50 protein-coding genes are annotated in these 52,226 nt (G+C 72.6%); 20 read left to right on the top strand and 30 right to left on the bottom strand.

Going from position 1 to position 52,226, the window contains the following annotated elements; all coding sequences use genetic code 11:
- Positions 1-92: 92 nt before the first annotated feature.
- From ABFX54_RS36695 to ABFX54_RS36665, 7 genes are read right to left on the bottom strand one after another with little or no spacing between them, the layout of a single operon-like run.
- Positions 93-374 carry an HPr family phosphocarrier protein gene (locus ABFX54_RS36695; RefSeq protein ID WP_346111331.1) on the bottom strand — a complete coding sequence of 94 codons (282 nt, stop codon included), beginning with the start codon at positions 372-374 and terminating at the stop codon, positions 93-95.
- Positions 375-384: 10 nt separating this feature from the next.
- A complete protein-coding gene (locus tag ABFX54_RS36690; protein WP_346111330.1) occupies positions 385-1,389 on the bottom strand; it encodes a zinc-dependent dehydrogenase in 1,005 nt (334 codons plus the stop codon).
- Positions 1,386-1,811: a PTS mannitol transporter subunit IIA gene (locus ABFX54_RS36685; RefSeq protein WP_346111329.1), complete on the bottom strand. Its 426-nt coding sequence runs from the start codon at positions 1,809-1,811 to the stop codon at positions 1,386-1,388. Before ABFX54_RS36685 ends, ABFX54_RS36690 begins: the two co-directional genes overlap by 4 nt.
- Positions 1,804-2,112 carry a PTS sugar transporter subunit IIBC family protein gene (locus tag ABFX54_RS36680; RefSeq protein ID WP_346111328.1) on the bottom strand — a complete coding sequence of 103 codons (309 nt, stop codon included), beginning with the start codon at positions 2,110-2,112 and terminating at the stop codon, positions 1,804-1,806. The genes ABFX54_RS36685 and ABFX54_RS36680 overlap by 8 nt, the downstream gene beginning before the upstream one ends.
- 3 nt (positions 2,113-2,115) lie before the next feature.
- The gene (gene mtlA / locus ABFX54_RS36675; RefSeq protein WP_346111327.1) at positions 2,116-3,225 is read right to left on the bottom strand and encodes a mannitol-specific PTS transporter subunit IIC; all 1,110 of its coding nucleotides are present in this window, start codon (positions 3,223-3,225) and stop codon (positions 2,116-2,118) included.
- A gap of 35 nt (positions 3,226-3,260) precedes the next feature.
- The gene (pfkB, locus tag ABFX54_RS36670; protein ID WP_346111326.1) at positions 3,261-4,205 is read right to left on the bottom strand and encodes a 1-phosphofructokinase; all 945 of its coding nucleotides are present in this window, start codon (positions 4,203-4,205) and stop codon (positions 3,261-3,263) included.
- Complete coding sequence (locus ABFX54_RS36665) at positions 4,202-4,963, bottom strand: DeoR/GlpR family DNA-binding transcription regulator (protein WP_346111325.1); 762 nt, start codon at positions 4,961-4,963, stop codon at positions 4,202-4,204. Before ABFX54_RS36665 ends, pfkB begins: the two co-directional genes overlap by 4 nt.
- A gap of 102 nt (positions 4,964-5,065) precedes the next feature.
- Here ABFX54_RS36665 and ABFX54_RS36660 point away from each other — a divergent pair, with 102 nt between their 5' ends.
- The gene (locus ABFX54_RS36660) at positions 5,066-5,953 is read left to right on the top strand and encodes a hypothetical protein (protein WP_346111324.1); all 888 of its coding nucleotides are present in this window, start codon (positions 5,066-5,068) and stop codon (positions 5,951-5,953) included.
- A gap of 60 nt (positions 5,954-6,013) precedes the next feature.
- Here the strand turns inward: ABFX54_RS36660 and ABFX54_RS36655 are convergent, their stop codons facing one another.
- The 5 genes from ABFX54_RS36655 to def form a co-directional block, all read right to left on the bottom strand.
- Positions 6,014-6,370, bottom strand: coding sequence for an MmcQ/YjbR family DNA-binding protein (locus tag ABFX54_RS36655; protein ID WP_346111322.1), 357 nt, complete (start codon positions 6,368-6,370; stop codon positions 6,014-6,016).
- A gap of 44 nt (positions 6,371-6,414) precedes the next feature.
- Positions 6,415-6,831, bottom strand: coding sequence for a CBS domain-containing protein (locus ABFX54_RS36650; RefSeq protein WP_346111321.1), 417 nt, complete (start codon positions 6,829-6,831; stop codon positions 6,415-6,417).
- A 165-nt stretch (positions 6,832-6,996) separates the two neighbouring features.
- The gene (locus ABFX54_RS36645; RefSeq protein WP_346111320.1) at positions 6,997-8,466 is read right to left on the bottom strand and encodes a pyridoxal phosphate-dependent decarboxylase family protein; all 1,470 of its coding nucleotides are present in this window, start codon (positions 8,464-8,466) and stop codon (positions 6,997-6,999) included.
- Positions 8,459-9,097: a helix-turn-helix domain-containing protein gene (locus tag ABFX54_RS36640; RefSeq protein WP_346111319.1), complete on the bottom strand. Its 639-nt coding sequence runs from the start codon at positions 9,095-9,097 to the stop codon at positions 8,459-8,461. Before ABFX54_RS36640 ends, ABFX54_RS36645 begins: the two co-directional genes overlap by 8 nt.
- A gap of 7 nt (positions 9,098-9,104) precedes the next feature.
- A complete protein-coding gene (def, locus tag ABFX54_RS36635; RefSeq protein WP_428834611.1) occupies positions 9,105-9,638 on the bottom strand; it encodes a peptide deformylase in 534 nt (177 codons plus the stop codon).
- 143 nt (positions 9,639-9,781) lie between these two features.
- On the opposite strand from def, the gene ABFX54_RS36630 reads away from it, so the two are divergent.
- A complete protein-coding gene (locus ABFX54_RS36630) occupies positions 9,782-10,588 on the top strand; it encodes a class I SAM-dependent methyltransferase (RefSeq protein WP_346111318.1) in 807 nt (268 codons plus the stop codon).
- 115 nt (positions 10,589-10,703) lie between these two features.
- On the opposite strand, the gene ABFX54_RS36625 is transcribed toward ABFX54_RS36630, so the two are convergent.
- Entirely contained in the window at positions 10,704-11,219 is a 516-nt protein-coding gene (locus ABFX54_RS36625) for a hypothetical protein (RefSeq protein ID WP_346111317.1), read from the bottom strand.
- A gap of 61 nt (positions 11,220-11,280) precedes the next feature.
- Positions 11,281-12,210 (bottom strand): hypothetical protein, encoded by a 930-nt coding sequence (locus ABFX54_RS36620; RefSeq protein WP_346111316.1) that lies wholly within the window; start codon positions 12,208-12,210, stop codon positions 11,281-11,283.
- Between the two features lie 128 nt (positions 12,211-12,338).
- On the opposite strand from ABFX54_RS36620, the gene ABFX54_RS36615 reads away from it, so the two are divergent.
- Complete coding sequence (locus ABFX54_RS36615) at positions 12,339-13,277, top strand: GNAT family N-acetyltransferase (RefSeq protein ID WP_346111314.1); 939 nt, start codon at positions 12,339-12,341, stop codon at positions 13,275-13,277.
- A 24-nt stretch (positions 13,278-13,301) separates the two neighbouring features.
- Here the strand turns inward: ABFX54_RS36615 and ABFX54_RS36610 are convergent, their stop codons facing one another.
- Positions 13,302-13,964: a nucleotidyltransferase domain-containing protein gene (locus ABFX54_RS36610; protein ID WP_346111313.1), complete on the bottom strand. Its 663-nt coding sequence runs from the start codon at positions 13,962-13,964 to the stop codon at positions 13,302-13,304.
- A gap of 45 nt (positions 13,965-14,009) precedes the next feature.
- Here ABFX54_RS36610 and ABFX54_RS36605 point away from each other — a divergent pair, with 45 nt between their 5' ends.
- Positions 14,010-15,875 (top strand): propionyl-CoA synthetase, encoded by a 1,866-nt coding sequence (locus ABFX54_RS36605; RefSeq protein WP_346111312.1) that lies wholly within the window; start codon positions 14,010-14,012, stop codon positions 15,873-15,875.
- Positions 15,876-15,969: 94 nt separating this feature from the next.
- Positions 15,970-18,801 (top strand): NACHT domain-containing protein, encoded by a 2,832-nt coding sequence (locus ABFX54_RS36600; RefSeq protein ID WP_346111310.1) that lies wholly within the window; start codon positions 15,970-15,972, stop codon positions 18,799-18,801.
- A 90-nt stretch (positions 18,802-18,891) separates the two neighbouring features.
- Here ABFX54_RS36600 and ABFX54_RS36595 read toward each other — a convergent pair whose 3' ends face one another.
- The 4 genes from ABFX54_RS36595 to ABFX54_RS36580 are packed head-to-tail and all read right to left on the bottom strand — an operon-like array spanning position 18,892 to position 22,401.
- A complete protein-coding gene (locus ABFX54_RS36595; protein WP_346111309.1) occupies positions 18,892-19,485 on the bottom strand; it encodes a response regulator in 594 nt (197 codons plus the stop codon).
- Entirely contained in the window at positions 19,482-20,723 is a 1,242-nt protein-coding gene (locus ABFX54_RS36590) for a sensor histidine kinase (protein ID WP_346111308.1), read from the bottom strand. Before ABFX54_RS36590 ends, ABFX54_RS36595 begins: the two co-directional genes overlap by 4 nt.
- The gene (locus ABFX54_RS36585; protein ID WP_346111307.1) at positions 20,720-21,442 is read right to left on the bottom strand and encodes an ABC transporter permease; all 723 of its coding nucleotides are present in this window, start codon (positions 21,440-21,442) and stop codon (positions 20,720-20,722) included. The genes ABFX54_RS36590 and ABFX54_RS36585 overlap by 4 nt, the downstream gene beginning before the upstream one ends.
- Positions 21,443-21,501: 59 nt before the next feature.
- Positions 21,502-22,401 (bottom strand): ABC transporter ATP-binding protein, encoded by a 900-nt coding sequence (locus tag ABFX54_RS36580; RefSeq protein ID WP_346111305.1) that lies wholly within the window; start codon positions 22,399-22,401, stop codon positions 21,502-21,504.
- Positions 22,402-22,604: 203 nt separating this feature from the next.
- On the opposite strand from ABFX54_RS36580, the gene ABFX54_RS36575 reads away from it, so the two are divergent.
- The 3 genes from ABFX54_RS36575 to ABFX54_RS36565 are packed head-to-tail and all read left to right on the top strand — an operon-like array spanning position 22,605 to position 25,370.
- Positions 22,605-23,492, top strand: a complete 888-nt coding sequence (locus ABFX54_RS36575) for a hypothetical protein (protein WP_346111304.1) — start codon at positions 22,605-22,607, stop codon at positions 23,490-23,492.
- Between the two features lie 33 nt (positions 23,493-23,525).
- The gene (locus tag ABFX54_RS36570) at positions 23,526-24,458 is read left to right on the top strand and encodes a hypothetical protein (protein ID WP_346111303.1); all 933 of its coding nucleotides are present in this window, start codon (positions 23,526-23,528) and stop codon (positions 24,456-24,458) included.
- Between the two features lie 21 nt (positions 24,459-24,479).
- Entirely contained in the window at positions 24,480-25,370 is an 891-nt protein-coding gene (locus ABFX54_RS36565) for a hypothetical protein (RefSeq protein ID WP_346111302.1), read from the top strand.
- A 7-nt stretch (positions 25,371-25,377) separates the two neighbouring features.
- Here the strand turns inward: ABFX54_RS36565 and ABFX54_RS36560 are convergent, their stop codons facing one another.
- Both ABFX54_RS36560 and ABFX54_RS36555 read right to left on the bottom strand, forming a co-directional pair.
- Entirely contained in the window at positions 25,378-26,550 is a 1,173-nt protein-coding gene (locus ABFX54_RS36560) for a UDP-N-acetylglucosamine--N-acetylmuramyl-(pentapeptide) pyrophosphoryl-undecaprenol N-acetylglucosamine transferase (protein WP_346111301.1), read from the bottom strand.
- Between the two features lie 4 nt (positions 26,551-26,554).
- A complete protein-coding gene (locus tag ABFX54_RS36555; protein WP_428834612.1) occupies positions 26,555-27,370 on the bottom strand; it encodes a formylglycine-generating enzyme family protein in 816 nt (271 codons plus the stop codon).
- A gap of 184 nt (positions 27,371-27,554) precedes the next feature.
- Between ABFX54_RS36555 and ABFX54_RS36550 the strand changes: the two genes are divergently transcribed.
- The 3 genes from ABFX54_RS36550 to ABFX54_RS36540 are packed head-to-tail and all read left to right on the top strand — an operon-like array spanning position 27,555 to position 30,393.
- Positions 27,555-28,964: a cytochrome P450 family protein gene (locus ABFX54_RS36550; protein WP_346111299.1), complete on the top strand. Its 1,410-nt coding sequence runs from the start codon at positions 27,555-27,557 to the stop codon at positions 28,962-28,964.
- Between the two features lie 9 nt (positions 28,965-28,973).
- Complete coding sequence (locus tag ABFX54_RS36545) at positions 28,974-29,933, top strand: Ppx/GppA family phosphatase (RefSeq protein ID WP_346111298.1); 960 nt, start codon at positions 28,974-28,976, stop codon at positions 29,931-29,933.
- Positions 29,934-29,991: 58 nt separating this feature from the next.
- The gene (locus tag ABFX54_RS36540) at positions 29,992-30,393 is read left to right on the top strand and encodes a hypothetical protein (RefSeq protein WP_346111297.1); all 402 of its coding nucleotides are present in this window, start codon (positions 29,992-29,994) and stop codon (positions 30,391-30,393) included.
- A 171-nt stretch (positions 30,394-30,564) separates the two neighbouring features.
- Here ABFX54_RS36540 and ABFX54_RS36535 read toward each other — a convergent pair whose 3' ends face one another.
- Positions 30,565-30,984 carry an ATP-binding protein gene (locus ABFX54_RS36535; RefSeq protein WP_346111296.1) on the bottom strand — a complete coding sequence of 140 codons (420 nt, stop codon included), beginning with the start codon at positions 30,982-30,984 and terminating at the stop codon, positions 30,565-30,567.
- 76 nt (positions 30,985-31,060) lie between these two features.
- Positions 31,061-31,630, bottom strand: a complete 570-nt coding sequence (locus ABFX54_RS36530) for a TetR/AcrR family transcriptional regulator (RefSeq protein WP_346111295.1) — start codon at positions 31,628-31,630, stop codon at positions 31,061-31,063.
- A 92-nt stretch (positions 31,631-31,722) separates the two neighbouring features.
- On the opposite strand from ABFX54_RS36530, the gene ABFX54_RS36525 reads away from it, so the two are divergent.
- Positions 31,723-33,297: an MDR family MFS transporter gene (locus ABFX54_RS36525; protein WP_346111294.1), complete on the top strand. Its 1,575-nt coding sequence runs from the start codon at positions 31,723-31,725 to the stop codon at positions 33,295-33,297.
- A gap of 130 nt (positions 33,298-33,427) precedes the next feature.
- Positions 33,428-34,357 carry a GNAT family N-acetyltransferase gene (locus ABFX54_RS36520; protein ID WP_346111293.1) on the top strand — a complete coding sequence of 310 codons (930 nt, stop codon included), beginning with the start codon at positions 33,428-33,430 and terminating at the stop codon, positions 34,355-34,357.
- 136 nt (positions 34,358-34,493) lie between these two features.
- Here ABFX54_RS36520 and ABFX54_RS36515 read toward each other — a convergent pair whose 3' ends face one another.
- From ABFX54_RS36515 to ABFX54_RS36495, 5 genes are all read right to left on the bottom strand, one after another.
- Entirely contained in the window at positions 34,494-35,783 is a 1,290-nt protein-coding gene (locus tag ABFX54_RS36515; RefSeq protein WP_346111292.1) for an AAA family ATPase, read from the bottom strand.
- The gene (locus tag ABFX54_RS36510; RefSeq protein ID WP_346111291.1) at positions 35,780-37,216 is read right to left on the bottom strand and encodes a hypothetical protein; all 1,437 of its coding nucleotides are present in this window, start codon (positions 37,214-37,216) and stop codon (positions 35,780-35,782) included. The genes ABFX54_RS36515 and ABFX54_RS36510 overlap by 4 nt, the downstream gene beginning before the upstream one ends.
- Entirely contained in the window at positions 37,204-38,334 is a 1,131-nt protein-coding gene (locus tag ABFX54_RS36505) for a hypothetical protein (RefSeq protein WP_346111290.1), read from the bottom strand. Before ABFX54_RS36505 ends, ABFX54_RS36510 begins: the two co-directional genes overlap by 13 nt.
- Positions 38,331-39,113: a hypothetical protein gene (locus tag ABFX54_RS36500; RefSeq protein ID WP_346111289.1), complete on the bottom strand. Its 783-nt coding sequence runs from the start codon at positions 39,111-39,113 to the stop codon at positions 38,331-38,333. Before ABFX54_RS36500 ends, ABFX54_RS36505 begins: the two co-directional genes overlap by 4 nt.
- A gap of 67 nt (positions 39,114-39,180) precedes the next feature.
- A complete protein-coding gene (locus ABFX54_RS36495) occupies positions 39,181-39,639 on the bottom strand; it encodes an ATP-binding protein (RefSeq protein ID WP_346111288.1) in 459 nt (152 codons plus the stop codon).
- Positions 39,640-39,821: 182 nt separating this feature from the next.
- Between ABFX54_RS36495 and ABFX54_RS36490 the strand changes: the two genes are divergently transcribed.
- Together ABFX54_RS36490 and ABFX54_RS36485 are read left to right on the top strand one after the other, a co-directional pair.
- Positions 39,822-41,630 (top strand): glycoside hydrolase family 15 protein, encoded by a 1,809-nt coding sequence (locus tag ABFX54_RS36490; protein WP_346111287.1) that lies wholly within the window; start codon positions 39,822-39,824, stop codon positions 41,628-41,630.
- Positions 41,631-41,702: 72 nt separating this feature from the next.
- Positions 41,703-43,751: a SpoIIE family protein phosphatase gene (locus ABFX54_RS36485; RefSeq protein WP_346111286.1), complete on the top strand. Its 2,049-nt coding sequence runs from the start codon at positions 41,703-41,705 to the stop codon at positions 43,749-43,751.
- 36 nt (positions 43,752-43,787) lie between these two features.
- Here ABFX54_RS36485 and ABFX54_RS36480 read toward each other — a convergent pair whose 3' ends face one another.
- Both ABFX54_RS36480 and ABFX54_RS36475 read right to left on the bottom strand, forming a co-directional pair.
- A complete protein-coding gene (locus ABFX54_RS36480) occupies positions 43,788-45,731 on the bottom strand; it encodes a cellulase family glycosylhydrolase (protein ID WP_346111284.1) in 1,944 nt (647 codons plus the stop codon).
- 57 nt (positions 45,732-45,788) lie between these two features.
- On the bottom strand, positions 45,789-47,021 hold the full coding sequence (locus ABFX54_RS36475; RefSeq protein ID WP_346111283.1) for an ROK family protein: 1,233 nt from the start codon (positions 47,019-47,021) through the stop codon (positions 45,789-45,791).
- Between the two features lie 199 nt (positions 47,022-47,220).
- On the opposite strand from ABFX54_RS36475, the gene ABFX54_RS36470 reads away from it, so the two are divergent.
- The 5 genes from ABFX54_RS36470 to ABFX54_RS36450 all read left to right on the top strand — a co-directional run.
- A complete protein-coding gene (locus tag ABFX54_RS36470; protein ID WP_346111282.1) occupies positions 47,221-48,540 on the top strand; it encodes an ABC transporter substrate-binding protein in 1,320 nt (439 codons plus the stop codon).
- Complete coding sequence (locus ABFX54_RS36465; RefSeq protein ID WP_346111281.1) at positions 48,537-49,451, top strand: carbohydrate ABC transporter permease; 915 nt, start codon at positions 48,537-48,539, stop codon at positions 49,449-49,451. Before ABFX54_RS36470 ends, ABFX54_RS36465 begins: the two co-directional genes overlap by 4 nt.
- Positions 49,448-50,299 carry a carbohydrate ABC transporter permease gene (locus ABFX54_RS36460; RefSeq protein ID WP_346111279.1) on the top strand — a complete coding sequence of 284 codons (852 nt, stop codon included), beginning with the start codon at positions 49,448-49,450 and terminating at the stop codon, positions 50,297-50,299. Before ABFX54_RS36465 ends, ABFX54_RS36460 begins: the two co-directional genes overlap by 4 nt.
- A gap of 174 nt (positions 50,300-50,473) precedes the next feature.
- Positions 50,474-51,622 carry an inositol-3-phosphate synthase gene (locus tag ABFX54_RS36455; protein WP_346111277.1) on the top strand — a complete coding sequence of 383 codons (1,149 nt, stop codon included), beginning with the start codon at positions 50,474-50,476 and terminating at the stop codon, positions 51,620-51,622.
- A 240-nt stretch (positions 51,623-51,862) separates the two neighbouring features.
- Positions 51,863-52,226 (top strand): UbiA family prenyltransferase (locus tag ABFX54_RS36450; RefSeq protein ID WP_346111275.1); only part of this gene is annotated, 364 nt, incomplete at its 3' end.

Below are 52,226 nucleotides of genomic sequence, written 5' to 3'. Positions count from 1 at the left end.
GGCCCCGGTCCAGGGGCCGCCGGCAGTCCCGGAGCCGCCGGGCGGGGGCCCCGCGGCCGCACCGGTCGCGGGGTCGGTGCGCGGCGGTGTCATCAGGCATCGAGGGCCTCTTCCGAGTCCAGGTCGCGGGACAGCAGCTCCGCCAGCGTGTCCAGGGCCTCGTCCGCGCCGGGGCCTTCGGCCTCCAGCGTCACTTCGGTGCCGCGCACGGCCCCCAGGGACAGCACGCCCAGCATGCTCTTGGCCGGTACGGACTTCTCCCCGGCCCGGATCGTGACCGGCACGCCCACCTTGGCCGCCGCCTGCACGAACAGCTTGGCCGGCCGCGCGTGCAGGCCGCTGGCCGAGGCCACGACCACCGTTCGCTGTGCCATCGCCTACCTCCTAGGGTTCGATCGTGACCTTGATGGCCGTACCCCGGCTGACGAGGTCGATCCCGTCCAGCACCTGCGGCAGCGGCAGCCGGTGGGTGATCAGGTCCGAGACCGGCACGGCGCCCTCGGCCACCAGTCGCAGCGCCTGGGCGTTGTGGGCCGGGCTGGAGCCGTTCGCGCCGACGATGGTCAGTTCACGGTAGTGCACCAGATTCGAGTCCAGCGCGATCACCGGATCGTCCTTGGGCAGCCCGCCGAAGAAGCTGATCCGGCCCTGCCTGGCCGCCATCCGCACGGCCTGCTCCTGCGCCGCGCCGGAGGCCGCCGCGGTGATCACCACGTCGGCGCCCCGGCCGCCGGTCAGCTTCAGCACCTGCTCCACGGGGTCGGAGTCGATGACCGCGTCGGGATGCACGAGCTCGGCCGCCATCGCCAGCCGGCCCGCGTTGACGTCCACCAGGAACACCCGCGCCGCCCCGCGCGCCCGCGCCAGGCGTACGTGCAGGCAGCCGATCGGGCCCGCGCCCATCACCACCACGTCGTCGCCGGGACCGACGCGCGCCAGCGACTGGCCGTTGAGCACGCAGGCCAGCGGCTCGGCCACCGACGCCTCGGCGAACCCGACGCCGTCGGGGATGGCGTTGACGCCGTCCACGGCCAGCACCTTCGCCGGGACGATCATGTACTCGGCGAAGCCGCCGTCGTAGTGGTAGCCCATCGACTCCTGGTTCGGGCAGACCGTCTGGCGGCCACGCCGGCACTCGGCGCACGTGCCGCACGGGATCGCCGCGATCACCTGCACCCGCGCGCCGGTGTCGACGACCTCGCCGGCGATCTCGTGGCCCATGACGCGCGGCGGCACGATGTGGTGGTGGCCGAACCTGAAGATCTTGGCGTCGGTGCCGCACGTCGAGCAGTTGCGCACCCGGATCTTCAGCTCGCCCGGCCCGGCGACCGGCTCGGGCGCGTCCTCGATCCTGATGTCGCCCGGCGCGTGGAAACGCGCGACCTTCATGACAGCTCCTTGATGACTTGGGAAACCTCGGTGGCCTCGCGCAGCGTCCTGGCCCGATCGGGGTCGAGCAGGATGTCGGCCAGCGCCGCCAGCAGCGGCACGTGCCCGTCGCCGGCGGCCGCGATGCCCACGCACAGCGTGACGGGCTCGCCGTCCCAGTCGACGCCGCCGGGGAAGCGCACCACGCAGATGGCGTCGCGCTTGACGTCCTCCTTGGACGCGGCCGTCCCGTGGGGGATGGCCACGCCCTCGCCGACGTACGTGGAGATCGTCCGCTCGCGTTCGAGCATCGCCTCCACGTACGACGGCGCGACCGCCCCCACGTCGACCAGCGCCTGCCCGCAGCGGCGGATGGCCGCGTCGCGGTCGGGGGCGCTCTCGTGCAGCAGCACGGCGCGGGGGTCGAGCAGGCCGTCACGCATCGACGGTGCCGCCGTTCTTGATCGTGTTCACCAGCTTGGTCACCGCGGGGTCGCCCAGGAAGATCTGGAACGACACCAGCGGCTTGCCAGGGGCGGCGGCCTTGGCGCGGGCGGCCAGGCCCGTGTGGCAGACCACCACGTCGGCGTCCTCGGGGATGGAGTTGACCGGGGTGTGCTCCACGGTCACGCCCGTCCCCTTGAGCTGCTTCTTGAGCGTGGAGGCGAGCATGACGCTGCTGCCCATGCCCGCGTCGCAGGCCACGATGATCTTGTGGATGTCCTTGCTGTCTATGGCGGCCATGGCTCAGCTCTCCTTGGTTGCGGGTTCTTCTGTCGCGGCGGGCTCGGGCTCCTCGGGCTCCGCCTTCTCGCCCCTGCCGAAGCCGAGCAGGAGGGCGGCGACCGCGAACGACACGGCCGTCGCGACGAGGATGCCCAGGCTGGATCCGAGCCAGCCGCCCTTGGGGGTCACCGCGAGGTAGGCGAAGATGCTGCCGGGCGACGGGGTGGCGACCAGGCCGGCACCTGTGATCATGAACGTGAAGACCCCGGCCGCGCCGCCCGCGATGACGGCCACGATGAGGCGGGGCTTCATGAGGACGTACGGGAAGTAGATCTCGTGGATGCCGCCGAAGAAGTGGATGATCATCGCGGCCGGCGTGCTCGGGCGCATCGCGCGCGGCCCGAACAGCAGATAGGCCAGCAGCAGCCCCAGCCCGGGGCCGGGGTTGGACTCCAGCATGAACAGGATCGACTTGCCCTGCTCGGCGGCCTCGGCCACGCCCAGCGGGCTCAACACCCCGTGGTTGATGGCGTTGTTGAGGAAGAGTACCTTGGCCGGCTCGATCAGCACGGAGGCGATCGGCAGCAGATTGTTGACGATCAGCCATTCGACCGCGTTGCCCGCGGCGGTGGTGATCGTCTGGACGACGGGGCCGATGGCGTACATGCCGACCACGGCCATCGCGCCGCCCACGATACCGGCGGAGAAGTTGTCCACCAGCATCTCGAAGCCGGCCTTGGTCCGCTCCTCAGTGAACTTGTCCACATATTTGAGGATCAGGGCGGTGAGCGGGCCGATGATCATGGCGCCCAGGAACATCGGAGAGTCCGTGCCCACCACGACGCCCATGACCGCGACCGCGCCGACGACCGCGCCGCGCTGCCCGTGCACCATCCGGCCGCCGGTATAGGCGATGAGGATCGGCAGCAGCATCTTGATGATCGGATCGACCATCTTGGCCAGCGTCTCGTTGGGCAGCCAGCCCGTCGGGATGAACAGCGCGGTGATCAGGCCCCAGGCGATGAACGCGCCGATGTTCGGCATGATCATGCCGGCCAGATGGCCGCCGATGCGCTGGATGGTGGCCTTGACCCCGGTTCCGGTGACCGGGGGTGTGTAGGTGTCGGCCATGGACGTGCTCCTTCAGGGGGGTGAGCAGCCGCTTCTTACGGGTGGGGGGATGAGAGCGGACGGTCGGGATCGGGCGCGCGGACGGTGACGGCGCCGGGGTCGATGTGGTCGGGGCCCGGCATGCGGCTGCCGGGCAGGCATACGGCGGCGGCGCCCCACGCCAGAGCCAGCGCCAGCGCGTCGGGGCCGGAGCCGCCGCCGGCCAGGAATCCGGCCAGCATGGCGTCACCCGCCCCGACGGAGCTGCGCGGCTCCGTCACCGGCGCCTCGCCGTACCAGATGCCGTCCTCCTCGACGAGGACCGCGCCGTCCGCGCCCAGGCTGGCCAGCACCGTGCGCGCGCCGGCGGCCCGCAGCTTGGCCGCGGCCTCGGCCACGTCGCCCAGCCGGCGGATGGGCATGCCGGTGGCTCCGGACAGCTCCTCCAGGTTGGGCTTGACCAGGGCGGGCGCGGCGGTGAGCGCGCTGGCCAGCGCCGGGCCGCTGGAGTCGACGGCCATGAGGATGCCGGCCCCGGCGAACCTGCGGCACAGCCGGGCGTAGACGTCGGAGGGAACCTCGGGCGGCAGGCTGCCGGAGGCCACCACCCAGTCCGCCTCGTGGGCGGCGCTCAGGACGGTGTCGGCGATCGTGTCGAGCTCCTCCTGCGACAGGGCGGTGCCCGGCTCGTTGATCTTGGTGGTGGTGCCGTCGGGCTCGGCCAGCGTGACGTTCGACCGGGTCGGGCCGGCCACCGGGACGGTGACCATGTCGAGCCCTTCGGCGGCCAGCAGGCGGATGAGCTGCCGGCCCTCGTCGCCGCCGTAGGGGACCACCGCCCGGCTCGCCACCGCGTTGGCCAGCAGGGCGCGCGAGACGTTGACACCCTTGCCCCCGGGGTCGAGGCGGGCGGTGGCGGCGCGGATGACCGCGCCCCGGTCGAGGGAGGCGATCTCGATGGTCCGGTCGAGGCTCGGGTTGAGGGTCAGGGTGAGGATCACGCCCTGATCACCTCCGGGCCGGCGGCCGCCACGTCGGCGGCCAGCGCCACGTCGAGGCCGGTGTCGGTGATCAGCACGTCGATCTCGCTCAGCTCCGCGAAGGTGGCCAGGTAGGTGTTGCCGAACTTGGTGTGGTCGGCCAGCAGCACGCTGCGCTGCGCGGCGTTGACCATGGCCCGCTTGATCGCCGCCTCCGCCGGGTCGGGCGTGGTCAGGCCACGGGCGAGCGAGCAGCCGTTGGTCGCCATGAACGCCACGTCCACGTTGAGCCGGTCGAGCGGGCGCAGCGCCCAGTCGTCCACCGTGGCCAGTGTCTTGCCGCGCAACCGGCCGCCCAGCACGATCACGTTGAGGTTGGCGCGCGCGGCCAGGGCGGTGGCCAGCGGCGGTGAGTTGACCACCACGGTCAGCTCCCGGTCGAGGGGCAGCACCTGCACCAGGCGGCCCGTGGTGGTGCCGGCGTCGATGATCACCGAGCCGTCCTCGGGCAGCTCGGCCAGCGCCGCCTTGGCGATGCGTTCCTTCTCGGCCGTCATGACCTCGTCACGGGCGGCCAGCGCGGGCTCGAACCCCAGCCGCTCCACGGGGATGGCGCCCCCGTGGACGCGCCGCAGCACGCCCGCCCGCTCCAGCGACGTCAGGTCGCGGCGGATCGTCTCTGTGGTCACGTCGAGCTCGGCGGCCAGCGTCACCACGTCGACACGGCCCGCTAGCCGCGCTCTCCGCAGGATCTCCTGCTGCCGCTCCTCGGCGTACATGATGTTGATTCACCGCCGTTTCGGGTTGGTTTCCTCTGTGTTTATACCCGCTTTCGTTTGCTGGTCAAGAGTGTCGTGTCACGATCTGGTATTCATGGGCGGGTGCGAACCAAGCCTCTTGCCGCCGTGCCCCTCGCGGCCGTCACCGCCGCCACGCTCGCGGCCCCCGCTCCAGCGGCCCACGCCGCCGCCCAGGCCCGGCCGCCTCAGGCGCCCGCGGGGACGACAGCGGCGTGGGTGGTGTTCGACCGGCAGGCCGGCAAGATCGTCGCCACGCGGAGCGCGCACCGGAAATACCGCTCGGCCTCGGTCGTGAAGATCCTCATCGCGATCGACTACCTGGAGCGGCGCAAGAGCGTGCCCGCCGCCGACGCCAGGCTGCTGCGGATCATGCTGCGCTCCAGCGACGACGACGCCGCGTCCACGTTCTGGGACCGGCTGGGCAAGGGGCAGATCATCGTCAGGCAGGCGCGCCGGCTCGGGCTGTCCGACACCACGCCGCCGCCGGCGTCCAAGCCGGGCTTCTGGGGTTACACCTCGCTGAGCGCGTACGACATCGTGCGCACCTACCGCTACCTGCTCGACCGGGCCGACGCCCGGGTCAGGGACACGATCCTCGGCCACCTGCGGCACTCGACCCCGTGCGGCACCGACGGCTTCGACCAGACCTTCGGCATCCCCGACGCGCTGCCCCGGCCATGGGCGGTCAAGCAGGGCTGGTCGGGGTTCGGCACGACGCCGCCGGTCAGGTGCGGCGGCGGCGGTGCCAGGGCCGTGGGGGCGCCCATCTCGTGGATCGCCCAGCGCGCCACCGGCTCGGGCGTGCCCGACTACGGGCGGCCGGTGCTGCACTCGACCGGGCTGGCCGGGAAGGGCGAGCGCTACGTCATGGCGGTGCTGACCGCCCATCCGGCGGGCGGCACGTGGAGCTCCTCGGTCAAGCGCATCACCACGCTCACCCGCGACCTCTATCGCGACGTCACCCGCTGACCCACGGCCTCCGCCTGCGCCGTCGCGCGCCGGCCCGGTGGCCTCGTGGGCCGGCCGGTGCTACGGCCGCAGGCGGGCGGCGAGTTCCTGTTCGCGGCGGACCTTCTGCGGGACGCACATGCGCCACGCCTCCAGCACCAGCTCGCGCATCTCCGCGACGTCGAGGGCCGCGGTGCGCGCCTCCACCCAGTGGAAGCGCAGGTCGGACTCCCTGGGCATGAGGAACTTGTCCGGCTCGGCCGCCACCAGCGCGGCGCGCTCCTCCTTGGGGAAGCCGAACCCCATCTGGGTCTCGTCACGCGAGAACGCCACGTAGACGATCTGGCCCACGCGGAACTTCACGCGGTCCCTGATCAGGTGCTCCGACGAGCGGGGGAGCGTGCGCGCGAACCGGCGCACGTCGTCGACTGTGATCATGCCGCCACGTTATAGCCCAGGACCGACACTTTCCGGGGCCGCCCTCAGCGGGTGGCCTCGGCGGCGGAGATGTCGGCCAGGGCGGAGCTGGGGTCGCGCTCGACCGCCAGGTCGCCCAGGCTCACCACGCCGACCGCGCGCCCGTCCTCGACCACCGGCAGCCGGCGCACGGCGTGCGTGCGCATGATCCGGACGGCCTGCTCGATGCTGGTCTCTGGCCCGATGGCCTCCACGGAGGCGGTGCACGCCTCGCGTACCGGCGTGTCCGGGCCCCGTTCGTCGGCGACCACGCGCACGGTGATGTCACGGTCGGTGACGATGCCCTTCATGCGGCCCTTGTCGTTGACGATGAGCGCCCCGGTGTCGTGGTCGCGCATGAGCGAGGCCGCGACGGACACCGGCTGGTCCGCCTCGACCGTCGCCGGGTGCGAGGTCATCACATCTGCCACGGTCTTCGCCATGGAATCCTCCGCGTAGACGGGTAGAGGACGGCCCTCTACCCGGGCGACCGGGCGAGTCACGACACTTTGTCGCTTCTCTGCGAATTCCAGGTGATGTGCTGGGAGCTTCCCGAACGGGGCGGCTTCCGCCCGGCGACGGTCTCGCGACGAGCGGCCCGGCCCCGGTTACAGGGACTTGGCCGCCACGCGGATCTCGTCGAGCAGCACCTCCAGGTCCGCCCGCGTCGTCCCCGGATGCAGGAAGCAGGCGCGCAGCGCGTCCCGCCCGCCGAGCCGGGTGCCGGTGAGGAAGGCGTTGCCGCGTGCCTGGACCGCGCCGGGGACGGCCCGGTTGAGCGCGTCCAGCCCGCTCTCGCGAGGGGTGTGGCGGAAGGCCGTGATCGAGGTGGTGACGGGTGCGAGCAGCTCGAAGTCGGGCGCCCGCTCGACCATGGCGCCCAGCTCGCGGGCCAGCATGGCAGTGTGCTCCACCAGGTCCTTGACCCCGGCCCGGCCCAGGTGGGACAGGGTGGCCCAGGTCTTCAGCGCGCGGAAGGGGCGGGTCTGCTCGGGGCCGTACTCGGCGAACCAGCCGAGCTCGCCGGCGTTCTCGTCCACCAGGTACGACGGCACCAGGCTGAACGCGGCCCGCGCCGCGCCCGGATCGCGCAGCAGCGCGCAGCCGCAGCCCACCGGCACCCCGAGCCACTTGTGCGGGTCGAGGGCCAGGGAGTCGGCCCGCTCCATCCCCGCGTAGTGCGGCGCGGCACCGCCGGCCAGGACGCCGAGCGCGCCGTAGGCGCCGTCCACGTGGAACCACAGGCCGTGCGCGGCGGCCACGTCCGCGATCTCGTCGAGGGGGTCCACCGCGCCGGAGTTGACGGTCCCGGCGCTGCCCGCCACGCAGAACGGCCGCAGCCCCGCCGCCAGGTCCTCGCCGATCATGGTGCGCAGCGCGCCCACGTCCATCCGGTACGCCGCGTCCACCGGCACCGTGCGCACGTGCCTGGCCCCGAGGCCGAGCAGCTGGGCGGCCTTGTGCAGGCAACTGTGCCCCTCCTCGGTGACGTACATGACCAGGGGCGCCCGCCCGGACAGCCCCTCCTCGCGCACGTCCCAGCCGTCGGCCCGCGCCGCCCGCTGCCGGGCGCTGGCCAGGCAGATCACCGTGGCCATGGAGATCCCGCTGGTCAGCAGCCCGCCGCCGGGCAGGTGCGGGAAGCCGACGAGCCCGGCCAGCCAGCGCACCACCGTGCGCTCCAGGTGCGGCCCGGCGTGGTCGCCTCCGGCGCAGCTCGGGTTCAGCGCCGAGGCCAGCGGCTCGACGAGGACGCCGGCCGGGTTCGGCGGCGAGTTCACCCAGCCGAAGAAGCGTGGATGCCCGTTGCCCATCGGGTACGGCAGCACGTGGGCCCGCGTGTCCTCCAGCAGGTCGTCCAGCGCCCGCCCGGTCTCCGGCAGCTCCTGGCCGGTGAGCCAGGCCAGCTCGCCGTCCGGCACCGGCCGCCAGACCGGCCGCTCGGCGACGCCGCCGAGGTGCTCGGCCCAGATCCCGGCCGCCTTGGCTCCCGCCAGGCGCAGCTCGTCCACGGCCCGCGCATCCGCCGGGCGCGGCTTGTCGATGGCCTTGGCCCCCGCCAGGCGCAGCTCATCCATGAGGTGTGTCCTTCCGTGCCGTGTGGTGCCCGGCCGCTCCCGCCTGCGCCCGCGGGCCCAGCTCCATGGCCAGGTAGAAGACGCAGTCGGCAGGGCCGTCGTTGGCGAAGGCGTGGCGGCGGTCGCCCGGGTAGCAGGCCGAGTCGCCGGGTCCCAGCTCGAACGGCCGCCCGTCGATCGTCAGCCGCAGCGTGCCGCGTTCGACGGCCAGGTACTCGCGCGAGCCGGGTGCGTGCGGCACGAACTCGCCCGCGTCCACCCCCGGCCCGATCCTCGTCCGCATGAACTCGAACTCGACCTCGCCCAGCACGGGCGACAGCACCCGCCGCTCCCAGCCCGACGGGTCGCGCAGCACCCGCTGCTCGTCGTGGCGCAGCACCCGGATCGCCTCGCGGGCGGGCTCGTCGAGCAGCCGGGAGATCGACGTGCCCAGCGCCGTGGCCAGCCGGTCGAGCACCAGCACGCTGGGCGTCTTCGCGCCCCGCTCGACCTCGGAGACCATGCTCCTGCTGATGCCGCTCAGCTCGGCCAGCCGCTCGATGGACAGCCCGCGCGCCCGCCGCTCGCCCCGGATCCGCTGCCCCAGCTCGGCCATGGACAGCCCGCTGGCCAGGGCCCCTTCGCCTGTCATTCCTCCACTATAGCGGCGCTTTGTCCGCTTTAGTGGATTCCTCGTACGCCGCCAGCACCTGCTTGCGCCGCTTGGCCGGGAGCCGGTCGATGTAGAGATGGCCGTCGAGGTGATCGGTCTCGTGCTGCAGGCAGCGCGCCAGCAGCCCGGTGCCCTCGACCACGACGGGCTCGCCGCCGGCGTCGAAGCCGCGCACGGTGGCGCGGTCGGCGCGGGGTAGGGGCGCGTACTGGCCGGGGACCGACAGGCAGCCCTCGTCGCCGGTGTCGAGCCGGCGCTCGCCGAGGCCGGGCAGCTCCAGCACCGGGTTGACGACGACGCCCTTGTGCGGCTGCCCGTCGGCGTCCTGGCAGTCGTAGACGAAGACGCGCAGCGGCACGCCGATCTGGTTGGCGGCCAGGCCCACGCCCTCCGCCGCGTACATGCTCGCGAACATGTCCTCCACCAGCGCCGCCAGCTCGCCGTCGAAGCCGGTCACCGGCTCGCACGGGTGGTGCAGCACCGGATCGCCCACGCGCACGATCGGCCGAACCTCTCCCACGATCCCCGCCTCTCCTGATATGTCGCCATGTGTCAGCCCAAGTGTACGAGCGCCCGCGCGTATCTCGAATAATAAGACAAAGTTTCTTGCATGATGAGATGTGGTTAGGGTGGCGGTAATCGCACGACGGAGGGAGTTCGCCGATGAACGCCGTCTACACCCATGGCCACCACGAGTCCGTGCTGCGCTCGCACCGCTGGCGCACCGCCGCCAACTCGGCCGCGTACCTGCTGCCCCACCTCAAGCCGCACATGAAGCTGCTCGACATCGGCAGCGGCCCCGGCACGATCACCGCCGAGCTGGCGGGCCTGGCCGGGCACGTGACGGCGTCCGAGGTGAATGAGGAGACGCTCGGCCTGGCCAGGGCCGAGGTGGCCGCCAGAGGGCTGACGAACGTGGACTTCGCCGTCGCCGACGTGCACGCGCTCGGCTTCCCCGACGACACCTTCTGCGTCGTGCACGCGCACCAGGTGCTCCAGCACGTCGGCGATCCGGTGCCGGCGCTGCGGGAGATGGGGCGGGTGACCAAGCCGGGCGGCTACGTGGCGGCACGCGACAGCGACTACACGGCGTTCACCTGGTGGCCGCGGGTGCCGGCGCTGGACGAGTGGATGGCGCTCTACCAGCGCATCGCCCGCGGCAACGGCGGAGAGCCGGACGCCGGGCGGCGGCTGCTGTCGTGGGCCAAGCAGGCGGGCTTCGAGGACGTCACCGCCACCTCCTCCACCTGGTGCTTCGCCACCCCGCAGGACCGGGCGTGGTGGGGCGGGATGTGGGCGGAGCGGATCCTGCGCTCGGCGATGGCCGAACAGGCCCTGGCCACCGGCGCCGCCACCGAGGCCGACCTGCGGCGCATGTCGGAGGGGTGGCTGGAGTGGGTCCGGGCGGAGGACGGATGGCTGTCCGTCCTGCACGGCGAGATCATCTGCCGGCTCCCCGCCCGCGGCTGACGCGACCCGCGGGCGCCAGAGGCAGGGCGACCGGATCGGCTGGGGCGCGGCGCCCGGGCGGCGCGGCCGGTCGGGCCGGGCCGGTGGTATCGGTGAAGGTGGCGGCGGAGCGCGGTCAGAGGCCGAGGGTGCGGGCGCGCTGCCACTGCGGGTCGCGGTAGAGCACCATGTCGGTGCCGACCATCTCGTCGGGCGCCGACAACATGGTGATCTCGCCCGCCGCCTGCAACTGCAGCAGCAGGTCACGCACCCGAGGCCCCACCGGAAGCCGCCCGGTGGGCAGCCCCAGCCCGCTCCTGACCGTGTCGGCGATCTCCGACAGGCGGAACGGGCCGTCGAACCCGGCGACCACGCCGCGCACGACGGTCATCGTGATCAGATGCTCGGCCTCGGCGTACGCGAGCTGCCAGTGCACCTGCTCCTTGCGCCGGCCGCTGCCGGCGCACGACGTGCACGGGCGCGTCAGGCCGGCCGCCGGCTCCTCCCTGGTCGTGCCGAGGCAGGCCGAGCAGAGGCCGTTGTCGGCGGCGTGCAGCTCGGCGACCATGCGGCCGCCCAGGAGCACACCGCAGTCGCAGGCGAACGCGTCACCCAGGATGCCGGTCTGAGGAGAGATCGCATGCTCGTTCACCGATCCGACTCTACCGGCGCCCCGCCGCCCCACGCGCACCTCCACTCACATGTGCCACACCTCAGCCGCGTACGTCGGCCAGGCCGCGCAGGCGGCGCAGGGCCTTGCGGGCGGCGGCCGAGACGCGCTCGTCCGGGTGGTGCTCGATGAAGACGCGCAGCACCTGCCCGGTCCACGGATGGTCCCCGAACGCGAGGATCGCGATCGTCCCCGCCTGTTCCCCGGCGTCCATCCCCAAAGCGATCGACTCGATCACCTCGCCGGTCTCGCCCCCGAACTCCAGCAGCGCCGCCGCCATGTCCACCAGCACCCAGGCGATCTCCTCCGGCGTCGGCTGCCGCTCGTCCCGCCCGGTCCTGGCGGCGATCACCGCGCCCAGCTTCGGCTCCTCCAGCCGTCTGGCCAGGGCCCGCCGTCCCTCGTCGCCGAGGTTGGCCGACAGCACCTCGACGCCGACCGCCCGGCTGAGCGGGCTCACCGCGCCCAGCACCGAGCCGATCTCGGCCGCGGCCTGCGCGGGGTCGCGCTCCTTCAGCCAGCCGGTCAGCTCCTCGGCGCGCTCGGACTCCGGATAGGCCCGCAGCCCGTGCAGCAGCGCCGTCGCGTCGGCGTCCGCCAGCGAGCCCATGACCGGGATGTCCTGCCCGGTGGTCTCCGCGATGATCTGCCGCGCCACCCACAACCCGAGCCAGCTCAGCGTGTACGGCTCCTCCTGCCGGACCAGCCCGAGGCCCGTCAGCGTCCCGGGGGCCTCGCCCTTGAGCGGCTCCCTGGACAGGAACATCCTGATCAGCTCAAGCAGCAGCCCTTCGTCCTCGGCCAGCCGCTCGCGGCAGTGCCCGGACCACACGGCCAGCACCTCCGCGTCGTCGCCTTCCGGCTTCAGCTCGTCGGCCAGCGGCGCGGCGCGTACGGCGGCCGCGAGCGTGGCCTCGCCGGGCAGCCGGATCGGGGGCTGCAGAGGCAGCGTGTCGTCGTCGTAGGAGGTCACTAGGCCATCCTGTCGCGATATTTCGGTAGAGTGCCAGCCGACGCCGAAAAGTCGGAAGAAAGGAGGCGCTGAGTGTTTCGCACCTATCTGGGCGCCCGCAGCGTCCGTTTCCGATTCTCGGAGGAATCGTGCATTTCCGTACTGCCGTCAAGGACGATCTAGACCGCCTGCTCGGTTGCGTCGTCGACGAGTCCATCAGCTGGTCCCATCCCGACCGGCTGCTGTCGTTCCTGGAGAGCGGCGCCTACCGTTTCGACCGCATCTGGCTGGCCGAGGACGAGCCCGGCGGTGAGATCCTGGCCCGCGCCGTGTGGTGGGGCTTCCCCGGGGAGGACCGGCCGCTCGCGCTCGACTGCCTGTACGCCGCCCCCTCGGTCCCCGACCGCGTCGGCCTGATCGCCGAGCTGCTGCGCCGGGCCCACGCCGCGTTCGGCACGGCGCCCGCGTACCACGTCTTCGTCACCAACGGCTGGCGCGAGGCGCCCAGGACGAGCGCCGCCCTGGCCTGGCGATGGGAGGCCGCCGGCCGCGTCGGACTGACCGACGAGCTGGAACGCCTGCGGTACGAGTGGACGGACGGGCCCGTCCCCGAGCCGTCGACGCGGCTCGTCTTCCGCGGCGATGACGACGACGAGGTGTTCGCGGCGGCCTTCGCCAGGGTGGCGCAGGGCACCCTGGACGCGCACACCCGCCAGGCGCTGGCCGTCATGGACCCGATGGAGCAGGCGCGCGAGGACGTGCGCGACAACCGGTCCATGGAGGGGGATCGGGACTGGTGGCGGCTGGCCTACGACCTGGACGGAGAGCTCGTCGGGGTCGCCCTGCCGTCGGCCAACGCCGCCGGGCCCGTGGTGGGCTACCTCGGGGTGGTGCCGGAACGGCGCGGCCAGGGGTACGTGGACGATCTCCTCGCCGAGATCACCCGCAGCCACGCCCTGCGCGGGGTCCAGCGCATCGTGGCCGACACGGACGCCGGCAACGTGCCGATGGCCAAGGCCTTCGAACGCGCCGGCTACCGCAACTTCGCGGTGCGCCTGGTCCTGTCGGCCGACCCCGCGAACACCTGAGATGAGCGTTCCGGTCCGCGAGGCTCACCTCGCGGGCCGGCCGCACGGTGGCAGGTTCTCCGCACGCACCCCGACCAGGAACTCCTCCACCCGCTCGCGGTCCGGCCGTTCGGGCAGGACGCTCGGCGCCGCGGCCAGTTCCGCCGTGAGCGCGGCCCGCCAGCCGTCCACCTCCGGCCAGGGCACCCGCCCGTTCCTGATCGCCAGCAGCCGCTCCCGGTGGGCGTCCACGCGGACCAGGGGCTCCCCGTGCCGCACCAGGTGCAGGCCGCTGAGCAGCAGCCGCACCATGTGCATGGCCTGCTTCCAGTTCGGCCGCCCGGGGTCGAGGCGGCGGAACTGCGCGTCGGCGTACCCGGCGAACGAGCGGTGCGCGCGCTGCGACAGGAACGCCTGCCGAAGGTCGCGCAGCCGCCGCCCGGCGGGCGTGATCACCTCGACGAGCGGCGACCACAGGCATTCGAGCGCCGTCGGGTTGGCGTCGAGGGCAAGGCCGCAGAAGCGCTCGACCTCCCAGGAGAACTGCTCGGGCAGCGGCCCGTCCCGGTGGGTGGGCGGTTTGTCCAGCCGCCAGAACGCCGAGGTCGGCGTCACGAACACGCCGCGCCGGTCGGTGTCGGAGGCGTCGGTCTCCAGCCCGTACGCCCTCGACCCCATCACCACGGTAAGGATCACGTCATCGCTCATCCGTCCTATCTTGCGCCATGGGCTGACGACTGTTCTGATCGACAAGTGAGCGCTTATGACGAGGCATACCGGCGGAGCATCGAGCGGCCCGAGGAGTTCTGGGGGGAGGCCGCGCTCGGGATCCAGTGGGATCTCGCGCCCGCCACCGTCCACGCCGACGGCCGCTGGTTCCCCGACGGCCGGCTCAACACCTGCCACAACGCCGTCGACCGGCACGTCGCGGCGGGCCGCGGCACGCAGGCGGCGCTGATCTACGACAGCCCCGTCACCGGCACCACGCGCACCTACACCTACACGGAGCTGCTGGACGAGGTGAGCAAGGCCGCGGGCATGCTGCGCGACCTCGGCGTGGAGACCGGCGACACCGTGGTGATCTACATGCCCATGGTGCCGGAGGCGGTGGTCGCGATGCTGGCCTGCGCCCGGCTCGGGGCGGTGCACTCGGTGGTGTTCGGCGGGTTCGCGGCCCGTGAGCTGGCCGTGCGGATCGACCACGCCAGGCCCAAGGTGGTGCTGTCGGCCTCCTGCGGGATCGAGCCCACACGCGTGGTGGCGTACAAACCGCTGCTGGACGCCGCGCTGGAGCAGGCCGAGCACCGGCCGGGACACTGCGTGATCCTGCAGCGGCCCGAGAGCCCGGCGGAGCTGACGCCGGGCCGCGACCTGGACTGGGCGCAGGCCGTGGGCGCGGCCGAGCCGGCCGGGTGCGTGAGCGTGGCCGCGACCGACCCGCTGTACATCCTCTACACCTCGGGCACCACCGGCACGCCGAAGGGCGTCGTGCGCGACAACGGCGGCCACGCGGTGGCGCTGCACTGGAGCATGTCCCACGTGTACGGCGCCGCCCCCGGTGAGGTCTTCTGGGCCGCCTCCGACGTCGGCTGGGTGGTCGGCCACTCCTACATCGTCTACGGGCCGCTGCTGGCGGGCTGCACGACCGTCCTGTACGAGGGCAAGCCGGTCGGCACCCCCGACCCGGGCGCGTTCTGGCGGGTGGTGTCCACGTACGGCGTGCGCACGCTCTTCACCGCCCCGACCGCCTTCCGCGCCATCAAAAAAGAGGACCCATCCGGCAATTTCGCGAAAAAGTGGGACCTGTCGGGGCTGCGGTACCTCTTCCTGGCCGGCGAGCGGCTCGACCCCGACACCTACCACTGGGCCTCCGACCTGCTCGGCGTCCCCGTCATCGACCACTGGTGGCAGACCGAGACCGGCTGGCCCATCGCCGCGAACTGCGTCGGCATCGAACGGCTGCCGATCAAACCGGGCTCCCCGACCAAGGCCGTACCCGGCTGGGACGTGCACATCCTCGACAACGACGGCCGCGACTGCCCGCCCGGCGCGGAGGGCGCCGTCACCGTCAAACTGCCGCTGCCGCCCGGCGCGCTGCCCACCCTCTACCGCGACGACGACCGCTTCGCCCGCTCCTACCTCGGCCGCTACCCGGGCCACTACCTGACCGGCGACGGCGGCCACCTGGACGACGACGGCTACCTGTACGTCATGGGCCGCATCGACGACGTGATCAACGTGGCAGGACATCGGCTCTCCACCGGCTCGATGGAGGAGGTCATCGCCGCCCACCCCGACGTGGCAGAATGCGCCGTGATCGGCGTGGCCGACGAGGTGAAGGGCCAGCTCCCGATGGGGTTCGTGGTGCTGAAGGCCGGGGCGGAGCGCGGCCAGGAGGAGATGGAACGAGAGCTGGCCGCCCTCGTACGCGAGCGCATCGGCCCCGTCGCCGCCTTCCGCCGCGCCGTCGTGGTGAGCAGGCTGCCGAAGACGCGCTCGGGCAAGATCCTGCGCGCCACGATGCGGGACATCGCCGACGGCAACCCGTACGCCACGCCCTCCACCATCGAGGATCCCGCGGCGCTCCCCGAGATAGCCCGGATACTGAAGGAAACATGACAGGCAGGTAACGTTCGGATCGTCCTGGTTCAAGATCCTGCGCTGATCGGGGCGTTCGGCGCATGATGGGACATCCCCCTCCCCGGGAGAAGGCATGATCGAGACCCCGAGCTACGCCGACGCCCTGCGGATCCTCGGGTGCAAGGACGGCAGGCTCGTCAAGGTGATCGGGCTGGCCTCGGCCGCCGAGCGCACCGGCTGGGCCCTGGCCGGCGGCCCGCGGCTGACGATGAGCCTGCGCGACCTGCGCGACGGCATCATCGCCTACGGCAAGGACGTGGTACGCCGCATGCCGGAGCTCAAGACCGGCGTCGACCGTTTCACCCGCACCCAGCGGCTGGCCGCGGCGCACGCCGCGGTCGTCGTGGCGGCCTGGTTCGAGGCGCTCGGCGAGGCGCAGCTGCCCTTCACGCTCGACCAGCTCGACCGCGGCGAGCGGATCTCGCACGGCGTGCCGACGGCCGAGCGCTTCGCCGGGCTGGTCGCGGCGCTGCTGCTGACGCGGCTGCCCACGCCCGAGCCGCACGTGCCCTACGCCGAGACCCGGCAGGCCGTGGAACGTGCCTACCTGCGCATGTCGGATGCTTTAGCCGGTTACGTACGTGGGCTCGCCGTCTGGGATGAGTTGTCCACCGACGACCGGCTCCTGCTGCCCCGCCTGCTCGACGAGGGGCCGCCCGCGCACGCGCTGCGGATCTACGACGAGGACTACCGGTCGCTGGCGCTCGACAGCCACGAGTTCGGGGTGCGCAGCCTGGTCACCGAGACGCCGCCGCCGGCCACGGCGCTGTCGAGGGTGGCCTGGCTGCTGGCCGAGCTGGCGCCGCCCCGGGTGGGCGACCGTCCCGTGATCCACCAGATGCGGATGGCCGCCAACGCGCTCGACCGGCCGCTGCTGCTGGCCGGCAAACATCCGGAGGACGTCTCGCTGCCGCTGCTCGGCGAGGGCTACCTGAGCCCGCGCTGCCGGGTGGCCGAGCTGACCCGAGACTCCCTGCCCGCCCTGCGGAGCTGGTGGGACGACCAGCGGCTGCTCGCCGACACCGAGGCGTTCCTGGCCGGCCACCTCACCTCGCTGCGCGCCACCCAGGCGCCGCTGCTCGTGCTCGGGGAGCCGGGCTCGGGCAAGACCAAGCTGGCCGAGGTGCTGGGCGCGCGGCTGGCCAGGTCGGAGTTCCTGCCGATCAGGGTGGAGCTGCGCGCCGTACGGGCCCGCGCCGGCGTGGTCGAGCAGGTCGAGCAGGCCGTCGCGGAGGTGCTGGGGGAGGAGGTCTCCTACGCCGACCTGGTCGAGGCGGGCGACGGCGCGATGCCGGTGATCCTGCTGGACGGGTTCGACGAGCTGGTGCAGGGCGAGCTCAGCCGCTACGACTACCTGGAGCGCCTGCGCGAGTTCCAGGCCAAGGAGGCGGCGCAGGGCCGGCCCGTCGCGGTCATCGTGACCGGCCGCACGGTGGTGGCAGACCGGGTCCGCTTCCCCGCCGGGCTGCTCGCGCTGCAACTGCAGCCGTTCGGCGACGACCAGGTACGCCAGTGGCTCGACATCTGGGACCAGGCCAACCGTGCCCTGCTGGCCCGGCGCGACCTGAAACCGCTGCCCGCAGAGGCCGCGCTCGCGCACGGCGAGATGGCCCGCCACCCGCTGCTCCTGCTGCTGCTCGCCCTCTACGACGCCGGCGGCAACGCGCTCCAGCGCGAGCACGGCCCGCTCCAGCGGGCCCGCCTGTACGAGGTCCTGCTGCGCGACTACACCGAACGCGAGACCGGCGGCGCCCACCGGGTCGAGATCGACCAGGAACTGGTGCTGCTCGGCGCCGCCGCCCTGTCCATGCTGGCCAGGGGCAGCCAGGTCATCACCGACGAGGCGCTCCAGAGCGACCTGCCCGCCCTGTGCCACGGTGGCGAGGAGGAGCCGGGCGACGAGGAGGAGCGCGTCGACTGGGCCCGCAAGGCCACCGAGCGCTTCTTCTTCGTGCGCAGGAAGGGGCACGCGTTCCTGCACTCCACGTTCGGCGAGTTCCTGGTGGCCTGGCTGACCATGTACGCGCTGCGCGACCTCGACCGGCGCAGCCGCCTGGCAGGGGACGAGCCCCTGGTCCTGGCCCAGGCCGTGGACGACGACCTGCTGTACGCCGTCACCTCCCACTCGTGCCTGGCCGAACGGGGGCCGACGGTCGGCTTCATCCTGGAGCTGCTGGACCAGGTGCCCTCGGAGGTGCGGGCGCGCTGCGTGGACCTGCTGGCCGGGCTGCTGCGCCGCTCCCTGCACGAGCGGCCCAGGCGGCACTTCACCGGGTTCCGCCCGGTACGTCATACGGTGACCCGGCGGCTGGCCGCGTACTCGGCGAACCTCACCCTGCTCATCGTCGCCGCCTCGGAGGAGCCCGTGCGGGTCTCGGCGATCCTGCCCGGACCCGACCACATGGAGCGCTGGTCCTCGCTCACCCACCTGTGGAAGGGGCAGCTCGGGCAGGAGGGCTGGACCGGGCTGGTCGCCGCCCTGTCGGCGCACCGGGTGATGGAGGACGGGCAGGAGGACGTCGTGCTCGGCGGCGGCACCGAGGCGACCGGCATGGGGGACGTCGTCGTCGCGGTCGCCACCGGCCACGCGCCGCGCCACCGCCGGCTGCTCGACCTGCTGCTGCGGGCGCTCGGAGAGGGGCAGGCGCTCCCGTACGCCGACCGGGTCGGCATCCTGGAGGAACTGGTGCGCACGGTCGCCGTCCGGTCGCCGGCCATGCACCAGGCGTTGGGCGCCATGTGGAACGAGGAGGGCGCCGACCGCGCCGGGCTCAGACCGCTGCTCCAGGCCCTGCTCGCCGATCCGGCGGGTCGGATGGAGACGTGGGAGCAACTGGTCAAGGCCGGCATCCCGGAGACGGCCCTGTGGGAGATCCACCAGAACGCCCTGCTACCAGGCGACTGACCGGGCCCGGCCGCGCGGGCTCGCGCCGTAGGCCACGTCACGGCGTTGGCCGCCCCGGGACGACGGGACCCGTAGCGCGCTTCCGCCGGATCAGAGCCAGCCGCGTGACTCCGCCACCCGTACCGCCTCGGCGCGGTTGCGGGCGCCGGTCTTGCCGATCGCGGCGGACAGGTAGTTGCGTACGGTGCCCTCCGTGAGGAACAGCCGCCTGGCGATGCCGGCCACGGTGGCCTCGCCCGCCGCCACGCGCAGCACCTCCGCCTCCCGCTGGGTGAGCGGACTGGGGCCGGTGGTGAGCGCGGTCACGGCCAGCTTGGGATCGATGACCCGCTCGCCGGCCAGCACCCGCCGTACGGTGGCGGCCAGCTCGGCGGCCGGGGCGTCCTTGACCACGTAACCGGCCACGCCGGCGTCGAGCGCCCTGCTGAGGTAGCCGGGGCGGCCGAAGGTGGTGACGATGACCACGCGGTGACCGCGCAACTGCTCGGCGACCTCCAGGCCGGACATCCCGGGCATCTCGATGTCGAGGAGGATCACGTCGGGCTCGTGCTCCCGCGCGGCGGCGGCCACCTGGTCGCCCCGTCCCACCTCCGCCACGACCTCGATGTCGTCCTCCAGGGAGAGCAGCGCGGCCAGGCCGCCCCTGACGAGGTCCTGGTCGTCGGCGATCAGCACCCGGATCACGCCGCACCCGCCCGAGTCGCAGTCGCCCGGGTCGTGCTCGCCCGCGCCGCATCCAGCGGGACGCGCACCCGCAGCAGGTAGCCGCCCTCGGGTCGCGGCCCGGCCTCCAGCCGCCCGCCTGCGGCCCCGGCCCGCTCGGCGAGCCCGGCCAGCCCACTCCCCATCCGCTCACCACCCGGGGCCGGGGCGGGGCCGGCGTGATCTGCACACGCGGCGGCACTCTGGTGGCCGTGGTCCTCGGGCACAGCGGTCGTGGCGGGGTGGCCGTCGTCGGTCACCTCCAAGGCGGCCGAGGTCTCGTCCAGGCGCAACGCGATGTGGCAGTGGCGGGCGCGGCTGTGGCGCAGGACGTTCGTGGCGGCCTCCCGTACGGACCAGGCGAGCAGGGCTTCGGCGGCGGCCGGGATGGGCCCGTCGGCGGGGGAGACCGTCACCTCGATCCCGGCCACCCCCAGATTACGGGTCGCCCCCTCCAGCTCCTCCGACAACGACGGCGCCCGGTACCCGGTGATCGTCCGCCGGACCTCGTCGAGCGCCCGCCGGGCGGTCCGCTCCACCTCGGTCATCTCGGTGGCGGCCCGCCCAGGGTCGGCGGGCGCCAGGCGGGCGGCGAGCTGGCTCCTGATCGTGATCGAGGTGAGCGTGTGCCCCAGCGTGTCGTGCAGGTCCCTGGCGAAGCGCAGCCGCTCGTTCTCCACGGCCAGCCGCGCGACCTCGGCCCTGGCCGCGTCCAGCCGGGCCACCAGCAGGCCCATGTGCCGCAGGCTGTGCACGGCGGCGGCCTGCACGGCGATGACGAGCGGCACCCACCAGACCCGGGACAGCGCAGCCCCCGAGGCCAGCAGCGCCGTCACCTCCACGGCGGCGACGGCGGCCGTCGCGGCGGCGAAGGCCACGGCGGGCGGGGTGGCGGCGAAGGCGCTGACCGCGTACACGAACGACGTGTACGCCCACGGCTGCCCGAACAGCGGCAGCAGCGCCAGCCAGGCCCCCGTCAGCCCGGCCACGGCCCACGGGTTCGCCGTCGTGGCCCGGGCGCTCAGCATCCGCCACATGATCGCCACCCAGCAGGCCGCGAACACCGCCACCCCGGCCAGCGCCGCGACCACCGCGAGCGGCCCCGGCCCCCGTTCCATGAACACCCACAGCGGCCAGCCGATCAGCAGCAGCCAGGCGCACGCTCCCGCCCTGGCCGCCGCCCGGCCCTTGGTGAAGTCGAACTCCCGCACCGGCGTCACAACGCCCGACGGTAACGCCATCCGGCCAGCGCGCAGAAGAGCAGCGTCCAGGCGGTCAGCACGGCGAGCGAGGCCCCGGTCGGCGGCAGGCCGTCCAGCGCCCGCCAGCCCAGCGACCCCGCCTGGTAGGCCGGGCTGAGCTCGGCCAGCGCCCGCATCCCGGCCGGCATGGCCTGGACCGGCAGCCACAGCCCGCCGAGCACCGACATGGCGAAGTAGACGACCATCATGGCCAGGTTCGCGACCTGCCCCTTCAGCGTGTAGCCGAAGGCGACGCCGAGCGCCGCGAACGGCAGCACACCGACCCAGATCAGCGCCACCAGGACGGGCCAGGTGCCGGCCGGCAGCCGGACGCCGGACAGCAGCGCGCCCGCGCCGAGCACCACGACGATGCTCGGCAGCACCGTCGCCGCGCCGCTGAGCAGCTTGGCCGTCACGTAGCCGTGCGCGGGCAGCGGCGTCACCGCGAGCTGGTCGAGCCATCCCTTGCCCCGCTCCATCGCGATGGCGCCCCCGATGAACAGCGCGCCGCCCATCGCGCCGTAGGTGGCCATCGACACCATCGAGTACGCGGCGAAGTCGCCCATCTGGTCGCGCGGCACCACGTCGAGCACCTTCGTCCACAGCAGGTAGAGCCCCAGCGGGAAGAACGTCAGCATGACCAGCCCCACCGGGTTGCGGAACCCGCGCATCAGCTCCAGCCGCAGATACGCCCCCATCGCCCCTGCCGATCCCCTCGACCGCACCGGGCCCGATCCCGCCGATCGCAGCGCTCCCATCAGCTCCGCCCTCCCGTCAGGCTCACGAACGCGCTCTCCAGGTCCACGCCCTCGACCCGCACCCCCGTGACGTCCTCGTACGCGCCGAGCAGCGCGCGCAGCGTCGCGTCCGGATCACCGGTCCGCAATCGCACCGCACGCCCCTCCACGCTCACGTGACGCACTCCGGGCAGGAGCGCCAGCCGGGCCGGGTCGGCGCCGTCCAGCACGCAGCGCACCTCGTCCCCGCCGACCAGGGACTTCACCTCGGCCACCGAGCCGTCCGCGACGACCCGCCCGCCGGCGAGCAGCACGATCCGGTCGGCGTAGTCGTCGGCCTCGGTCAGATAGTGGGTGGCGAAGACGGCCGTGCCGCCCCGCCCCGTCCTGGCCCTGATCTCCCGCCACAGCGCCCGGCGGCCCTCGACGTCCAGCCCGACGGTCGGCTCGTCCAGCACCAGCAGCTCCGGATCCCCGGCCACGCACAGCGCGAACCTGACCCGCTGCCGCTGCCCGCCGGACAGCCGCCCGACGAGGCGGCGGGCCAGCTCCTCGATGCCCGCCGCGCGCAGCGCACGCTCCGGCGGTGGCCGGTCCGGGTACATCCCGGCGACGGCGGCCACCAGCTCGCCCACCCGTACGTCCTCCAGCAGCCCCGACTCCTGCGGCAGCACCCCGACCAGGCCCGCCCGCAGCGCCTCGCCCGGCGGGCGGCCGAGGACCCTGGCGGTGCCCGAGGCGGGGGCGCGCAGGCCGAGCGCGATGGACAGCAGCGTGCTCTTGCCGGCCCCGTTGGGGCCCAGCACTGCCACCGTCTCGCCCCGGCCGACGTTCAGATCGACACCGCCGAGCGCGGTGACCGGGCCGTAGGTCTTGGTCACGGCCCTGAGCTCCAGCGCGTTCCCCTTCACAACACTCATGCGCCCAGCGTGACGGTGCAGGTGGGGGCGGGTGTAGTGCCGTACGTCAGCCGGGCCCGCATGACGGACGTCATGTGCCCGAGACCCCGTCCGGGGGTCCCGGTTGCATCGGACTGTCCTTTCGGAGGCTGACACTCCGCCGAAATGGCACGTAATATCCACACATCACGAGCGTTGGGGGCGCCAGGGTGCCAGGACAGAACGTGGGTGTGGTCGTCGATCCGGGTGTGCCGCCGGAGATCGCCGGGCTGTTGCGGTCCAACGTCTCCTTACTGTCCAGGATCAGGGCCGGATGGGTGCCGCCCGCCGCGGCGCCGCCGCAGCGCCGCCGCAGTCCGTCCAGCGCGCTGCTGCTGGCCGCCACCCCGGTCGTGATCGCCCTCATGGCCGTCCTGCTCGCCTCGCCGGTCGCGCCCGCCGGGTTCGTGCTGCTCGGCACGTACGTCTTCATCGTCCTGGTGAAGATCGCCTCCATGAGCGAGGTCCCCGAGGACGACCGCCCGCACGAGCGCGGCGTCTACGAGCAGGCCCGCTGGTACGACGGCCGCTACCTGCTGCCCGAGGACTTCGACCACGACGCCAGGACGGTGCTGACCAGGGCGCAGCGCGCCATCGGGTCGGTCCTGCGCTCCCACGTCAACGCCGAGGGCATGCTCGACGACGCCCGCAACGCCGTCATGCTGCCCGCGCAGGAGTGGGAGATCGCCCGGCTGCTGGCCAAGCTGTCGGCGCTGCGCCTGGAGCACAGGGAGCTGCTGGCCAGGGGTATCGCCCCCGAGGTGGCCGCGGTGATCGAGCCGCTCGAACGCGCCCTGATCAACAGCGAGGCCGCCGTGGTCGCCCGGGTCGAGGCGCTGGAGCGCTACGCCGGGCACGTCGCCGAGGCCGAGCGCGCCTACCACGCGCGCGGCCAGATCGAGGAGCTGCGCGCCCGGCTGCCCCGTTACGAGGAACTGCTGGCCGAGTCCGGCGCGGACAAGCTCGCCGTGCCGGAGATCGAACGGCTGGCGAAGGACGCCGACGTCCTGGAACGCACGTTGCGGCGCAGCGTGGACTCCGCGCACGAGGCGTTCCGCTACCTGGAAAGCTGACACCCGGACAGAAGGGCACATAGGATCGGTAACGTGGCCGGGCGTCCTGCGAAGGTGATCGTCGATCCGGCGGTGCCCGGCGACGTCGCGGCCTTACTCCGCGACAATCGCAAGATCCTGCTGCGGGTCCACGCCGGCTGGGAGCCCGCGCACAAGCGCCACCTGCCCGTGGCGGGACCCATGACCAGCCGGGCGTTCCGGCTCGCGATCACCCTGGCGGCCGTCGTGACGGCCCTCGGCGCGACCGTGTACGGGCTCGTGCTCTTCGTGGCCGAGCGCTACACCCCGTTCGCGGTGATCATGACGGGGGCGGCGCTGCTGTTCGTCAGCGTGCTGCTGCGGCCCAGGACCGACGCCGAGGCGGAGCGGCGGCGGGAGCGCGAGCGCGAGGTCTACGAGGCCGCTCGCCGGCACGAGGGCCACTACGTCCTGCGCGAACGGCTCGACGACCCCGCCAGGGCGCTCATGTCCCGCGCCCAGGCCGCCATCGACCAGGTCATGGACTCCCACGTGAACGCCGAGGGCCTGCTCGACGACGTACGCAACGGCGTGATGCTGCCCGCGCAGGAGTGGGAGATCGCCCGGCTGCTGGCCAAGCTGTCGGAGCTGCGCGCCGAGCACCAGGAGGTCGTCTCGGAGGGCATCACCCCCGAGGTGGCCGCCGTGGCCGAGCCCTTCGCCCACGCGCTGGACAGCAGTGAGCGGGCGGTGCTGGCCCGCGTGGAGGCCCTGGAGCGGTACGCGGGCCACGTGGCCGACGCCGAGCGCGCGTACCGGGCCAGGCACCAGATCGAACGTCTCAGCTCCAAGCTGCATCAGTACGAGGAGCTGGTCGCGGAGACGGGGGCGGACGGCTTCGCCGTGCCGGAGCTCGACCGCCTGACCGACGAGGCAGGCCGGCTTGAGCAGGCGCTGCGCGACAGCGTCAGCTCCGCACACGAAGCATTTCGACACCTCAACGGCTGAATTACCTTAGGATCCGGATTCGTGGCGGATGTGGTGGTAGACCCCGGAGTACCGCCGGAGGACGCCCAATTGCTCAGGGAGAGCCGGCGCGTACTGATCAAGATGCGCCACGGCTGGGTCCCCGAGCCGCGGCGATCGGCCTCCGGCCTGCGCGCCCGCAGGATCGCCTCGCTCGGCGGCGTGGCCTTCTTCGGCCTGCTCATGGGAGTGGGCTTCCTGGGCCGCGGCCTGGGCCTGCTGCTGCTCGTGCTGCTCGGCATCCCGCTGATGATCGTGCTGTTCATCCGCAACGACCTGACGGAGGAGGACGAGGACGACGGCGACTACGAGCGGGAGATCTACGAGCAGTTGCGCTGGTACGAGGGCCGCTACGTGCTCCCCGACGACCTCGACGAGGCCTCCGCCCGCATCCTGGCCCGCGCGCAGCGCGCCATCGCCGCCATCACCGGGTCCCGGGTCAACGCCGAAGGGCTGCTCGACGACGTGCGCAACGCGGTGATGCTGCCCGCGCAGGAGTGGGAGATCGCCCGGCTGCTGGCCAAGCTGTCGGCCCTGCGCACCAAGCACAGGGAGACCGTCTCGCAGGGGCTCACGCCCGAGGTCGAGGCCGTGGCCGCGCCCCTCGCCCGGGCGCTGGACAGCAGCGAGGACGCCGTGCTGGCCCGGGTCGAGGCGCTGGAACGGTACGCCGCCAACGTGGCGGACGCCGAGCGGGCGTACCTGGCCCAGCACCAGATCGAGGAGCTGCGCGGGCGGCTGCACCAGTACGAGGAACTGGTCGCCGAGACGGGGGCGGACGGGTTCGCCGTGCCGGAGCTGGAACGCCTGGCCGAGGACGCCGACCGGCTTGAGCAGGCACTGAGGCGGAGCGTGAGCTCCGCCCAGGAGGCCTTCCGCTACCTCGACCCGTGAGCCGGGCTCAGGACGGGTTCGGCCGGTGTGAGGCGTGCGCCGCCGCTGCGGCCGGGTGGTTCGCGGCGTCCAGCAGCAGGTCGCACAGGGCGTCGGCCGCGTCCAGGCGCCCCAGCCCGGCCGCCGCCTGCCCCATCGCCTGCCGCAGCCCCGGATCGGCCAGCAGCGGCATCAGCTCGGCCAGCAGCATGTCGCCCGTGGGCCGCGGTTCGAGCAGCGCCCGCGCCGCGCCCGCCGAGGCCAGGTAGCCGGCGTTCTTGCGCTGCTCGTCACCTCCGGTCGGGATCAGCGGCACCAGCACGGAGGGCTTGCCGATCGCGGTCAGCTCCGACACCGTGCCGGCCCCGCTGCGCGAGATCACCACGTCGGCCGCGGCGAACAGGTCGGGCAGCTCCTCGCCCACGTACGGCACCGGATGGTAGCGGTCGGCCAGGTCCGGCGGCAGCGCCACCGCCCGCATCTCGTCGATCAGCGCGGACCCGCACTGGTGCACGATCTGCGCGTGCCGCAGCAGCCGGGGCAGGATCTCCGCGATCAGCGTGTTGATCTGCCTGCTGCCCTGCGCACCGCCCGTCACGTAGATCAGCGGCACCTCGAACGTCAGCCCGAACAGGTCGTAGGCCGCCGCCCGGTTGCCCTGCAGCAGCGCGGGCCTGACCGGGTTGCCGGTCACCACGGCCTTCGCCCTGGCCGAGGCGGGCAGGTAGTCCAGCGACGACTCGTGGGACAGCGCGATCCTGGTCGCCAGCCTGGCCAGGATGCGGTTGGCCAGCCCCACCACCGTGGTCTGCTCGTGCATGACCAGCGGGCGGCGGATCAGCTTGGCCGCCACCCCGATGGGGACCGCCACGTAGCCCCCCGTCGACAGCACCACGTCGGGCAGGTAGCGGGCGGCGTGCCCGACCGCCTGGAACACCCCCACCGGGATGCGGAAGACGTCGGCGATGTTGGTGCCCAGCTCTTTCAGGTTGGGGCGGCGGCGCAGCTTTCCCGTCGTGATCGCCTTGAACGGGATGCCGTGCTCGGCGGTGATCCGCGCCTCAAGGCCGTTGGCCGTGCCCACCCAGAGCACGTCGTGCGGCACCTGACGTCGCTGGACGGCCGACAGGGTCGTCAGGGCCGGATAGGTGTGACCACCGGTGCCGCCGCCGGTGATCAGCAGTCGCAGGGTTCGTGACATGCGATCAGAGTATGGCCGCACAGCGGAACCCCGTGTGCCCGGTCGAGGAGTCCGGCGTGTTAGAGGTGCGCGCGGCCACCCGGTAGCGGTTGCAGTAGGAGTCGTGGCACATGTACGAGCCGCCGCGGATCACCTTCCCCGGCCCCTCCGCCGGCCCCGTGGGATTGTCGGCGTACGGCTCCCACTCCGTGCCCCACCAGTCCGCGGTCCACTCCCACACGTTGCCGGAGACGTTGTAGAGCCCGTAGCCGTTCGGCTGGAACGACTTGACCGGCATCGTCCCCTTGCTCGGCGCGGACGGGAAGTGACCCTCCCAGATGTTGCAGCGCTTGCGGCCCTTCGGCGCAAGCTCGTCGCCCCACGGGTAACGCTTGCGCTCCAGCCCGCCCCTGGCCGCCGCCTCCCACTCTGCCTCGGTCGGCAGCCGCTTGCCCGCCCAGGTGGCGTACGCGGTGGCGTCGTTCCAGGACACGTGGACGACCGGGTGGTTCTGGCGGTCGCCGTTGGAGGAGCCGGGGCCCTCGGGCGTGCGCCACGTTGCCCCCTCGACGCCCGCCCACCAGGGCGCGCCCGGCACGGTCGCGTCGATCACGCCCGCGCTGGCGAACTGGCGGAACACGAACGACCAGCCGATCCGCTCGGCCTCGGTGACATAACCGGTCTCCTTCACGAACGTGGCGAACTGCGCGTTCGTCACGCACGCCGGATCGATCATGAAGGGATCGAGCCTGACCTCACGCACCGGCCCTTCGCCGTCCTCGGGCCGCCCGTCCGGATCGTCCCCGCCCACGAGGTACGTCCCGCCGGGCACGCGCACCATCCCGCGCGGCGCCGTCCGCCGTGCGGTGATCGTGACGGCCTCCTCGACCGGCCCGCCGGCGACCTCGACCGGCCCGCCGGCGACCTCGGCCGGTCCGTCGCCGGCCTCCCTGCTCGGGCCACAACAAGCGCTCACAGACCCCCCAAAACGTGTCATGACACCAAGGAAGGGTAGTGCCTGTACCATGCCTGCGATCACACGGCCGGCGCGAGTGACGGCGGCCGATTCGCTGGCCGTGGCCGCCACGCTGGTTCTGCCGGCCCTGGCACAGGGGGTCGTGGTGCGGCGGCCCTCCATGGTGCGCCTGGCCGCTCTGACCCGGGCCGAGGAGCGCGCGATCAGGCTCCTGCGCCGGCTGCGCGCCACGTATGGCGACGGGCCGCTGCTGGTGCCCGTGCCCGGGCGCGGCCGGGTGATGCTGCCGCTGGCCTCACGCGACGTACGCGCGGTGCTGGAGGACCGGGCGTTCAGCCCGGCGAGCAGGGACAAACGCGGCGCGCTCGCGCACTTCCAGCCCGACGGCGTGCTGATCACCCCGGAACGCGACCTGCGCGACCGCCGCCGCGCCCTGAACGAACAGGTCCTGCACACCGGCCGCGTCCCCGTCACCGAGATCGCCGCGCTCGCCGGGTCCGGCGCGACCGGACCCGGCGCGACCCGCGCGGCTGCCGGGATCACCGAGGCGTCCACGTTGGCCCGGATCTCCGCGGAGGAGGCCGCCACGCTGCCCCGTCACGGGACGCTGACCTGGCCGCTCTTCCAGGCCGCCCACTGGCGGCTGGCGCGGCGGGTCGTGCTCGGGGACGGCGCCCGTCACGACGTGACCCTCACCAGGCAACTCGACCGGCTGCGCCGTGACGCCAACTGGGCCTGGCTGCGCGGGCAGCGCACCGACGTGCGCAACGCCTTCCAGCGGCGGCTGGCCGCCCACCTCGCCAGGGCCGAGCCCGGCAGCCTGGCCGGAGAGCCGGCCCGCACGCAGGCGGCGGCGGACGTGCACGCCGAGGGGCAGGTGCCGCACTGGCTGTTCGCCTACGACGCCGGCGCGATGGCCGCCTACCGCGCCCTGGCCCTCCTGACCTCGCCCATGTGCCGCCAGGATGCCGGCTCCCAGGACCAGGGCTCCGTGGATCGGGGCCGCCAGGGTGGGGGTTCGGCGGGGGACACGGGGGTGCCAGAGGCCGACCGGCTGAGGGCGGCCGTGCTGGAGTCCGTGCGGCTCTGGCCCACCACGCTCGCCATCCTGCGCGAGGTCACCGGCCCCAACCCCTGGGACCTCCCGATCGGCACGACGGTGGTGATCCACAGCCCGTACGTCAACAGGGAGGAGCCCGGCGCCTCCTACCGTCCCGACCTGTGGCTCGAAGGCGGGCCGGAACCCGGGCACGACGGCGGGACCTGGGCGGGGGTGCCCTTCAGCGGCGGGTTCGCCCGCTGCCCTGGCGAGGACCTGGTGCTGGCCACCTCGGCCGCGCTGCTGGGCGCGTTCCTGCGGGAGCGCACGGTCAGGCCGTCCGTCACCCTGGAGAACCCGATGCCCGTCACGTTCGATCACTTCCGGCTGCGTTTCACGATAAATGCCGCAGAACGGTAGCGTTTTCTCATGCGACTCGGCGTGCTGGACATCGGCTCGAACACCGTCCATTTACTGGTCGTCGACGCCCACCGGGGCGCCCGGCCCATGCCCGCCTACTCCCACAAGGTCGACCTGCGCCTGACCGAGCACCTCGACGAGGAGCACCGGCTCGGCGCGCAGGGCATCGAACGGCTCGGCGGCTTCGTCGAGGAGGCCGTTCACCTCGCCGAGGACAAGGGCGTGGAGGAACTGCTCGCCTTCGCCACCTCCGCCGTGCGCGAGGCGGCCAACGTCGAGCAGGTCCTCGCGGAGGTCGACGAACGCTGCGGCGTGCACATCGAGGTGCTGTCCGGTCGCGACGAGGCCCGGCTGACGTTCCTGGCCGTGCGGCGCTGGTTCGGCTGGTCGTCGGGGCGGCTGCTCGCCTTCGACATCGGCGGCGGCTCGCTGGAGATCGCCGCCGGCGTGGACGAGGAGCCCGACGCGGCGGTGTCGCTGCCGCTGGGCGCGGGACGGCTCACGCGCGACTGGTTCACCGGCGACCCGCCGTCGCCGGACGAGGTGCGCAAGCTGCGCAAGCACGTACGCGCCGAGATCGCCCGCAACGTCGGCGACATCGCGAGGTACGGCGTGCCCGACCGCGCGGTCGCCACCTCCAAGACCTTCAAGCAACTGGCCAGGATCACCGGCGCGGCGCCCTCCAGCGACGGCCCGTACGTCTCCCGCTCGCTGTCCCGCCAGGACATGGCCGACTGGGCCGGCAAGCTCACCACCATGGGCTCCGCCGAGCGGGCGCGGCTGTCGGGCGTGTCGGAGGGGCGGGCGGCGCAACTGGCGGCCGGGGCGCTCGTCGCGGACGCTGCCATGGACCTGTTCGAGGTGGACCGGCTGGAGGTGTGCCCGTGGGCGCTGCGCGAGGGAGTCATACTGCGCCGGCTCGACGTGCTGCCCGGGCGGCTCGACCAGCGCGACGGTCTGGCGGAGTAAGCTCGATCTATCCCTATTTGGTGGCATGAAGTACTGGTGAGTGGGCATTTCACGCCGAATGATGACACTGCTCGGCGCGCTCGGGACCCTGGCGGTCGTCCTCCTCCTCATCGTCCTGTCGGTGCTGCTCATCGCGGGCGTCTCCATGATCGTCCTGCTGGCGATGGCGGCCTCGCTGACCCACTGGAAGCGATGGTGGAACCGGCTGACGAGGCGCGATCCGGCCGCCGGGGAAGCGGATCCGGTCGCCGGGGAAGCGGATCCGGTCGCCGGGGAAGCGGATCCGGCCGCGGGGGAAGCGGATCCGGCCGCGGGGGAAGCGGATTCTGAGCCCGCCACGCCCGCGGCGGAAGCGGCCACCGGGGAAGCGGAGCCGGAGCCCGATCCGAGCCCCGGCGAGGAGACGTCACCCGCGGGGCTGAGGATGGAGCTGAGCGGAGCCCGGGCCTCCCGGCCATGACGGCCGCGGGGGTCTCCGGGACGGCGACGGTCGTGCGGCCTCCCGGGCCATGACGGTGGTGCGGCAGTTCGGGGGAAGGACGGTCGCCGGGGGCGCGGGCCGGCGGGGCTTACGCAGGCCGGGCCCTGGACACTCCCACGACCTGTGCCCGGATGCCGCCCGCCAGGGGGCCTAGGTGGTCATGAGATGTTGCCCGGCCGCCCCCGGCGCGTACCGCAGGCGCTTCTCCAGGCAGACCACCGCTCCGTGTTCTCTCCTGTTGCTGAATCGGATGTCGTCGGCGAGCGCGCGCATGATCTGCAGCCCGCGTCCGTGCTCGGCGCCGGGCTCGGGTAGGGACACCTTGTCGGCGTCGAACCCGTCGCCCGTGTCGACCACCCTGATCACGCACAGGTGGTCGTGCACCGACGCGCTGACCGTGTAGTCGTCGCTCGGCGCCGCATGCTTGATCACGTTGGAGCACGCCTCGGTGAGCATGAGTTCGATGTCGTCGCGGACCTGCGGCTCGACGCCGAGCGACCGCAGCGTGCCGTCCAGCATCTGCCTGATCAGCGGAACGCTCGCCGCATCTCTGGGCAGTCGGAGCGCCATCGTAGCCTCCACCGCACCTCCTTCCGTCCGGATGCGTGCGGTGCTCCTGCCCTCAAACACCGGCGGCAATCGTCCCTCAGTGATCGGTGGGCACGGAGCCGGCGGGTTCCAGGAGGCGGAAGGCCACCTCCAGACAGGCTTTGTGGATCTCGTCCTCGGACAGCTCGCCCTCCCGGAGCATCCACTTGCCCGCGTGCAAGGCGAACAGGGCCAGCGAGTGGCTGACGCGCTCGGCTGGAGTGGCGTCCGGCTCGCTGATCTGCGTGGTCAGCTCGATCATCCGCTCGCGGATCCTGATCAGCGTGGGGTGGTCGCGCAGCGCGGTCTGGTTGCGTTCGAGGAACCTGGAGATCCCGAGATGCCGCTCGCTCCTGACGCTGTCGGCGTAGCGCATGACCAGCTCACGGCGCATCTCCGGGGTGCGCGGCCGGCTCTTGACCCACTTCAGCAGCTCCTCCAGTTCCTCGAGGCGCTTGTCGACCAGGCTCGTCACAATGTCGTCCTTGGTCTTGAAGTGGTAGTAGAGCGCGGCCTTCGTCACCCCGAGCTCCTCGGCGATCTCCCGCAGCGACGTCGCCTCGTATCCCTGCTCGGTGAAGAGCCGCAGTGCGATCTCCTGGATCCGGGTTCGCGTGTCTTCCCGCACTTCGCACCTTTTCGACTTGACGGCCGGCAAGTAAGTATCTACATTCTACGCTTGCCGGTCGGCAAGTAAGTACGTGGACACGGGGGTGTGTGGTGGCGGAAACAGTCGGAAGACGCCGCGAGGTCATGGTCGTCCTGCCCGGCTTAATGCTGGCGATGGTCCTGGCCATGCTGGACAACATGATCGTGGGCACGGCCATGCCGCGCATCGTGGGCGAGCTCGGCGGGCTGACCCACCTGTCCTGGGTCGTCACCGCGTACGTGCTGGGGACCACCGTCTCGACCCCGATCTGGGGCAAGATCGGCGACCTGTACGGGCGCAAGAACATCTTCATCATCTCGGTCGTCATCTTCATGGCCGGCTCCGCCCTCTGCGGCATGGCCGGCTCCGACCTGCTCGGCGGCCCCGACGGCGGCATGGCCGAGCTCATCGCCTTCCGTGCCGTGCAGGGCCTCGGCGCCGGCGGCCTGTTGGTGAACGTCATGGCCATCATCGGCGACCTGGTCCCGCCCCGCGAGCGCGGCCAGTACCAGGGCATCATGGCCGGCGTCATGTCGCTGGCGATGTTCGCCGGCCCCCTCGTCGGCGGCTTCATCACCGACCACCTCGACTGGCGCTGGGCCTTCTACGTGAACCTCCCGGTCGGCGCGGTCGCGCTCGTGCTGCTGGTGCTGACGCTGCGCCTGCCGCGGGTGGAGCGCGGCGACGTGCGCATCGACTGGGCGGGCGCGGGCCTGCTCTCGGTGAGCATCACCGCGATGGTGCTCATCACCACCTGGGGCGGCAACGAGTACGCCTGGGGCTCCTGGCAGATCCTCGGCCTGGCCGCGCTCGCCGTGCTCACGCTCGTGCTCTTCATCCTGGTCGAGCGCAAGGTCGCCGAGCCGATCATGCCGCTGCAGCTCTTCCGCAACCGCAACTTCACCCTCATCTCGGCCATCGGCTTCCTGCTCGGCTTCGCCATGTTCGGCGCGATCAACTTCCTGCCGCTGTTCCAGCAGATGGTGCAGGGCGCCTCGGCCACCAACTCCGGCCTGCTGCTGCTGCCCATGATGGGCGCGGCCATGGTCGTGTCGCTGTTCGTGGGCAAGGCCATCACCAGCACGGGGAAGTACAAGATCTACCCGGTGATCGGCGGCGTCGGCATGACCGCGGGCATGTGGCTGCTGTCCACCATGAGCGTCACCACGGCGTCCTGGACGACCGGCGTGTTCATCGCGGTGCTCGGGCTCGGCATGGGCTTCCTCATGCAGACCACGATGCTCATCGCGCAGAACAGCGTCGAGCAGCGCGACCTGGGCGTCGCCAGCAGCGCCTCCACGTTCTTCCGGTCGATCGGCGGCTCGTTCGGTGTCTCGCTGTTCGGGGCGATCTTCAACAACCACCTGCTGTCGGAGCTGACCGGCCGGTTCGGCCCCGAGGCGGCGGAGCGCATGGCCGCGGCCGGGGCCCGGATGGACCCGGCGGCCGTCGCGCAGATGCCGGCCCAGACGCGCACGGGGCTGCTGGAGTCGCTGGCGACCTCGATCTCCGGGGTGTTCTGGTGGGCCATCGTGTTCGCGATCGTGGTGCCGGTGCTGGCGGCGTTCGTCAAGGAGATCCCGCTGCGCGGCGCCACCCCGGTGGACTCCTCGGCGGACAAGGCGGTCGCTCCCGCGGCAGGCTGAACGGCGGGCGAACGGCCAGGCCGCCGAGCTGCCGAGCGGCCAGGTAGGCGGGCTGACCCCGGGCCGTACCCGGGGAAAGGCCGGCGGAAAATGGGAGGCACGCGGCGGCGCGCGCGGGGACAATCCCCCCATGCACACCATCAGCCGGCCGCGGCCCGACGACGCCGGGGCCATCCACGAGCTCGTCGCCGCCAGCGACACCGCGGTGATCGGGGCATCGGACTCCACGCTGGAAGACATCGCGGACGATCTCGTCGAGCCCGGCTTCGACCTCGACCGGGACGCCTGGCTGGCCCACGACCCCGTCGGCCGGCTCGACGGCTGGGCCTGGGTCATCCGCAATGGCGAGAGCGACCTGGTCGACGTCGAGGTGATCGTCCGTCCCGGCGTGAGCGGGCTGGAGGAGCGGCTGTGGGAGGCCGTGCTGGCCCGCGCGGCCGAGCACCGTACGGAAGGCGGTCTCGACGCCGTCACCCTGCACATCTCCGTCTACCGCTCCGACGAGGTCAAGCAGGACCGGATGCGGGGCCGGGGCTTCGAGCCCGGCACCAGCTACCACCGCATGCGGATCGACCATGACGGTCCGGTGGAGCCGCCCGTCGCGCCGCCCGGGCTGACGATGCACTCGGGGCTGGACGAGCAGGTGCGGCGCGAAGGGCACCGCGTGTACCAGGAGGGCTTCGCCGAGCATTTCGGCTTCGTGCCGACGCCCTACGAGCTGTGGCACGAGCGCCGGGAGGCCATGAGCACCACCGACTGGAGCCAGCTGGCGCTCGCCCGGATCGGCGGCCGCCCGGCCGGGGTGGTGATCGGCAACGACGCGTTCCTGAGCGACGAGGGCTGCGGCTACGTGGCCACGCTGGCCGTGCTGCCCGAGTTCAGGGGCAGGGGTCTTGGCAGATTCCTGCTGCGGCACGCCTTCGCCGCCGACGCCGCCGCCGGGCGCAAGGGCACGATCCTGCACGTCGACTCCAACAACACCACCCCGGCGCTGGGCCTGTACGAGTCGGCGGGCATGCGCCGGGTCATGGCCATCGACGTCTGGCGCCGCCGCCTCTGACCTCGCCCCACGCACCCCGGCCAGGGCAGGGTCAGGCGCGGCGGGATCAGGCGCGGCGGGATCAGGCGCGGCGGGATCAGGCGCGGCGGGATCAGCGTCAGGGGTATCAGACGCGGCGGGATCAGACGCGGCGGGATCAGACGCGGTGCCGCGACAGGTGGTCCAGCACCGACTGGTTGGCCTCCCACCCGTCGGGGAACTTCACCGGCACCCCGAGCTGCACCGGCTCCGCCGAAGGATGCGCGTCCAGCAATTCGGCGATGCCCGCCCTGGCCACCACCACGCACGCGTGCCGGTGCCGCGACGCCAGCACGCACAGCCGCCCCGACTCCAGGTGGAAGGCGGTGGCGTCCCTGCGCCCCGACAGCGGGTGCAGCACGATCGTGACGTCGTACTCGCGGCCCTGCAGCCGGTTCGCGGTGTCCACGGTGATCTCGGCGGGCAGGCCCGCGGCCCTGATGGCGGCCACCTGGTCGCGGTGCGCGGCGCCGACGGCGATCCGGTCCGCCGTCACCGGCCGCTCGCCCTGCTCGGAGCCCGACACGGCGCCCCGCTGCAGCAGCCGCTCGGCCAGCAGCGCCACCGCCCGCACGGCCTCGCCGTCGGTGCGCACGGTGTGCCGGTTCGGCAGTTCCAGCAGCGCCCAGCCGGATCTGGCCGCCTCCTCCAGCGCGCGGTCGTGCACGGTGCCCATGCCGCCGGTCGACAGCTCCAGCCACCGGTCCCCGTGATCGGTGCCGGACCTGAACCCGGTGAACGGGTAGAACGCCCGCGACACCACGGGCGCCGCCGACGCGGGCAGCCGCCACGAGACCGGCAGCCGGTGCACGGGCAGGTCGGGGTTGTGCCGCAGCAGCACCGAGACCGCGCTCTGCAGCGGATCCCACGACAGCCCCGACCACCGGTCGCCGTCCACGATCGAGAACGGGTCGAGCTGACCGGGGTCGCCGACGAACAGCGCCCGCTCGAACAGTCCCGCGATGCGCAGCAGCTTGTCGGAGCGCATCTGGTACGCCTCGTCCACGATCGCCCACGGCCACACCCGGTCGCCGATCCATGCCCATTTGTCCGCGGTGGCGATGACGATGTCGGGGTCGCCCAGGTCCTGGATGCGGGTGCCGACGCGGACGCCGGGCAGCTCCAGCAGGCGCAGCGGTGGCACGTAGCCGCCGGCCGACAGCCGGCCCACGCTCAGGTGGGGGTGCTTGCCGCTGATCCTGGACACCAGGTCGTCGACCTGCTCGTTGGTCTGGGCCACGATCATCAGCGGCTCGCCGGTGGCCGCGATGTGGGCGGCGGCGCGCACCACGAGGGTGGACTTGCCGGCCCCCGGCGGGGAGTCGACCACCACGCCGCGGTGGCGGGGCAGGTCGGCGAGCACGTTTCTGATGACCTGCTCGGGGCCGATCGTCGGCTCGCCGGTCACGACCACTCCTCCTGGGCGTCCTCGTCGTCGGGCACGTATTCCTGCGGCGGGCCGCCGTGCGTCCACGGCGTGGCCTCGGCGTCGGGCAGGGCGGGCGAGCCCTGGAAGTCGTCGGTCAGCGAGGTGTAGCAGACGCGCTCGCCGACCTCGGGCACCGCGCCGGGCGCGGGTGTCCTGCCCCGGCCCATCCCCTTGGTGATCTTGATGGTGACCAGGCCCTGGCCCGCGTCCACCAGCTCGGCGCCCTGGCCGCGGCGCTGCGGGGTGCCGAGCGAGGTGCCGGGCGGCAGGCGTACCGGATCGTCGGTCTTGATCACCACGAGCGGGCGCAGCTTGCGCGAGCGGCCCTCGCCCTCGGTGTTGTCGGGCACCGTCTCGGCCACCTCGCCCGCGAACGCCTCGCCGCTCAGCCGGTATTCGGCCATGACCAGGGGATCGTCGTAGGCGCGCTGCACGTCGTAGCCGGCCTGGGCGCGTTCCATGCGGGCCAGCTTGGCGGCGGCGGTGATCGCGCCGTCGCGGCGGGGCTGCGGCGGCGCGCCCTCGGCGATGTGCACGGCCATCGCGCTGAACGAGCCGCGGTCGTGCTCCCACCGCTGCGCCACGCTCGCCCCCTCGGGCAGGGCGGCGAGCAGGTCGATCGCCTGCCACATCAGCCGCCAGGTGGGCTCCAGCTGGGTGCGCAGCGCCTCGGTGATGCGCTCGGGCTTCTCGCTGTCGATGGCGGGGGCGAGCACCTCGGCGTCGAAGCCGGGGTCGGTCGCGGGCCCGGCGGGCGGCCAGATCAGCGGGTCCTCGGCCTCGTCGCTCGGCCCGGTCGTGATCCAGGCGGTCAGCGCGGCCAGGTTGGCGTCCTCCAGCCCGCTCTGCCCGCTGGCCCAGTGGCGGCCCAGCTCCTCGGTGGCGGCCGTCATCAGCGACGAGCCCGGATAGGAGGCGCGCTCCCCGAAGTACGTCAGCCACCGCCCGAGCAGCGGCACCACGTCCGGCACCGGATAGGGCCCGTCGGCCCGGCGGAAGCGGGTCGAGCGCCCGAGCAGCCGGGTGAAGGCGACACCGGCCAGGTTGGGGACGATGAGCTGCGGCGCGTCGAGCGCCCGCTCGTAGGGGTCGGCGTTCTTGCGCTCCACCGTCTCGGTGTCGTCGAGGAAGCCCTCGATGTACGGCAGCAGCACCCCGGCCAGCTCCGCCGCCCAGGCGAAGCGCAGGTCACGGTTGCGCGGCTGGGTCACCACGAGCAGGCGCGGGCGCTCGCGGTCGGTGCCGAGCAGGGCCGCGAGCGGCGCGGCGGCCTCTCCCGACAGCTTGAGCGGGATGAACACCATCGGCCGCTCCGACAGGTGGCAGTGCCGGACGGTCGCGACGGGCTGGGCGACGCCCTCGTCGAGGGCGCGCAGCCGGGCGAGCGAGGTCAGCAGGCTCAAGTCAGGCACTCCCGGCGCAGGCGTTCGGCGTTGCGGAGCAGCCGGGCGATCTCCTCCTGGCCGTCGGCGGGGTCGCGGGTGCCGTCGGCCAGGCCCAGCGCCTCGACCACCGAGGCGACGCCGCCCAGCTCGTCGCGCACCTGGCGGCCGAGCAGGTCGGAGGCACCCTCCTGGCGGGCCTCGTCGCGGCAGAAGAAGCACAGGTCGCAGGTGGACAGGCAGTCGGGCGCGTAGCGCGCGGTGGTCTTGTGCAGCGCGTCGGCCAGCTCGGCCACCGGCCTGGTGGGCCGGCCGTCCTCGCCGGGCAGCAGGTCGAAGCTGAGACCCTCGGGCAGCGCTTCGAGCAGCCGGTCGAGGGTGGTCATCCGGGTGAGCTGGCGGCGCAGCACGGCGAGTTGCCTGCGTACGTCGACCAGGGTCGCGACCGGCCGGTTGGCGAAGTTCTCCGGGCAGACCAGCACCACGTCGTGGGAGACCTTCAGCGGGTCGTGGCCCAGCTCCTCCAGCAGGGTGCGCAGCGCCAGCACGTAGACCGCCGCCTGCCGCGCCGCCGCGGCCACCGCCGCCGGGTCGGCCTGCCCGTCGATCACCGCGAACGACTTGATCTCCACGATGTGGAAGCGCCCGCCGAGCTGGAAGGCCACCACGTCCGGCTCCAGGTAGGCGGTGTGGCCGGCGATCTCCAGGCTGAGCAGGGGATGGTCGTAGAGCGTGCCCGCGTCGTGGCCCTCGGCCGCGGCTCGGTCGATCAGCGACCTGGTGTGGGCGTGGCGCAGGTGGGCGCCGACATTTTCCACGTCGTGGTAGGACACCTCGGCGACGGGCAGATTCAGCAGCTCGCGCAGCATGCGCAGCAGCTCCGCGCACCCGTCGGCCTTGACCAGCGCCTCGAACATGTTGCCGCGCGTGATCGCGAACGGCGACTGCCCGAACGGCGCGGGGAACCCGAGATGCCGGGCCGCGGCGTCCTTGTCGATGCCGGCCCCGTCCATGAGAGCCCGGCGGCTGCAACCGGGGTTGGCCGCCAGGGCCGCGATCGCGCGGGCGTCATGCGGCTGCTGCGGCGTGGTGCCCCGCAGGGCCTCCAGCCGGTGCACGGGGTCGCCTTCGCGCTTCAAGCCGCTCACTTGGCCTTCTCCTTCTTGATCGTGCTCAGCGTAGCGGCGCCGAACAGGCGAGTGACGTCATCCAGCTGCGCGGCGGCGCGTTCTGCCAGCTCGGCGCGGTCCCGCGTGTCGCGATCGGCGTGCACGCGCAGCTCCGCGCGGGCCGCCTCGATCACCCGTACGGGGTCCGGCGGGCCCAGCACGGCCTCGCCGGCGCCGGGGATGTTCCTGGCCATCCGCGCCAATAACCGCTCGGCCCGCTCGCCGTCCGACGGCGGCTCCATCGACTGCCCGGCCACGGCGATGGCGGCGGTCAGGAAGTCCACCCTGGGGCTCAGCGGTCCGACCACCCGCCGCTCCAGCGGCCAGGCGCTGAGCGCGAGCAGGCCGCGGGCGGAGGAGAGGCGGTCGGTGAGCGCCGCGCACAGGTAGTACGGGCGGCCGAAGGGCGAGGACCTGAACGAGCGCTCCTCGTCCCTGCGCAGGCTGGTGAGCTGACCGCTGCGGATCGTGCCGCCGAAGAACGCCTCGCTGACGGCCACGATCAGCCGGGGCTGGGCGGAGGCCCCGAGCAGGCGCAGCCCCTGGTGCACCTGCTCGCGCACGGTGACCAGGCCGGGCGGGCGCTCCTTGGCCCTCGGCGGCTCGCCGCTGACCAGGGCGTCCCAGGCGCGCTCGGCGCTGCGCAGCTCGGCGCGCAGGGCGCGGGCGGTGGCGCCGTCCCTGGCCCGCATCGCCGTGCGCACGGCGGCCCGCAGCTCGTCGATCCGCCGTTCGAGATCGTCCAGCCGGTCACTCATGGCGCGAGCGTACCAACAGTCCCAGCATTTTCCAGTAAATCAGGGACATCTGACGCCATGATGAGATCTACAATGTAAAGGCGAGCTCATTCCGCGGGCGGGCGAAAGGGGCGGGCTCGTTCCGGCGCGGCGCGGGCGCGCGGTGACGGACGAACAGGGTCAGCAGCGAGCCCCGATCCGTCTGCCGCAGCGTGACCTCGTCGCACAGGTGCTGGATCACCCACAGCCCGTACCCCTGCGTCGCGGTGGGGTCGACGGTGGCGCGGGCCAGGTGGTCGTGGGTGAGCCCGCCCGCGCGGTCGAGGACCTCCACCGCGATCCGGTCGCCGGCCTGGCGCGCGGTGACGGTGCCGGCCCCGCCGCCGTGGTCGAGCACGTTCGTGACGGCCTCGTTCACGGCCAGCACGAGGTCCTCCAGCCGGTGCCCGGGCAGCCCGCAGTGACGCGCGTGCATGCCGACCAGGTCCCGGATCAGGGCCAGGTCGGCCGTGATGGGACACCGTAGTTCGAACTCGTCAATCATCATCGCCTCGCCCGACAGGGGCCGGGAGGGATCCGCGGGCCCCCTCCGAGCTTTCCCCGCTGGAGATCGTCAAACAGGGCGGAGCCGGTCCGGCGGCGGACGGTGATCGAGATCAGCCGGGAAGATTGCAGGCTCTTGACGACCGCCGGGGGCTTTGTGGGCGTCCTTCTGCGTACTTTGGGGATATGCGGGGAGACACCAGATACCTGCCGATCGGTGAGCACGGTCTGATCGGTGACCTGCGGACCGTCGCCCTCGTGGGCACCGACGGCACCATCGACTGGTACTGCTGCCCGAGATTCGACGCCCCCAGCGTCTTCGCCTCGATCCTGGACGCCGAGCGGGGCGGCGCGTTCGAGCTGTGCGCCGACGTGCCGGCCACGACCAAGCAGTTCTACTTCCCCGACACCAACGTGCTGATCACCCGCTTCTTCGCCGAGAACGGCGTGGGCGAGATCCAGGACTTCATGCCGATCACGGACGACGGCCGCGAGGCCGACCGGCACCGGGTGATCCGCCGGGTCACCTGCGTGCGCGGCACGCTCCCGTTCCGCGCCCGGGTGGCGCCGCGCTTCGACTACGCCCGCCAGCCCCACACGGTCCGCACGGACGGCGGCCGGACGCTGTTCGAGTCGGCGTCCCTGTCCCTCGCGCTGTCGGCGAGCGTGCCCGTGGAGAACGACGGCAGGGACGCCTGGAGCGCCTTCGAGCTGAATGAGGGTGAGCACGCCGTGCTCGCCCTCGACCGGATCGGCGACCAGATCGCCCCGGCCGACTGCCCGATCGAGCTGGCCGAACGGGAGTTCGCGGCCACGGTGCGGTTCTGGCGCCGCTGGCTGTCCGCCTCCCGCTACCGGGGCAGGTGGCGGGAGGTCGTGCACCGCTCCGCCCTGACGCTGAAGCTGCTCACCTTCGCCCCGACGGGCGGGATCGTCGCCGCCGCCACGACCAGCCTGCCCGAGCAGCTCGGCGGCGGCCGCAACTGGGACTACCGGTACGTGTGGGTGCGCGACGCCGCGTTCTGCGTCTACGCCCTGCTCAGGCTCGGCTTCACCGAGGAGGCCGAGGCGTTCATGGGCTTCCTGTCCACGCACGTGGCCCGCGACGGCAGCAGGGCCGTCGGGCCCATGCAGATCATGTACGGCATCGACGGCCGCGCCGACCTGCCGGAGGAGGAGCTCACCCATCTGGAGGGCCACCGGGGCTCGGCTCCCGTGCGCATCGGCAACGCCGCCGCCGAACAGCTCCAGCTCGACATCTACGGGGCGCTCATCGACTCCATCTACCTCTACAACAAGTGGGGCCACCCGATCTCCAGCGAGCGCTGGGACGAGGTGTGCACGCTGGTGAACTGGGTCGCCGACAACTGGGACCAGCCCGACGAGGGCATCTGGGAGACCCGAGGCGGGCGCAAGAACTTCGTCTACTCGCGGCTGATGTGCTGGGTGGCGATCGAGCGCGCCATGCGCATGGCCGGCCAGCGCGGCCTGCCCGCCGACATCCCCCGCTGGCGGCGGGCGCGCGACACGATCTACCGCGACATCATGCGGCGCGGCTGGTCGGAGGAGCTGAACGCGTTCGTCCAGCACTACGACGAGGACGTGCTCGACGCCTCGATCCTGATGATGCCGCTGGCCAAGTTCGTCTCGCCGACCGACCCCAAGTGGCTGTCCACCCTCGACGCGCTGGGCGACGGGCTGGTCTCCGACTCGCTGGTCTACCGCTACGACCCCGAGGCGAGCCCCGACGGCCTGGAGGGGCCCGAGGGCACGTTCTCGATCTGCTCGTTCTGGTACGTGGAGGCGCTGGCCAGGGCCGGCCGCCTGGACGAGGCCCGCCTGGCCTTCGAGAAGATGCTGACCTACGCCAACCACCTGGGCCTGTACGCCGAGGAGATCGGGCACACCGGCGAGCAGCTCGGCAACTTCCCGCAGGCCATCACGCACCTCGCGCTCATCAGCGCCGCGTTCAACCTGGATCACGCCCTCGGCTGAAGACGGCATATATCGCTGCATAGGGTTGGTCAAGGGAGAATGATCCCAGGTCAAGGGCCATATCCTGGATCGATGAGACCGTTCGAGCCCGCGACGAACGATGGCATGCCGGCGACGGCGCCGGCGTTCATCGTGGTCAACACGGCCGGAGCGGTCATCGGATGGACCGCGGACGCCGAACGGCTGACCGGCTACACCGCCAACGAGGTGCTCGGCCGCGCGGGCACCCGCCTCCTCCCGCCGGCCGACCGGAGCGACTGGCTCAGACGGCTGAAGAACAAGGAGCGGATCTCCGGCCTGGCCGAGATCGTGTGCCGCGACGGGCACACCGTCCTCGTCCGCGCCGAGGGCGCCAAGATGCTGACCCGCCTGGCGGGCGACGCCTGGCTCGTGTCGATGGTCCCGGCGATCGGCGACATGTTCGGCGGCCCGGGCTCCCTGCTGGAGCGGCTGCTCGCCCACTTCCCCGTGGCCATGGCCTTCTGGGACCGCGACCTGCGCTGCGTGTGGCGCAACTCGGCGGCCGAGAGCCTGGAGACGGCCTTCCCGCACTACCAGATCGGCGCCTCCCTGCACGATCCCGTCACCGGGCACGACACCACGACCGTCAGGGGGTCGATGCGCCGCGTGCTGGAGACCGGCGAGCCCGCGGTCGACCGCGAGGCACGGGCGTTCCCTGCCGACGGGCGGGGGGAGCTCTCCCTGTCCATCTCGCTGTTCCGGCTGGACGGCGTGGAGGGGCAGCCGCTCGGTATCTGCTCGCTGGCGCTCGACATCACCAACAGCCAGGCCCGCGACCGCCTGGCGCTGCTGCGCGAGGCCGGCATCAGGATCGGCAGCACCCTCGACGTCAAGCGGACCGCGCAGGAGCTGGCGGACCTGGCCGTGCCGGTCCTGGCCGACTTCGTCACGGTCGATCTGGGCGAAGCGATCATGCCCGGCAGCGAGCCGCTGCAGCGGCTGACCGCCACGCCGTCGAGCATCCCCGTCTTCCGCCGGGCGGCCCTGGCCTCGGTCCACGCCGGCGTCCCCGAATCGCTCTGGCCGCGCGGGCAGGCGGTCTTCGTCCCGCCGTCGTCGCCCTTCACCAAGGTCCTCGACAGCGGAGAGACGCATTTCGAGCCCGTGATGAACACCGGCGCCGGCACCTGGCTCGACGAGGATCCCGACCGGGCGCGGATGATCCACCACACCGGCATGCACTCGCTGATCATCGTGCCGATGAAGGCCCGCGGCGAGTTGCTGGGCGTCGCCGTGTTCGTCCGGCACGAGAACGCGCAGCCGTTCACCACCGACGATCTGTTCCTGGCCGAGGAGCTGGTCGCCCGCGCCGCGCTGAGCGTGGACAACGCCCGCCAGTACACCCGCGAGCGCAACGCCGCCCTGGCCCTGCAGCGCAACCTGCTGCCGCGCAACCTGAGCGGCGGCGGCACGCTGGAGGTGGCCTCCCACTACCTGCCCTCCGACCTGCACGAAGGCGTCGGCGGCGACTGGTTCGACGCGATCGCGCTGAGCGACTCCCGGCTCGCCCTGGTCGTCGGCGACGTGACCGGCCACGGCATCGACGCGGCGGCCACGATGGGCCGCCTGCGCATGGCCGTGCGCACCCTGGCCTACCTGGGCCTGCCGCCGCACGAGCTGCTCACCCGCCTCGACGACCTGGTCGCGCGCCTGGCCGAGGAGGAGGCCGGCGACGGCGAGCCGCGCGACGCCACGGGCGCCACCTGCCTGTACGCGGTCTACGACCCCGCCACCCGGCGCTGCACCATGGCCACGGCCGGGCATCCGCCGCCCGCGGTGGTGGCGCCGTCCGGCGAGGTGTGCTTCCCCGACCTGCCCAGCGGCACCCCGGTCGGCCTGGGCCTGGGCTCCTTCGAGTCACGCGAGCTGGAGCTGGCCCCCGGCGCCGTGCTCGCCCTCTACACCGACGGCCTGATCGAGACCCGGCAGGCCGACCTGGACGCGGGCATGGACCGGCTGGGCGCCGCCCTGACCGGCGCGGCGCTGCCCCTGAACGACCTGTGCGCGCACGTGATCGACACCATCGTGGGCGACACCCCGGCCGAGGACGACATCGCCCTGCTCGTGGCCAAGGTGCCGGAGAAGGGGCCGCCGTCCTGAACCCCGGCGATCAGTCCACCCGGAGCTCTCCGGCGGTCAGCGCTCGCCGGGGCCGAGTTCGAACACGCTCACGCCGTACGGCGGCAGCTCCACCACGCTCACCGGAGAGCCGTCGGCGTTCCTGAGGCTTCCCCCGCGCACGACGGGCGCCGCCTTGACCTCCGCGTCCGACTGGCTGACGCACCACACGAAGACCCGGCCGTCCTCGTGCCGCATCAGGGCCCCGCTCACGAGGGGCGTGTCGAACGAGACCGCCGGCTCCACGCCCGCCTGCGCGGCCAGCGCGCGGTACAGGCGCCAGGTGCCCTCCGGGTTGGCGTGCGGGGTGATCGCCGCCATGTACTCCAGCGGGTAGGCGGCCAGCACCATCCAGCCGTCGCCCGCGGCGTGGCGCAGCAGCGCGGGCCGTCCTGCCGCGTCCCGGGCCAGCACCTCCGCCCCGTCGGGCTCCACCGGCAGGTACGAGCGCGAGTTCGCCGTCCCCGCCACCGGGAAGACCAGCTCGTCGCCGGCCCGCAGATCACCCAGGTCCGCCGTCATGGTCAGCGTCAGCCGGTCGCCCTGGATCGGCTCGACCAGGCCGTACCGGGACAGCTTGCGCACCCCGAACATGCCGTCCAGGTCCGGCCACCAGGAGCCGCGCTGGTTGGTGTGCTCGCCGGCGAAGTAGGAGGCGTACACGGTGGCGCCCGCGCGGGCCCGCTCCACCAGCGCGCGCCAGCCGGGCGCGGTGAGCTGCTTGGCCGACGGCAGCAGGTACAGCTTGCAGTCTCCGGGGATGCCGTCCCGCTCCCTGGCCACGCCGACCGTCAGGTCCGCCTCGCGGGCCGCCACGTACGCCTGCCGGCACACGTCGAAGACGATCGTCGCGTCGCCCGGCTGGGTGAACGGGTAACGGCTCTCCAGATAGGAGGAGACGACCAGCGCCGCCTCGGCGTCGGGGCGGGAGCAGCGGGCCAGGTCCACCCGTTCGAGCACGCGGGCGAAGTCGCGCACCTCGCGGGCCTGCGCCTTGGGCCGCCCGGCCGAGTCGACCAGCCCGAAGTGCATCTCGAACGGGTGGTGACTGTAGGGCTCCTGCTGCCACAGGTCGTCGTAGTCGGTGTTGTTCCAGGCCAGCCAGCCGGTCGCGCCGGCCAGCAGGGTGTTGTGCAGGACCTGGCGGTAGTAGTGGGCGGCGTGCTCCTCGCTGGCGTAGTCGCTGGTAAGGCCGAACTCCTCCATGATCACCGGCTTGCCGCCGAGGTCGAGCAGTTCGCAGACGAACGCCGCGCCGAGATGCTGGCGCACCGGGTCGGTCTCCATGCGGTAGACGTGCGGGCCGAGGAAGTCGACCAGCCCGGCCAGCTCGCGGACGCGGAAGCCGTTGTCGGCGCCGGTCACCTCCACGCCCCAGGCGCCGTCGCCGACCGAGACCGGCTGGGTGCCGCCGCCGGCCCTGACGGCGTCGATGAGGATCTGGGCCCAGCTCGTGACCTGCTCGTGGTCGAGGGTGCCGATGCCGCGCGAACGCCAGTCGCCGTAGATGGGGATCTCGTTGGTCAGCAGCCAGGCGGCCACGGCGGGGTGGTCCTTGAAGCGGGCCGTCAGCTCGCGGACGTACCAGGCCTGGCGGGCCACGAACCACACGTCGCCGAACAGGTCGCGGCCCTGCCGCCAGGCGGGGTCCCAGTTCTGGCCGGACATGTGGCCGACGATGAACGTCGGGATCGTGCGCATGCCCAGCTCCAGGTGGCGGTCCAGGAAGTCGGCGTAGCGGGACACCAGCTCCTCGTCCAGCGCGTCCGGGGCGGGCATGAAGTCGGGCCAGTAGAAGAAGCTCCTGGTGACGGTCATGCCGTGCTCACGCATGACTGCCAGCTCCGCCGAGACGATCTCCGGCTCGTACGAGCGCCACATGAGCGGCCCGCCCGCCCGCGACCAGAAGTTGACCCCCACCCAGATGTCGGCGTCCGAGAGCTTGGCCGATTGCCGTTTCACGCGCGTCCGTCCTCCTGATCGTTCCAGTCACTGCCGGGTTCTGGTCGCCGCCGGCTTCTAGTCACTGCCGGTGACGAAACTCTGGATGGCCACGACCGCGCCGCCGCGGGCCCACTCGCGGAAGTCGTCGGCCTCGATGACCACGTCGACCGAGCCGGGCACGCCGCGCCGGTCGGCGGTCAGGGAGCGGTCGAGGTCGGCCGCGGCCAGCCGGGCCAGCTCCACGCCCTCGCCCGCGAGGACGACGGTCTTGACCATGGAGATGGTGGCGACGTGGGCGATGAGCCGGCCCAGGGCGGCCGCCGCCTCGCGGACGACGCTGAGGCAGACCCGGTCGCCGGCCGCGGCCAGCCGCAGGACCTCCTCGTAGGTGACCGCCCGGCGCAGCCCCTGCCCGGCGGTCGCCTCGACGGACCAGCTCGACAGGTACGCCGCCGCGCAGCCGCGATGGCCCTCGGGGCACATGGGGCCGCTGGCGTCGAGCACCAGGTGGCCGAACATGCCGAGGTCCGCCTCCGTGGCGGCGACCAGGTGATCGTGGACGATGAGCGCGTACCCGATGCCGGCGCCGATCGTGATCAGCGCGAAGTCGCGCAGGCCGCGCCCAGGCCCGAACCAGTGGTGCTGGTGGGCCAGGGCGGCCACGTCGTTCTTGACCACGCACGGCACGCCCAGCGCCCGTTCCATGAGCGGCGCCAGCTCCACCTGCGACCAGCCCAGGTAGGGGGCGTCGACCAGCGGCTCGCCGCCGACCTGCGCGGAGGCGCGGGCGTTGCCGCCCACCGTGACACCGGCGCCCACGGTCGCGCCGACGCGCCTTCCGCTCGCCTGCCCGTCCGGCTGCCCGCCGAGCCGCTCGTCCGGCTGCCCGCCGCGCTTCCCGTGCGGCCGACCTTGTGGCAGGCCGTCCGAGAGGTCGTCGAGCAGGCGCTTGGCCTGCCGGCACACGGCCTCGGGGTCGTGGTCGGCGATCGGCTCGTCGCGGGCCGCGACGACCTCCGCGCGCAGGTCGGTGACGACGGCGTGCACGCGGTCGGCGGTCAGCTTGACCCCGAGGAAGCGGTGCTCGGCGGCGGCCACGTCGAGGGGACGGGTGGGCCGGCCGTTCACCGGGTCGTGCACCACCTCACCCTCGACGAGCAGCCCGGCGTCCACCATCGGCTTGGTCAGCCGGGTCAGGCTGCCGGTCGACAGGTGCAGGGTCTTGGCCAGCGCGGTCCTGGACTGGGGGCCGTGAATGATCAGCTCCTTGACGATGGAGCGCGCGGCGTCGGGTAGGGCGTCCCACATGCCGCCCCATCTTCGGGGCCTGACCGCCATCAACGCCAGCCTCCCTCGTTTTGGCTTTGCAGCAAAGCTAACATGTCGGCCACGTGAAAGTTCCCTCACATAGCCGTACTGAAATATCTGCACAAGTAGTGACATGAAGCTCATCTGTTCCCTAAGTTGGCTTTTCTGCAAAGCCAACTCCGGGAGAAGGAGACGCGGGATGCGTATCAGAGGGGCCTCCGGCTCGATCGCGGCGCTCGGCATGGCGGCTCTCCTGGCCGCCTGCTCCTCGGGCACCGGCGGCGGCGACCCGGCCGCCACCACGCCGGCGGCCGAGTCGGGGCCGGTCACGCTGCAGTTCTGGTGCTGGGGCTCGGGACAGAAGGACAAGGTCGCGGCGTTCAACAAGGCCCACCCGGACATCCAGGTCCAGCACACCGACGTGGGCGGCGGCACCGACACGGCGGCCAAGCTGCTCACCGCCGGCCGCGCGGGCAACGCCCCCGACGCCGCCTGCCTGGAGTACGAGTCGCTGCCCGCCATGATCGTGGCCGGGGCGCTGGCCGACATCTCCGCCCACACCGGCCCGATCAAGGACGCGTTCAGCCCCGACGTGTGGACCCTCACCAGCTTCGACGGCGCCGTCTACGGCGTGCCGCAGGACCTCGGGCCGATGGTGTTCGTCTACAACAAGAAGCGCTTCGACGAGCTGAAGATCGACGTCCCCGTCACCTGGCAGGACTTCGCCGACGTGGCCGCCCAGGTGCGCAAGAAGGACCCCGAGGCGTACCTGGCCACGTTCGCCCCCGCCGAGTTCGGCAACTTCGCCGGGCTCGCCCAGCAGGCCGGCGCGTCCTGGTGGAAGGTCCAGGACACCACGTGGAGCGTCGGCATCGCCGGCCCGGCCTCCCTGGAGGTGGCCGGCTTCTGGCAGGGGCTCATCGACAAGGACCTGGTCAAGGCCGAGCCGCTGCTCACCCCCGAGTGGAACAACAAGCTGAACAAGGGCAAGATCCTCAGCTGGCCGAGCGCCCTGTGGGCCCCCGGCGTGCTGTACGGCATCGCCGAGAAGCAGGCCGGCGACTGGGCCATCGCGCCGCTGCCGCAGTGGACCGCCGGCGACGCCCGCGTGGCCTTCCAGGGCGGCAGCGCCCTCGCCGTGACCAAGAACTCCAAGCACGTCCAGGCCGCCGCCACGTTCGCCGCCTGGATGAACACCGACAAGACGGCCAACGAGCTCCAGATCGCCGCCGGCGAGTACCCGGCCTCGCTGGCCGGCCAGCAGGCCACCAGCACCAGCGAGCCGCCCAAGCTGGTCGGCGCGCAGAAGGACTACTGGCAGGTCGCCGCCAAGGCGGCCCAGAACACGATTCCGCACATCAGCTGGGGCCCGAACGTCGGCACCGCCGCCAGTGCCTACCAGGACGCCGCGGCCGCCGCCGTCCGCGACAAGACGCCGCTGGCCGACGCACTGAAGAAGACGCAGCAGGTCGTGGTGGACGACATGAAGGCCACGGGCTTCAAGGTCGCCGGCTCGTGACCGCCCCCGCCGGCGCCCGCCGCGGGTCGCGGGCGCCGTACCTGTTCGTCGCGCCCGCGGTGGTGCTCTTCGTGGCCTTCCTGGCCGTGCCGATCGGCTACGCCGTCTACCTCAGCGTCCGCGGCCTGCGGCTGACCGGCACCGGCATCTTCGGCACCCGCCAGGAGGTCTTCGTCGGGCTGGACAACTACACCAGGACGCTGACCGACCCCGAGTTCTGGGCCGGTTTCGGGCGGCTCGCCCTCTACGGGCTGATCAGCGTGCCGCTGACGCTCGGGCTGGCGCTGCTGTTCGCGCTGCTGCTCGACTACGCGGGCTCGCGCGGCCGCCGGTTCTCGCGTACGGCGATCTTCCTGCCGTACGCCATCCCCGGCGTGACCGCCTCGCTCCTGTGGGGCTTCATGTACCTGCCCTCGACCAGCCCCTTCAGCTTCCTCACCCGGGAGCTGGGGCTGGGCGAGATCCCGTTCCTCGGAGCGGGCGGCATCTACCCGTCGCTGGCCAACGTCGCGATCTGGGGCGGCGCCGGCTTCAACATGATCATCATCTACACGTCGCTGCGCGGCATCCCCGCCGAGCTGTACGACGCCGCCCGCATCGACGGCGCCTCCGAGTGGCGGATCGCCTGGCACGTCAAGATCCCCCTGGTCGCGCCCGCCCTCGTGCTCACCGGCCTGTTCGCGCTCATCGGCACGCTGCAGGTGTACGGCGAGCCGACCACGCTCAAACCGATGACCACCGAGATCTCCCAGACCTGGGTGCCCCTGATGCTGATCTACCGCAACGCCTTCCTCCGCGACGACCTGCCGCTGGCCTCGGCCGCCTCCGTCGTCCTGGCCGCCGGCACCCTCGCCGTCTCCGTCGTGCTGCTGAAGCTGACCCAGCGGCGGGCGTTCGGAGGCATGCGATGAAGGCGCACCCGCTGCCGCACCAGCGGGCCAAGATCCTGCCCACGGTGGTCCTGCTCGTGGGCGCGCTCTACTGCCTGGTGCCGGTCGCCTGGGTGATCGTGGCCTCGACCAAGTCCAGCGCCGAGCTCTTCTCCACCTTCACCTTCGCCCCCGGTACCGGCCTGCTGGACAACCTGCGCGACCTGTTCGCGTACGGCGACGGCCAGTTCGTGCGGTGGGCGGCCAACAGCGCCCTGTACGCCGTCGCCGGCTCCGCCGCCTCCACCCTCATCTCGACCCTGGCCGGCTACGGCATGGCCAAGTACGAGTTCCGGGGCCGCGGCGTGCTGTTCTACGCGATCCTGGCCGGTGTGCTCGTGCCCGGCATGACCCTGGCCATCCCGCAGTACCTGATCATGTCGGAGCTGAGCCTGGTCGGCGGCTACTGGTCGGTCCTGCTGCCCAGCCTCATCTCGCCGTTCGGGATCTACCTGGCCCGCGTGTACGCCCTGTCCTCGGTGCCGGACGCCACCCTGGAGGCGGCCAGGATCGACGGGGCGAGTGAATATCGCATCTTCGGCTCCATCGGGCTGCCCATGATGGTCCCCGGCATGGTGACGATCTTCATGCTGCACTTCGTGGGCACGTGGAACAACTTCCTGCTGCCGTACATCATGCTGTCGGACCAGTCCAAGTTCCCGATCACCGTGGGCCTCTACACGCTGCTGTCCAAGGGCTCGTCCGAGCCCGCCCTCTACGGCATCGCGATCGTGGGCGCCGCCGTGTCGGTGATCCCGCTCATCGCGTTGCTGCTGTTCCTGCAGCGCTTCTGGCGGCTGGACCTGCTCAGCGGCGGCCTGAAGGGCTGACAGTCCCGCAGGAGGGGATGTGAACAAGATTCGTGTCCTCCTTGAACGGCGGCCGATTCGGGCGGATCCTGGTCACTAGTCCGATCATTCCTTCGTCTCCATACACACCTACGACCACCACGGGAGCAGCACCCGCGGGGGCGGCGAGCACCGCCCGCGCGCGAAGGAGACTGTATGAGAACGGGAGCATGGCTGATCGGAGCCCGGGGCTCGGTCGCCGTCACGAGCATGATCGGGGCGCTGGCCGTCCGGGCGGGCTTGACCGGGCCCACCGGCTGCGTCCTCGAGTCACCCGCCCTGCGCGACCGCGTCCGGCCCGGCATCGGCGACCTCGTCTTCGGAGGCCACGACGTCACCTCCGTCCCCCTGGAGAAGAAGGCCGCCCAACTGGCCGAGGCCGGGGTGGTGCCGGCCGCCCTGGCGCGCGCCGTCCGGGGCGACCTGGCCGTCATCGAGCGGGACCTCCGGCCGGTGCCCGCCGCCCCCACCCAGGCGCAGACCGCCGCCGCCATCGCCGCCGACCTGGACCGCTTCCGCCGCGAACACGGCCTGGAACGCGTCGTCGTCATCAACGTCTCGTCCACCGAACCCGTCCCGCCCCCGCACCCCGCCCACGCCTCGCTCACCGCGCTCCGGGCCGCCCTCGACGGGCCCGACCCGGTGCTGCCACCCAGCGCCCTCACCGCCTACGCCGCCTTCGAGGCCGGCTGCCCGTACGTGGATTTCACCCCCTCGACCGGCGCCCGCCTGCCCGCCCTCGCCGACCTGGCCCTCCAGCGGGGGCTCCCGTACGCCGGGCATGACGGCAAGACGGGCGAGACCCTGGTGAAGTCGGTGCTCGCGCCGATGTTCGCCCAGCGCAACCTCAGGGTGCGGACCTGGTCCGGCGTCAACCTGCTCGGCGGGGGCGACGGCGCCAACCTGGCCAGACCCGGCGCCAACGCCGCCAAGGCCGCCAGCAAGCAACGGGTGCTGGCCGAGACCCTCGGCTACGCGCCGCAGGGCGACACGCGCATCGACTACCTGGAGGACCTCGGCGACTTCAAGACCGCCTGGGACCTCGTCACCTTCGAGGGCTTCCTCGGGACGGCGATGCGCATGGAGTTCACCTGGCACGGCTGCGACTCGGCCCTGGCCGCCCCCCTCATCCTCGATCTGGCCCGCTTGAGCACCGCCGCCGCCCAGGCCGGCCGCTCGGGCCCGCTCGCGGAACTGGCCTTCTTCTTCAAGGACCCTCTGGGGGAGGTCTCCCACGGGCTCGCCGAGCAGTGGCGCTCCCTGTGCGACCTGGTCGACACCCTCACCCCGCAGGCATCGGAGTGACCCGCCCACCGACCGTGTACGCCGATCGCGCGACGGCGGCGGGGGTGTGGTGCCGGTGGGGTGCGGCCAGGTCCGGCGTCGGCCGAGCGTGGCGGCGGCGATGTGCAGCGTCCGCTGGGCTGGGCGGTGGCCTCCCGTGGTGCCGGCGGCCTCGGGCGAGGGCCGGCTGCCCGTGGGTGTGTCTGTCCGTGACGAAGCTGCGAGCCGGGGGCTGAGTGGCCGGCGGTGAGGAGGGTGACCATGGCGGGGCCGCGGGACCTGCTGGAACTCGTTCGGGCGCCGGCCGCGCTGTCGGTTCCCGGTGACGTGCTCGCCGGCGCCGCCGCCGGGCGGGCGCTCAGCGGGCGGACGGCCGGGCTGGCCTGCTCGTCGATCTGCCTGTACTGGGCCGGCATGGCCGCCAACGACTGGGCCGACCGTCACCTCGACGCCGTCGAGCGGCCGGAGCGCCCCATTCCCTCGGGGCGGGTCGCGCCGGGCACGGCTCTGGGGGTGGCCGCCGGGCTCACTGCCGCGGGTCTCGCCCTGGCGGGTCTCGCCGGGGGCCGCCGCGCCCTGGCCGTGGCCGCGCCGCTGGCCGGCGCCGTCTGGGCGTACGATCTGG

Source organism: Nonomuraea maheshkhaliensis, assembly GCF_039529435.1.
Classification (GTDB): Bacteria; Actinomycetota; Actinomycetes; order Streptosporangiales; family Streptosporangiaceae; genus Nonomuraea; species Nonomuraea maheshkhaliensis.
The sequence above is the reverse complement of the archived record's forward strand: the minus strand, read 5'-3'. Positions and strand labels throughout refer to the sequence as shown.

Excerpts from the sequence above, each read along its gene's own strand:
- ABFX54_RS36695 (WP_346111331.1), bottom strand. The coding sequence starts at position 374 with ATGGCACAGCGAACGGTGGTCGTGGCCTCGGCCAGCGGCCTGCACGCG.
- ABFX54_RS36485 (WP_346111286.1), top strand. The coding sequence starts at position 41,703 with ATGAGACCGTTCGAGCCCGCGACGAACGATGGCATGCCGGCGACGGCG.
- ABFX54_RS36535 (WP_346111296.1), bottom strand. The coding sequence starts at position 30,984 with ATGGCGCTCCGACTGCCCAGAGATGCGGCGAGCGTTCCGCTGATCAGG.
- ABFX54_RS36600 (WP_346111310.1), top strand. The coding sequence starts at position 15,970 with ATGATCGAGACCCCGAGCTACGCCGACGCCCTGCGGATCCTCGGGTGC.
- ABFX54_RS36685 (WP_346111329.1), bottom strand. The coding sequence starts at position 1,811 with ATGCGTGACGGCCTGCTCGACCCCCGCGCCGTGCTGCTGCACGAGAGC.
- ABFX54_RS36555 (WP_428834612.1), bottom strand. The coding sequence starts at position 27,370 with ATGGTGCGCGTGCCCGGCGGGACGTACCTCGTGGGCGGGGACGATCCG.
- ABFX54_RS36560 (WP_346111301.1), bottom strand. The coding sequence starts at position 26,550 with ATGTCACGAACCCTGCGACTGCTGATCACCGGCGGCGGCACCGGTGGT.
- ABFX54_RS36545 (WP_346111298.1), top strand. The coding sequence starts at position 28,974 with ATGCGACTCGGCGTGCTGGACATCGGCTCGAACACCGTCCATTTACTG.
- ABFX54_RS36580 (WP_346111305.1), bottom strand. The coding sequence starts at position 22,401 with ATGAGTGTTGTGAAGGGGAACGCGCTGGAGCTCAGGGCCGTGACCAAG.
- ABFX54_RS36650 (WP_346111321.1), bottom strand. The coding sequence starts at position 6,831 with ATGGCGAAGACCGTGGCAGATGTGATGACCTCGCACCCGGCGACGGTC.
- ABFX54_RS36540 (WP_346111297.1), top strand. The coding sequence starts at position 29,992 with ATGATGACACTGCTCGGCGCGCTCGGGACCCTGGCGGTCGTCCTCCTC.
- ABFX54_RS36665 (WP_346111325.1), bottom strand. The coding sequence starts at position 4,963 with ATGTACGCCGAGGAGCGGCAGCAGGAGATCCTGCGGAGAGCGCGGCTA.
- ABFX54_RS36455 (WP_346111277.1), top strand. The coding sequence starts at position 50,474 with ATGAGAACGGGAGCATGGCTGATCGGAGCCCGGGGCTCGGTCGCCGTC.
- ABFX54_RS36470 (WP_346111282.1), top strand. The coding sequence starts at position 47,221 with ATGCGTATCAGAGGGGCCTCCGGCTCGATCGCGGCGCTCGGCATGGCG.
- ABFX54_RS36495 (WP_346111288.1), bottom strand. The coding sequence starts at position 39,639 with ATGATGATTGACGAGTTCGAACTACGGTGTCCCATCACGGCCGACCTG.
- ABFX54_RS36655 (WP_346111322.1), bottom strand. The coding sequence starts at position 6,370 with ATGATCACAGTCGACGACGTGCGCCGGTTCGCGCGCACGCTCCCCCGC.
- mtlA (WP_346111327.1), bottom strand. The coding sequence starts at position 3,225 with ATGGCCGACACCTACACACCCCCGGTCACCGGAACCGGGGTCAAGGCC.
- ABFX54_RS36630 (WP_346111318.1), top strand. The coding sequence starts at position 9,782 with ATGAACGCCGTCTACACCCATGGCCACCACGAGTCCGTGCTGCGCTCG.
- ABFX54_RS36585 (WP_346111307.1), bottom strand. The coding sequence starts at position 21,442 with ATGGGGGCGTATCTGCGGCTGGAGCTGATGCGCGGGTTCCGCAACCCG.
- ABFX54_RS36550 (WP_346111299.1), top strand. The coding sequence starts at position 27,555 with ATGCCTGCGATCACACGGCCGGCGCGAGTGACGGCGGCCGATTCGCTG.
- ABFX54_RS36460 (WP_346111279.1), top strand. The coding sequence starts at position 49,448 with ATGAAGGCGCACCCGCTGCCGCACCAGCGGGCCAAGATCCTGCCCACG.
- ABFX54_RS36680 (WP_346111328.1), bottom strand. The coding sequence starts at position 2,112 with ATGGCCGCCATAGACAGCAAGGACATCCACAAGATCATCGTGGCCTGC.
- ABFX54_RS36500 (WP_346111289.1), bottom strand. The coding sequence starts at position 39,113 with ATGAGTGACCGGCTGGACGATCTCGAACGGCGGATCGACGAGCTGCGG.
- ABFX54_RS36475 (WP_346111283.1), bottom strand. The coding sequence starts at position 47,021 with ATGTGGGACGCCCTACCCGACGCCGCGCGCTCCATCGTCAAGGAGCTG.
- ABFX54_RS36645 (WP_346111320.1), bottom strand. The coding sequence starts at position 8,466 with ATGGATGAGCTGCGCCTGGCGGGGGCCAAGGCCATCGACAAGCCGCGC.
- ABFX54_RS36690 (WP_346111330.1), bottom strand. The coding sequence starts at position 1,389 with ATGAAGGTCGCGCGTTTCCACGCGCCGGGCGACATCAGGATCGAGGAC.
- ABFX54_RS36610 (WP_346111313.1), bottom strand. The coding sequence starts at position 13,964 with ATGAGCGATGACGTGATCCTTACCGTGGTGATGGGGTCGAGGGCGTAC.
- ABFX54_RS36490 (WP_346111287.1), top strand. The coding sequence starts at position 39,822 with ATGCGGGGAGACACCAGATACCTGCCGATCGGTGAGCACGGTCTGATC.
- ABFX54_RS36520 (WP_346111293.1), top strand. The coding sequence starts at position 33,428 with ATGCACACCATCAGCCGGCCGCGGCCCGACGACGCCGGGGCCATCCAC.
- ABFX54_RS36640 (WP_346111319.1), bottom strand. The coding sequence starts at position 9,097 with ATGACAGGCGAAGGGGCCCTGGCCAGCGGGCTGTCCATGGCCGAGCTG.